59 protein-coding genes (2 of these 59 running past the window's edge) are annotated in these 54,643 nt (G+C 63.2%); 26 read left to right on the plus strand and 33 right to left on the minus strand.

Annotation, left to right across the window (positions count from 1 at the left end; translation table 11 throughout):
* The 7 genes from DZG07_RS03190 to DZG07_RS03215 all read left to right on the plus strand — a co-directional run.
* Positions 1-485: the 3' portion of a hypothetical protein gene (locus tag DZG07_RS03190; RefSeq protein WP_119814206.1), read on the plus strand. 343 nt of this gene lie to the left of the window's left edge; 485 of the gene's 828 nt are visible here — the last part of the coding sequence; its start codon lies beyond the left edge, outside the window; it ends in the stop codon at positions 483-485.
* Positions 486-512: 27 nt separating this feature from the next.
* A complete protein-coding gene (locus DZG07_RS03195) occupies positions 513-896 on the plus strand; it encodes a RidA family protein (RefSeq protein WP_119814208.1) in 384 nt (127 codons plus the stop codon).
* An 85-nt stretch (positions 897-981) separates the two neighbouring features.
* The gene (leuB, locus tag DZG07_RS03200) at positions 982-2,085 is read left to right on the plus strand and encodes a 3-isopropylmalate dehydrogenase (protein ID WP_091915870.1); all 1,104 of its coding nucleotides are present in this window, start codon (positions 982-984) and stop codon (positions 2,083-2,085) included.
* Between the two features lie 150 nt (positions 2,086-2,235).
* The gene (locus DZG07_RS24320) at positions 2,236-2,364 is read left to right on the plus strand and encodes a hypothetical protein (protein ID WP_281004516.1); all 129 of its coding nucleotides are present in this window, start codon (positions 2,236-2,238) and stop codon (positions 2,362-2,364) included.
* 104 nt (positions 2,365-2,468) lie between these two features.
* The gene (locus DZG07_RS03205; RefSeq protein ID WP_091915872.1) at positions 2,469-3,503 is read left to right on the plus strand and encodes an aspartate-semialdehyde dehydrogenase; all 1,035 of its coding nucleotides are present in this window, start codon (positions 2,469-2,471) and stop codon (positions 3,501-3,503) included.
* Positions 3,504-4,796: 1,293 nt separating this feature from the next.
* The gene (locus DZG07_RS03210; RefSeq protein ID WP_119814211.1) at positions 4,797-5,462 is read left to right on the plus strand and encodes a TetR/AcrR family transcriptional regulator; all 666 of its coding nucleotides are present in this window, start codon (positions 4,797-4,799) and stop codon (positions 5,460-5,462) included.
* 239 nt (positions 5,463-5,701) lie between these two features.
* Complete coding sequence (locus DZG07_RS03215; protein ID WP_119814214.1) at positions 5,702-5,941, plus strand: DUF680 domain-containing protein; 240 nt, start codon at positions 5,702-5,704, stop codon at positions 5,939-5,941.
* An 84-nt stretch (positions 5,942-6,025) separates the two neighbouring features.
* Here DZG07_RS03215 and DZG07_RS03220 read toward each other — a convergent pair whose 3' ends face one another.
* A complete protein-coding gene (locus tag DZG07_RS03220) occupies positions 6,026-8,545 on the minus strand; it encodes an EAL domain-containing protein (RefSeq protein WP_119814217.1) in 2,520 nt (839 codons plus the stop codon).
* Between the two features lie 316 nt (positions 8,546-8,861).
* Here DZG07_RS03220 and DZG07_RS03225 point away from each other — a divergent pair, with 316 nt between their 5' ends.
* The gene (locus DZG07_RS03225) at positions 8,862-9,770 is read left to right on the plus strand and encodes a bestrophin family ion channel (RefSeq protein ID WP_091915879.1); all 909 of its coding nucleotides are present in this window, start codon (positions 8,862-8,864) and stop codon (positions 9,768-9,770) included.
* Between the two features lie 52 nt (positions 9,771-9,822).
* Here the strand turns inward: DZG07_RS03225 and DZG07_RS03230 are convergent, their stop codons facing one another.
* The 7 genes from DZG07_RS03230 to DZG07_RS03260 form a co-directional block, all read right to left on the minus strand.
* Positions 9,823-11,445 carry an ABC-F family ATP-binding cassette domain-containing protein gene (locus tag DZG07_RS03230; RefSeq protein ID WP_091915881.1) on the minus strand — a complete coding sequence of 541 codons (1,623 nt, stop codon included), beginning with the start codon at positions 11,443-11,445 and terminating at the stop codon, positions 9,823-9,825.
* A 142-nt stretch (positions 11,446-11,587) separates the two neighbouring features.
* Positions 11,588-11,872: a hypothetical protein gene (locus tag DZG07_RS03235; protein ID WP_133304717.1), complete on the minus strand. Its 285-nt coding sequence runs from the start codon at positions 11,870-11,872 to the stop codon at positions 11,588-11,590.
* Between the two features lie 82 nt (positions 11,873-11,954).
* Positions 11,955-12,350 carry a 30S ribosomal protein S16 gene (rpsP, locus tag DZG07_RS03240; RefSeq protein ID WP_091915885.1) on the minus strand — a complete coding sequence of 132 codons (396 nt, stop codon included), beginning with the start codon at positions 12,348-12,350 and terminating at the stop codon, positions 11,955-11,957.
* A 27-nt stretch (positions 12,351-12,377) separates the two neighbouring features.
* Entirely contained in the window at positions 12,378-12,749 is a 372-nt protein-coding gene (locus DZG07_RS03245; RefSeq protein ID WP_091915973.1) for a chorismate mutase, read from the minus strand.
* Positions 12,750-12,757: 8 nt separating this feature from the next.
* Entirely contained in the window at positions 12,758-14,350 is a 1,593-nt protein-coding gene (ffh, locus tag DZG07_RS03250) for a signal recognition particle protein (protein WP_119814220.1), read from the minus strand.
* A gap of 266 nt (positions 14,351-14,616) precedes the next feature.
* Positions 14,617-15,075 carry a GNAT family N-acetyltransferase gene (locus DZG07_RS03255; protein ID WP_119814223.1) on the minus strand — a complete coding sequence of 153 codons (459 nt, stop codon included), beginning with the start codon at positions 15,073-15,075 and terminating at the stop codon, positions 14,617-14,619.
* Positions 15,072-16,037: a type II CAAX endopeptidase family protein gene (locus tag DZG07_RS03260; RefSeq protein ID WP_119814226.1), complete on the minus strand. Its 966-nt coding sequence runs from the start codon at positions 16,035-16,037 to the stop codon at positions 15,072-15,074. Before DZG07_RS03260 ends, DZG07_RS03255 begins: the two co-directional genes overlap by 4 nt.
* A gap of 148 nt (positions 16,038-16,185) precedes the next feature.
* On the opposite strand from DZG07_RS03260, the gene DZG07_RS03265 reads away from it, so the two are divergent.
* The gene (locus DZG07_RS03265) at positions 16,186-17,943 is read left to right on the plus strand and encodes an EAL domain-containing protein (protein WP_119814229.1); all 1,758 of its coding nucleotides are present in this window, start codon (positions 16,186-16,188) and stop codon (positions 17,941-17,943) included.
* A gap of 57 nt (positions 17,944-18,000) precedes the next feature.
* Here the strand turns inward: DZG07_RS03265 and DZG07_RS03270 are convergent, their stop codons facing one another.
* From DZG07_RS03270 to DZG07_RS03280, 3 genes are all read right to left on the minus strand, one after another.
* On the minus strand, positions 18,001-18,417 hold the full coding sequence (locus DZG07_RS03270) for a hypothetical protein (protein WP_119814233.1): 417 nt from the start codon (positions 18,415-18,417) through the stop codon (positions 18,001-18,003).
* Entirely contained in the window at positions 18,410-18,670 is a 261-nt protein-coding gene (locus DZG07_RS03275; protein ID WP_245429573.1) for a type II toxin-antitoxin system prevent-host-death family antitoxin, read from the minus strand. Before DZG07_RS03275 ends, DZG07_RS03270 begins: the two co-directional genes overlap by 8 nt.
* Positions 18,671-18,844: 174 nt before the next feature.
* Positions 18,845-19,516, minus strand: coding sequence for a DUF1236 domain-containing protein (locus DZG07_RS03280; protein ID WP_091915894.1), 672 nt, complete (start codon positions 19,514-19,516; stop codon positions 18,845-18,847).
* Between the two features lie 272 nt (positions 19,517-19,788).
* On the opposite strand from DZG07_RS03280, the gene DZG07_RS03285 reads away from it, so the two are divergent.
* Entirely contained in the window at positions 19,789-20,607 is an 819-nt protein-coding gene (locus DZG07_RS03285) for a lytic transglycosylase domain-containing protein (RefSeq protein WP_091915896.1), read from the plus strand.
* A 147-nt stretch (positions 20,608-20,754) separates the two neighbouring features.
* Here DZG07_RS03285 and DZG07_RS03290 read toward each other — a convergent pair whose 3' ends face one another.
* Positions 20,755-21,978, minus strand: coding sequence for an argininosuccinate synthase (locus DZG07_RS03290; protein WP_091915898.1), 1,224 nt, complete (start codon positions 21,976-21,978; stop codon positions 20,755-20,757).
* Positions 21,979-22,146: 168 nt separating this feature from the next.
* Here DZG07_RS03290 and DZG07_RS03295 point away from each other — a divergent pair, with 168 nt between their 5' ends.
* Positions 22,147-22,788, plus strand: coding sequence for a LysE family translocator (locus tag DZG07_RS03295; RefSeq protein ID WP_119814236.1), 642 nt, complete (start codon positions 22,147-22,149; stop codon positions 22,786-22,788).
* 3 nt (positions 22,789-22,791) lie between these two features.
* On the opposite strand, the gene DZG07_RS03300 is transcribed toward DZG07_RS03295, so the two are convergent.
* The 7 genes from DZG07_RS03300 to DZG07_RS03335 all read right to left on the minus strand — a co-directional run bounded on the left by DZG07_RS03300 (position 22,792) and on the right by DZG07_RS03335 (position 27,339).
* Positions 22,792-23,376: an acyltransferase gene (locus DZG07_RS03300; protein WP_119814239.1), complete on the minus strand. Its 585-nt coding sequence runs from the start codon at positions 23,374-23,376 to the stop codon at positions 22,792-22,794.
* 23 nt (positions 23,377-23,399) lie between these two features.
* Positions 23,400-23,897, minus strand: coding sequence for a hypothetical protein (locus tag DZG07_RS03305; protein ID WP_119814242.1), 498 nt, complete (start codon positions 23,895-23,897; stop codon positions 23,400-23,402).
* Complete coding sequence (locus tag DZG07_RS03310) at positions 23,894-24,355, minus strand: hypothetical protein (protein WP_133304718.1); 462 nt, start codon at positions 24,353-24,355, stop codon at positions 23,894-23,896. Before DZG07_RS03310 ends, DZG07_RS03305 begins: the two co-directional genes overlap by 4 nt.
* A complete protein-coding gene (rlmN, locus tag DZG07_RS03315) occupies positions 24,352-25,587 on the minus strand; it encodes a 23S rRNA (adenine(2503)-C(2))-methyltransferase RlmN (RefSeq protein WP_119821349.1) in 1,236 nt (411 codons plus the stop codon). Before rlmN ends, DZG07_RS03310 begins: the two co-directional genes overlap by 4 nt.
* A 248-nt stretch (positions 25,588-25,835) precedes the next feature.
* A complete protein-coding gene (locus DZG07_RS03320) occupies positions 25,836-26,339 on the minus strand; it encodes an invasion associated locus B family protein (protein WP_091915910.1) in 504 nt (167 codons plus the stop codon).
* A 289-nt stretch (positions 26,340-26,628) separates the two neighbouring features.
* Positions 26,629-26,982 carry a YkvA family protein gene (locus tag DZG07_RS03330; protein ID WP_119814250.1) on the minus strand — a complete coding sequence of 118 codons (354 nt, stop codon included), beginning with the start codon at positions 26,980-26,982 and terminating at the stop codon, positions 26,629-26,631.
* 60 nt (positions 26,983-27,042) lie between these two features.
* Positions 27,043-27,339 (minus strand): 4a-hydroxytetrahydrobiopterin dehydratase, encoded by a 297-nt coding sequence (locus DZG07_RS03335; RefSeq protein ID WP_091915916.1) that lies wholly within the window; start codon positions 27,337-27,339, stop codon positions 27,043-27,045.
* Between the two features lie 50 nt (positions 27,340-27,389).
* On the opposite strand from DZG07_RS03335, the gene DZG07_RS03340 reads away from it, so the two are divergent.
* Positions 27,390-27,905: a low molecular weight protein-tyrosine-phosphatase gene (locus tag DZG07_RS03340; RefSeq protein ID WP_091915918.1), complete on the plus strand. Its 516-nt coding sequence runs from the start codon at positions 27,390-27,392 to the stop codon at positions 27,903-27,905.
* Here the strand turns inward: DZG07_RS03340 and thpR are convergent.
* The gene (gene thpR, locus DZG07_RS03345; RefSeq protein ID WP_119814252.1) at positions 27,812-28,405 is read right to left on the minus strand and encodes an RNA 2',3'-cyclic phosphodiesterase; all 594 of its coding nucleotides are present in this window, start codon (positions 28,403-28,405) and stop codon (positions 27,812-27,814) included. The two genes, DZG07_RS03340 and thpR, sit on opposite strands and share 94 nt — an antisense overlap.
* A 111-nt stretch (positions 28,406-28,516) precedes the next feature.
* Entirely contained in the window at positions 28,517-29,161 is a 645-nt protein-coding gene (locus DZG07_RS03350) for an arylesterase (RefSeq protein WP_091915922.1), read from the minus strand.
* 64 nt (positions 29,162-29,225) lie between these two features.
* Between DZG07_RS03350 and DZG07_RS03355 the strand changes: the two genes are divergently transcribed.
* The 4 genes from DZG07_RS03355 to DZG07_RS03370 all read left to right on the plus strand — a co-directional run bounded on the left by DZG07_RS03355 (position 29,226) and on the right by DZG07_RS03370 (position 34,177).
* Entirely contained in the window at positions 29,226-29,924 is a 699-nt protein-coding gene (locus DZG07_RS03355; protein ID WP_091915926.1) for an ABC transporter ATP-binding protein, read from the plus strand.
* Between the two features lie 11 nt (positions 29,925-29,935).
* The gene (locus DZG07_RS03360) at positions 29,936-32,485 is read left to right on the plus strand and encodes an ABC transporter permease (protein WP_119814255.1); all 2,550 of its coding nucleotides are present in this window, start codon (positions 29,936-29,938) and stop codon (positions 32,483-32,485) included.
* A 231-nt stretch (positions 32,486-32,716) separates the two neighbouring features.
* A complete protein-coding gene (locus tag DZG07_RS03365) occupies positions 32,717-33,496 on the plus strand; it encodes a Bax inhibitor-1/YccA family protein (RefSeq protein ID WP_091915930.1) in 780 nt (259 codons plus the stop codon).
* Between the two features lie 111 nt (positions 33,497-33,607).
* Complete coding sequence (locus DZG07_RS03370) at positions 33,608-34,177, plus strand: GNAT family N-acetyltransferase (RefSeq protein ID WP_119814258.1); 570 nt, start codon at positions 33,608-33,610, stop codon at positions 34,175-34,177.
* Positions 34,178-34,182: 5 nt separating this feature from the next.
* Here DZG07_RS03370 and DZG07_RS03375 read toward each other — a convergent pair whose 3' ends face one another.
* Both DZG07_RS03375 and DZG07_RS03380 read right to left on the minus strand, forming a co-directional pair.
* The gene (locus DZG07_RS03375) at positions 34,183-34,569 is read right to left on the minus strand and encodes a DUF2794 domain-containing protein (protein WP_119814261.1); all 387 of its coding nucleotides are present in this window, start codon (positions 34,567-34,569) and stop codon (positions 34,183-34,185) included.
* A gap of 456 nt (positions 34,570-35,025) precedes the next feature.
* On the minus strand, positions 35,026-35,790 hold the full coding sequence (locus DZG07_RS03380) for a DUF1223 domain-containing protein (RefSeq protein ID WP_091915936.1): 765 nt from the start codon (positions 35,788-35,790) through the stop codon (positions 35,026-35,028).
* Positions 35,791-35,983: 193 nt separating this feature from the next.
* Here DZG07_RS03380 and DZG07_RS03385 point away from each other — a divergent pair, with 193 nt between their 5' ends.
* Complete coding sequence (locus tag DZG07_RS03385) at positions 35,984-36,661, plus strand: ceramidase domain-containing protein (RefSeq protein ID WP_119814264.1); 678 nt, start codon at positions 35,984-35,986, stop codon at positions 36,659-36,661.
* 29 nt (positions 36,662-36,690) lie between these two features.
* Positions 36,691-37,608, plus strand: a complete 918-nt coding sequence (locus DZG07_RS03390) for a biopolymer transporter Tol (protein ID WP_245429574.1) — start codon at positions 36,691-36,693, stop codon at positions 37,606-37,608.
* Between the two features lie 304 nt (positions 37,609-37,912).
* Here the strand turns inward: DZG07_RS03390 and acnA are convergent, their stop codons facing one another.
* Positions 37,913-40,603: an aconitate hydratase AcnA gene (gene acnA, locus DZG07_RS03395; protein WP_091908643.1), complete on the minus strand. Its 2,691-nt coding sequence runs from the start codon at positions 40,601-40,603 to the stop codon at positions 37,913-37,915.
* Between the two features lie 286 nt (positions 40,604-40,889).
* On the opposite strand from acnA, the gene ccmA reads away from it, so the two are divergent.
* The 6 genes from ccmA (at position 40,890) to DZG07_RS03425 (ending at position 45,273) form a co-directional block, all read left to right on the plus strand.
* A complete protein-coding gene (gene ccmA, locus DZG07_RS03400; RefSeq protein ID WP_119814270.1) occupies positions 40,890-41,498 on the plus strand; it encodes a heme ABC exporter ATP-binding protein CcmA in 609 nt (202 codons plus the stop codon).
* Positions 41,498-42,163 (plus strand): heme exporter protein CcmB, encoded by a 666-nt coding sequence (gene ccmB, locus DZG07_RS03405; protein WP_091908649.1) that lies wholly within the window; start codon positions 41,498-41,500, stop codon positions 42,161-42,163. Before ccmA ends, ccmB begins: the two co-directional genes overlap by 1 nt.
* A 156-nt stretch (positions 42,164-42,319) precedes the next feature.
* The gene (gene ccmD / locus DZG07_RS03410) at positions 42,320-42,490 is read left to right on the plus strand and encodes a heme exporter protein CcmD (RefSeq protein WP_091908652.1); all 171 of its coding nucleotides are present in this window, start codon (positions 42,320-42,322) and stop codon (positions 42,488-42,490) included.
* On the plus strand, positions 42,487-43,068 hold the full coding sequence (locus DZG07_RS03415; protein WP_197716834.1) for a DsbE family thiol:disulfide interchange protein: 582 nt from the start codon (positions 42,487-42,489) through the stop codon (positions 43,066-43,068). The genes ccmD and DZG07_RS03415 overlap by 4 nt, the downstream gene beginning before the upstream one ends.
* Positions 43,069-43,338: 270 nt before the next feature.
* A complete protein-coding gene (locus tag DZG07_RS03420) occupies positions 43,339-44,223 on the plus strand; it encodes a bile acid:sodium symporter family protein (RefSeq protein WP_119814274.1) in 885 nt (294 codons plus the stop codon).
* Positions 44,224-44,232: 9 nt separating this feature from the next.
* Complete coding sequence (locus DZG07_RS03425; protein ID WP_119814277.1) at positions 44,233-45,273, plus strand: DUF2332 family protein; 1,041 nt, start codon at positions 44,233-44,235, stop codon at positions 45,271-45,273.
* 67 nt (positions 45,274-45,340) lie between these two features.
* Here the strand turns inward: DZG07_RS03425 and DZG07_RS03430 are convergent, their stop codons facing one another.
* The 9 genes from DZG07_RS03430 to DZG07_RS03475 form a co-directional block, all read right to left on the minus strand.
* Positions 45,341-45,505: a DUF1127 domain-containing protein gene (locus DZG07_RS03430; RefSeq protein WP_091908661.1), complete on the minus strand. Its 165-nt coding sequence runs from the start codon at positions 45,503-45,505 to the stop codon at positions 45,341-45,343.
* A gap of 177 nt (positions 45,506-45,682) precedes the next feature.
* Positions 45,683-46,222 (minus strand): NADPH-dependent FMN reductase, encoded by a 540-nt coding sequence (locus DZG07_RS03435; protein WP_348626408.1) that lies wholly within the window; start codon positions 46,220-46,222, stop codon positions 45,683-45,685.
* Positions 46,223-46,238: 16 nt separating this feature from the next.
* Positions 46,239-46,853 (minus strand): pyridoxamine 5'-phosphate oxidase family protein, encoded by a 615-nt coding sequence (locus tag DZG07_RS03440; RefSeq protein WP_091908667.1) that lies wholly within the window; start codon positions 46,851-46,853, stop codon positions 46,239-46,241.
* Between the two features lie 26 nt (positions 46,854-46,879).
* Positions 46,880-47,527: a septation protein A gene (locus tag DZG07_RS03445; RefSeq protein WP_119821355.1), complete on the minus strand. Its 648-nt coding sequence runs from the start codon at positions 47,525-47,527 to the stop codon at positions 46,880-46,882.
* Positions 47,528-47,587: 60 nt separating this feature from the next.
* Positions 47,588-49,843, minus strand: a complete 2,256-nt coding sequence (gene ftsY / locus DZG07_RS24170) for a signal recognition particle-docking protein FtsY (protein WP_348626409.1) — start codon at positions 49,841-49,843, stop codon at positions 47,588-47,590.
* A gap of 10 nt (positions 49,844-49,853) precedes the next feature.
* Positions 49,854-51,137, minus strand: coding sequence for a tRNA (N(6)-L-threonylcarbamoyladenosine(37)-C(2))-methylthiotransferase MtaB (mtaB, locus tag DZG07_RS03455; protein WP_162931538.1), 1,284 nt, complete (start codon positions 51,135-51,137; stop codon positions 49,854-49,856).
* The gene (dapF, locus tag DZG07_RS03460; RefSeq protein WP_119814284.1) at positions 51,137-52,021 is read right to left on the minus strand and encodes a diaminopimelate epimerase; all 885 of its coding nucleotides are present in this window, start codon (positions 52,019-52,021) and stop codon (positions 51,137-51,139) included. Before dapF ends, mtaB begins: the two co-directional genes overlap by 1 nt.
* Positions 52,022-52,113: 92 nt before the next feature.
* Complete coding sequence (locus DZG07_RS03465; protein WP_091908676.1) at positions 52,114-52,632, minus strand: DNA starvation/stationary phase protection protein; 519 nt, start codon at positions 52,630-52,632, stop codon at positions 52,114-52,116.
* A gap of 213 nt (positions 52,633-52,845) precedes the next feature.
* Positions 52,846-53,877 carry an MBL fold metallo-hydrolase gene (locus DZG07_RS03475; protein WP_119814290.1) on the minus strand — a complete coding sequence of 344 codons (1,032 nt, stop codon included), beginning with the start codon at positions 53,875-53,877 and terminating at the stop codon, positions 52,846-52,848.
* 112 nt (positions 53,878-53,989) lie between these two features.
* Between DZG07_RS03475 and DZG07_RS03480 the strand changes: the two genes are divergently transcribed.
* Both DZG07_RS03480 and DZG07_RS03485 read left to right on the plus strand, forming a co-directional pair.
* Positions 53,990-54,430: a hypothetical protein gene (locus DZG07_RS03480; RefSeq protein ID WP_245429575.1), complete on the plus strand. Its 441-nt coding sequence runs from the start codon at positions 53,990-53,992 to the stop codon at positions 54,428-54,430.
* A 144-nt stretch (positions 54,431-54,574) separates the two neighbouring features.
* On the plus strand, positions 54,575-54,643 hold the start of the coding sequence (locus tag DZG07_RS03485; RefSeq protein ID WP_119814293.1) for a protease inhibitor Inh/omp19 family protein. It continues 477 nt past the right edge of the window; the window shows 69 of its 546 coding nt (coding positions 1-69); the start codon lies at positions 54,575-54,577; its stop codon lies off the right edge, out of view.

The following is a 54,643-nucleotide window of genomic DNA, read 5'->3' on the forward strand; positions in this document are numbered from 1 at the left end:
CTGCGGCTGCAACCGAAGACGGCCTCTATTTCGTGCCTTATCTGCGCCCGGGCTCCACTGCCGATGTGCAAAGCTGGTCGCCGGAAGAAGGCCTGCGCGTCGTCGGTGAAATGCGTTTCACGCCGCAGCCCGATACGAAATGGGCCGATATCGACCCGGCCAAGATCACCCACCCTTACGATCTCTTCGCCAATGGCGATTTTTATGATGCCGCCAAAAAAGTTCTCGGCGACAGTCTCGAAAATGTCGCCCTGGCGCTTTCGGTATCCGGCGGTCCCGAAAAAACGGCTTCCGGCATTCTCTATGGCAGCGGCTGCATTCCCCACGCCTGCGGCGGTGGCGACGGTTTCTTCGCTTTCGACCAGAAAACAAAGGCCGTGTATTTCGCGCAGCAGGGCGATGGCGCCGAGCCAGATGCATGGCCGGCACTCGATACCTGGCCTGCAGAAATTCGCGAAGCGATGAAGAAATCGATCGAGCAATAGCTGTTCTGAATTTTCCGGAGACCTTTTATGCGCAAACTGATTTCCACCGGCTCGCCTTTCGAAAAGACCGCCGGCTATTCGCGGGCGGTGGTGCAGGGCGACTGGTGTTTTGTCTCGGGCACGACCGGCTACGACTACGCCACCATGACCATGCCGGACAGCGTCGAGGACCAGACCCGCAATTGCCTGAAAACCATCGCCAAGGCGCTCGAAGACGGTGGCTTCTCGCTCGCTGATGTCGTGCGGGCGCATTACTACATCACCGATCCGGTTTTCGCCGACATCGTCTTTCCGATCCTTGGCGAAGCTTTCGGCGAGATCAGGCCGGCAGCGACAATGATTGCCTGCCAGCTGAACAAGCCGGAAATGAAGATCGAGATCGAAGTGACGGCGCTCAGGCGTTCTTCTTGATCTGCACCAAGCCTTTCGGTCTTGCGCGCCGGGCTTTCGGCGTTTAGCAAGACGCCGGTTCACGGCTTCCTTGAAAGGTTTTCCCATGGCATCGCGCAAGCTTCTCCTTCTCGCCGGCGACGGCATCGGTCCCGAGGCAATGGCCGAGGTTCGCAAGCTCATTGCGGCGATGAACGAGAAACTCGGCACCGGCTTCGAGACCGAAGAAGGCCTGGTCGGCGGCTGCGCCTATGATGCCCATGGTCAGGCGATTTCGGATGCCGACATGGCAAAGGCGATGGCGGCTGACGCGGTGCTGTTCGGCGCCGTCGGCGGGCCGAAGTGGGATGCCGTGCCTTACGAGGTTCGCCCCGAAGCCGGCCTGCTGCGCCTGCGCAAGGACATGGAGCTTTTCGCCAATCTGCGCCCGGCCATCTGCTATCCGGCACTTGCAGCATCGTCTTCGCTGAAGCCGGAAGTCGTCGAAGGCCTCGACATCCTCATCGTGCGCGAGCTGACCGGCGGCGTCTATTTCGGCGAGCCCAAGGAGATCATCGATCTCGGCAACGGCCAGAAGCGCGGCATCGACACGCAGGTCTACGACACATTCGAGATCGAGCGCATTTCGGGCGTCGCCTTCGAGCTGGCCCGCACCCGGCAGAACCGTGTCACCTCGATGGAAAAGCGCAACGTCATGAAGTCGGGCGTCTTGTGGAACGAGGTGGTGACCGCCACCCACAAGGCCAAATATTCCGACGTCAAGCTCGACCACATGCTGGCCGATGCCGGCGGCATGCAGCTGGTGCGCTGGCCCAAGCAGTTCGACGTCATCGTCACCGACAATCTGTTCGGCGACATGCTGTCTGACGTTGCCGCCATGCTCACCGGTTCGCTCGGCATGCTGCCTTCGGCCTCGCTCGGCGCACCCGATGCGCTCACCGGCAAGCGCAAGGCGCTCTACGAGCCGGTGCATGGCTCGGCCCCGGACATTGCCGGGCAGGGCATCGCCAACCCGATCGCCATGATCGCCTCGTTTGCCATGTGCCTGCGCTATTCCTTCAACATGGTGGCCGAGGCCGACCGTCTCGAAGCGGCGATCGCGGCGGTGCTGGACGAGGGCCTGCGCACCAAGGACATCATGTCCGAAGGCAAGACCGAAGTCGGCACCACGGCGATGGGCGATGCGATCGTGGCAAAGTTCTTCGCCTAGTCGTTGCGATCGGCAGGAGGCGGAACGCCGGCTTCTGCCAGATTGACTCTTTACGCAAACCGCGTAAAAGCCAGCACGAACTATCTTGGCACATGAGCCTTTTCCGCAAAGTCTGAAACTTTGCGGGGTCATGTGCGACCGGAGCCTTTCATGCGCGGCCTGCTTATGGCGCTTTTCGCAATCGACTTTCCCGGCCATGGGGCTTCCCAGGGCGGGCACGAGCGCGCGCAGCTTCGCACCACCAAAACCGCGGCCAAAACGACCACCAAAACGGTCTGATCTCCCTGGCCTGCTCGCCCCTCCCGGGTCCGGCCCGGGGGCGAAGCCCGCACCGGCCGGCGGGTTTTCTCCAAAACGAGCGGAGAGGGACAGGAGAACATAATATGGGTTTCAAGGTTGCGATCGTTGGTGCCACGGGCAATGTGGGCCGCGAAATGCTCAATATCCTCGAAGAACGCGGCTTTCCGGTCGACGAGGTCGTCGCACTCGCTTCGCGCCGTTCGCTCGGCACCGAAGTGTCGTTCGGCGACCGCACGCTGAAGGTCAAGGTGCTCGACACCTACGACTTTTCCGACACCGATCTCTGCATCATGTCGGCCGGCGGCAACGTCTCGAAGGAATGGTCGCCGAAGATCGGCAAGCAGGGCTGCGTCGTCATCGATAATTCCTCGGCCTTCCGCTACGATCAGGACGTGCCGCTGATCGTGCCGGAAGTGAATCCGGACGCAATTTCCGGCTTCACCAAGAAGAACATAATCGCCAACCCGAACTGCTCGACCGCCCAGCTCGTCGTGGCGCTGAAGCCGCTGCACGACAAGGCCCGGATCAAGCGCGTCGTGGTGGCGACCTATCAGTCGGTTTCCGGAGCCGGCAAGGAAGGCATGGACGAGCTGTTCACGCAGACGCGTGCGGTGTTCGTCGCCGACCCGGTCGAGGCCAAGAAGTTCACCAAGCGCATCGCCTTCAACGTCATTCCGCATATCGACGTTTTCCTGGATGACGGCTTCACCAAGGAAGAGTGGAAGATGGTCGCCGAGACCAAGAAGATGCTCGACCCCAAGATCAAGCTGACCGCAACCTGCGTGCGCGTGCCTGTCTTCATCGGCCATTCGGAAGCCGTCAACATCGAGTTCGAAGACCCGATCACCGCCGACGAAGCCCGCGAGATCCTGCGCGATGCACCGGGCTGTCTCGTCATCGACAAGCGCGAGGACGGCGGTTACGCCACGCCGATCGATTCGGCCGGCGAGGATGCCACCTACATCTCGCGCATCCGCGAGGATTCGACCGTCGACAACGGCCTTGCCATGTGGATCGTCTCCGACAACCTGCGCAAGGGCGCGGCGCTCAACGCCGTGCAGATCGCCGAGCTGCTGGTCGAGCGGGGCTTGATCACGCCGAAGAAGCAGGCGGCTTGATCTGTCCTCACGCTGTCGCCGCTTTGCGGCTCGCTCCGGACGGGGCGCGACGCGCGGTCGCGGACTAAAAAGCAGGCGGCATAGCGCGGGCGTTTCCCTCCCCCTCGAGGGGAGGGTGGCCCGTAGGGCCGGGTGGGGTCGTTGCGGCAGTGCTCCGACGTTCCTTTTCTGCGCCGAGCGCTGCCTTGACCGACCCCCTCTGGCGCTTCGCGCCATCTCCCCCTCAAGGGGGGAGAATACGCCGGCACACTTTATCATCGCCACGCCCGGTTTTCACCGTCTGGCCATTGTCAAAGATCGGGAAAGACGGGCGGCCGAAATCTCGCTCATCTTTTGTATTTTTCTGCGATCTTTCGACCGCCCGTCTCGGTGTCTGTCCCGAAGTCGGCCGGTCACAACGCCCGCTCCATGTACATTCCATGGACAAGACGCCGCGGGTTCTCCGCATGGTTTTGGGCAGTGGCATTTGCGCCGTGCTCGTTCCACGCCGACCTGTGTCGGGCCCTCGGGTCCCTGGCTACCACACCAGGGCGGGAGGTCACCGCCACTCCCCCTTGATCCCGGTTCCAGACCCGGTCCCGCAGGAGCGATGGAGGGATTATGGGGGTAGCGTTTGGGGTGGGGATAAATCGGGCGTGAAAAAATGTGTGGGGTGAGCGGAAACAATGGGTTGAGGGGAAATTGGGTGAAAATATTTCCCCCGCTGCGTGAGCTTCGGGTTCGGCAGTTCTGCACCGCTGCGGCCTTCATCGATGGTCCGGCATGGATCCGTCGCAAGAGCGACCCCAGCATGCGCTTCGCGCATGCTGCGCCCGGGATGACGAACGGCATGTTAGGTCTTCGCTAATCGTCAACGCTGGCGCGCGGCAGTTACGTCTCCGGCGCGGTAGCCGCGCCTGCTGTGCGGCAGTCAACAACGTTTGCGATTAGCGGCGACACCCCCTCTCTTCGTCATCCCGGGCGGAGCGAAGCGGAGACCCGGGATCCATGCCGGAACGGAGAAGAGCTTCGGCAGTGCTGAACGCGCGTCAATATCAGGACCGGGCCGTGCTTGACGACGATCAGGCCAATGGGTCCCGGATAACCTCAGCTTCGCTCCGGTTTCCGGGATGACGATTGGTTGTCGATGCCGATCGCCAAGGATGAACTGCATGTTCAGCCCCGCCAATCATCGGTTGGCAGTCGCAAATCCTGATCGCTTCCGCATGACGTACCCCACCAAACACCGGAACTTCCGCGCGCTTGATGGCTCATTGTACAGCGTATATGCTTTGCCATTGAAATGTGGACCAGATGACCGAACACACGCCGATCAATGCCCAGAGCCGGCGCGAGCGCCAGAAGGCGGAATTGCGCGCGGAGCTTCTGGCGGCCGCGCATGCGCTGGTGAAGGAGGAGGGCTATGATGGCCTGACCATTCGCAAGCTTGCCAAGCGGGTCGGCTACGCGACGATGTCGGTCTATTCCTATTTCGCCGACAAGCACGAAATCCTGCTGGCGCTTGCCGAAGATGCCTATAGGAACCTGGCCCAGCGCATGGAGCAGGACACGCCTGCCGATCCGATGGCTGCCCTCCACAAGATGATGAAGGAATACACGCTCTTCGCGCTCGACAATCCCAACGAGTACCGGACCGTGTTCATGACCGGCGACCACAACCATCCTCTCGGGGCGAGCGAGGAGGAGATCCGGCAGATCAAGGAGCAGAATCCCGCCATGCAGATCCTGCTCAAGCGGGTCCAGGCCTGCATCGACGCAGGCATCTTCAGGGGCGATGTGCATGCCATCTCCACCCTGCTGTGGAGCTACGGGCACGGTACCGTGTCGCTGCTCATCACCTTCCCGCACTATCCCTTCGGCGACCGGGAGGCTTTTCTGCGGACCTCCATGGATGTGGCGCTGGCCGGGCTGATGTCGCGTGAGATCGGCGCCCTGACGCTGCCGGAAGAGCGCTGCTAGTTTTCTCCCGCTTGAAGTGCATGTCGCTATCGCAAAACCGCTGACACTTTTGCGCGACATGCTCTAGGCGCCCGTCCCCCAATCGACATCGAAACCATTGGCATCGGATGCGATCAATCAAACGTGATCGCAGCGTTTTCGTACGTGTACGATTTTCTCTTGAAGATCGATGGCGGCGGGCGTACATGTTCATCGTAACGTACATGTACGAAAAGAAATAGCCTCTACGGAGAAAGACGATGAAGAAGACAGCTCTCGCTCTGGCCGCGGTTCTCGCCCTTTCGGGCAGCGCCTTCGCCACTGATTTCGCCGCTACCCTGCAATATCCGGTCGCTGCTCCGCGCCTCGACGCGGTTGCGAGCAAGCCTGCCAAGGCCCTCGATTATTCCTCGACGGGATCGATCAAGCAAAAGAACGTCAAGAGCTCGGCCCAGCCATCGGGTGCTGCGGCGGCACAGCCGAAGGCCAAGGCCAAGTAATTTTTATCCCCCCCGCAACCCTCCCCAAGGTTGCAGCACGAAAAGGGCGGCGGATTTTATCCGTCGCCCTTTTTGCGTCCGGTGTCAGGCGACGCGGCTCACGCTTTCATGGAAGGCGGCGATGATTTCGCCGACGCTCTCGCTCGCCACCGGCGGGCTGAACAGGAACCCCTGCAGCTCGCCGCATTGCTCGCTCTGGAGCGCTTCCAGCTGGGCCACCGTTTCCACGCCCTCCGCCGTCGTGTCGATGCCGAGGCTGGCGCCGAGCCCGATGATGGCGCGCACGATGGCCAGCGATTCCGGGCTGTCGCTGATCTCGCGGACGAAGGAACGGTCGATCTTGAGCCGGCTGAACGGGAACTGGCGCAGATAGCTCATGCTCGAATAGCCGGTGCCGAAATCGTCGAGCGCGATCCGGACGCCGAGGTCGCGGATGCGCCGCAGGATCGCCAGATTGGCCTCGCTGTCGGCCAGCAGGACCGATTCGGTGACCTCGATCTCCAGCCGGCCGGGCTTGAGCCGCGAGCGGGCGAGGGCGGCGCCGATCATCTCGACCAGATCGCCACGCCGAAACTGCACCGGTGAGACGTTGACGGCAACCACGAGCACATCGGGCCAGCCGGCGGCCTCGCGGCAGGCCGTCTCGGCGACCCAGCGCCCGAGCGCGTCGATCATGCCGGTTTCCTCGGCAAGCGGAATGAAGACGGCGGGCGAGACCATGCCGCGCTTGGGGTTGTGCCAGCGCAGCAGCGCCTCGAAGCCGCGCAGCTGTCCGGTCTTGACGGCGAAGATCGGCTGGTAGTGCAGCTCGAACTCGCTTTCGATATCGGCCCCGCGCAGTTCCATTTCGAGTTCGCGGCGCTCGCGCTGCTGCATGTCCATTTCGGGTTCGAAGAAACGGAACGAGCCCTTGCCTTCGTTCTTGGCGCGGTAGAGGGCGAGGTCAGCGCATTTCAGCAGGCTTTCGGTGTCGGCCGAATCGTCGGGCGCAAGTGCGGCGCCCACGCTTGCGGTGATCGATATCTCGTTGCCGTCGATGGTCTGCACCGAGGCGATCTCGCCAAGCAGCCGTGCGGCCAGCCCGTCGACCACGGCGCGCGAGGACGCGCCCGGCAGCAGGATGGCAAACTCGTCGCCGCCGAGACGGGCGACGATGTCGGATTTGCGCACCAGCCGCTGAAGCCGTGCCGTGACCTCGACCAGCAATGCGTCGCCGGCGGCGTGGCCCATCGTATCGTTGACGATCTTGAAATCGTCGAGGTCGATGAGGAGCACGGCAAAGGGGCTGCCGTGCTTTTGCGTGGCGGTGGCTGCGCGCTCGAGCTCGCGGGTGAAGACGGTGCGGTTGGCGACGCCGGTCAGCGGGTCGTGATGGGCGAGGAACGTAACGTGTTCCTCGGCGCGCTTGCGCTCGGTGACATCGACGATGGTCGACAGCGTCGCCGGCGCATTATCGACCACGATGCCGCGGGCATATTCGACGATCTCAAGCACGCGGCCGTCGGCGGTTACATGGCGGCAGGCCGCTTCGCCGGAGGTGTGGGGATGGGCCGCGCCGGTGCCGTCCGCGCAAAGGTCGGCAAAGCCCTGCTCGAAGAATTTCTCGCGCTCGTAGCCATAGAGGCGCAGGGCGGCATCGTTGACATTGAGGAAGTTCTTGCCGGCCTGGTCGCGCACATACATCGGCACCGGGTTCTCGTCGAAGAGCGAGCGGAACAGGGTTTCGCGCGCCTTCAATTCGCCGACATGGGTCAGCGTGACGGCGAGGATGTCCTCGGCAACGGCGACGCCGACCTGCAGCGATATGTGATCGCCGCCGAGTTCGTATTCCAGCTCGAAGGGCGCGGTGCGCGCCCGCGCCGCCTGCCGGAACCGTTCGAGCGCATGCGACAGGCCGGGGCCGGCAAGCGCTTCCGACAGCAGCGTGAACTGCAGCAGGTCGGCGCGCGAGCCGAGATAGCTTGCCGCGGCGTCGTTGATGCTGAGGATGTAGAAGTCGCGGATCTCGCCGTCGCGCTCGATGGCGTTGAGCGCCATGATGCCTTCGCGGGTGGCGTTGATGAGCAGGCGGGCAAGATTGAGCTGGCTATGGCGCGGGCGCAGGAAGACGAGAAAATAGTCGCCCGGCCAGCGACAGGAAAGCGGCAGCACCAGCGTTTCGACGGTCGAGACCATGCCGTCGACCAGCGCGCGGCACAGCACCATGCGCGGACTTGCTGCTTGATGGGCGGCATTCAGCGCCTCGACGATCGAGAAGGCGTAGGCGTGAAGGAGGCTTTGCGTCGACTTGCCGATGCAGGGCCCGCCGACGATTGCCTCGAAGCGCGCGCCGGCGCGCAGGATGACCGGGTCGCTTGCCTCCATGCGGCGGATCACCGCCATCTCGTCGGCGAAGCGGCCGATGGAGCCCAGCGCCAGCTCCTCATATTGCGGCAGCGTGCCGCGATCGGGCTGGGCAGCCTGCCAGCGCCGCAGGATGAGCTTTACGTCGTCGAATTCGGTGGTGATGTGATGCGGCAACCTGTCGATATCAATGCCGATGTCTTCCACTTTCTGCTCGTCGGCGAATATGGGCCGCGGGTTCATCGATGCACTCCAGGTCATTCACATGTCCGAAAGCACGCGGCTTCGGACGGGCCATCCGGGGATGGCCGGGCACGGTCGGATTTTCGGATTTGCATACCGGGCAGGCCGGTCCGGCAGCGTGGCGTCATGCCTCCGCGCCATCTTGCGCGGGCTACCGGGCGGGACACTAGAAAGCCGGCCTTACCATCCGCTTAAGCGCAGTGTCATGGTTTCGTCATATCGTGACGTTGAGAGCCTATCGGAGCACAGGATCGGTCGTATAGTTTGCGGTGCAGCAAGGCCCGCGCCAGCCCCGGAGGGGATAAGGCCATACTGACAGAAAGCGGAAGAAAAAATGATCGTCCGTCCCCGTCCCGGATTGCTGAAACTGTTCTTCGTCATGCGCGGATCGATCGTGCCGCGCATCGCGCCGCAGATCATCGGCTTCGGCATCTATGCAGCCCTTGTGGTGGCGGGCGTGAAGGCGTCGGGTATCTCCTTCGACGGCTACAACATCGCGCCCTTCGGCCTGCTTGGCGTGACGCTGTCGATCTATCTCGGCTTCCGCAACAATGCCGCCTACGACCGCTGGTGGGAGGCGCGCAAGCTGTGGGGGCAGCTCGTCTTCGACATCAGGAATTTTTCGCGCGCCGTCCTGGCGCTGGTACCGGGCGAGACGAAAGAAGCGCGGCCGATCCTCATGGAGGCACTGGCCTTCTGCCATCTCCTGCGCGGACAGTTGCGCAATGTCGATGCCAGCGGCGAGGCGCGCGGCTTCATCGGCGATGAACTGGACGGCGTGCTGGCGGCCAGCAACAAGCCCGACGAGATGGTGCGGCGCATGGGACGGCGGTTTGCCGCGCTGAAGGCGGAAGGCCGCATCGAGGCGATGGATTTCCGCATCCTCGACGAGCGGCTTTCGGGCATCGCCGCCTTGCAGGCCGGCTGCGAGCGTATCGCCGGCACGCCGCTGCCGTTTGCCTATACGCTGCTGCTGCAGCGCTCGGCCTATGTCTTCTGTCTCCTGCTGCCGTTCGGGCTGGCGTTCTCGGCCGGCTGGGGCACGCCGTTGTTTACAGCACTTATCGCCTATTCCTTCTTCGGGCTCGACGCGCTGTCGGAGGAGCTGGAAGACCCGTTCGGCACGCAGGCCAACGACCTCGCGCTCGACGCGCTCTGCCGTGTCTGCGAGATCTCGGTGTTCGAGGCGCTCGGCGAAACGCCCCCGGAAATGATCAAGCCGGAAAAATATTATTATTCGTGAGGCGTTGATACGCCAAAGCGGGGAAGGGCTCGGACGTACCGGGCCTGCCTGTTCAATGCCTCAGGCCGGGGGCTTCCTGGCCGGTGCGCTCGACATATTCGACATAGCCGCCGCCATAGGTGTGGATGCCCTCTGGCGTCAGCTCCAGCACGCGGTTGGACAGCGCCGCGAGGAAATGCCGGTCGTGCGAAACGAAAAGCATCGTGCCCTCATACTGCGCAAGGGCTGCGATCAGCATTTCCTTGGTGGCGATGTCGAGATGGTTGGTCGGCTCGTCCAGCACCAGCAGGTTCGGCGGATCGAACAGCATGATCGCCATGACCAGCCGCGCCTTCTCCCCGCCTGAAAGCACCCGGCACTTCTTCTCGATCTCGTCGCCCGAGAAGCCGAAGCAGCCGGCGAGCGCGCGCAGCGGTGCCTGACCCGCCTGCGGGAACGTATGTTCGAGTTGTTCGAAGACCGTCAGGTCGCCGTCGAGCAGGTCCATGGCATGCTGGGCGAAATAGCCCATCTTGACGCTCGGCCCACGCGCCACCGTGCCCTGGTCCGGCTCGGAAGCACCGGCGACGAGTTTGAGCAGCGTCGACTTGCCGGCGCCGTTGATGCCCATGATGCACCAGCGCTCGCGGCGGCGAACCTGAAAGTCGAGGCCGTCATAGATGACCTTGCTGCCGTAGCGCTTGTGCACGTTTTTGATCGTGACCACGTCTTCGCCCGAGCGCGGCGCCGGCTGGAATTCGAAGGCTACCGTCTGGCGGCGCTTGGGCGGCTCGACGCGATCGATCTTGTCCAGCTTCTTGACGCGGCTCTGTACCTGCGCGGCATGCGAGGCGCGCGCCTTGAAGCGCTCGATGAACTTGATCTCCTTGGCGAGCATGGCCTGCTGGCGTTCGAACTGCGCCTGCTGCTGCTTGTCGGCCAGCTGGCGCTGCTGCTCGTAGAACTCGTAGTCGCCGGAATAGGTGGTGAGCGAGCCGCTGTCGATCTCGATGATCTTGTTGACGATGCGGTTCATGAAGGCGCGGTCGTGCGAGGTCATCAACAGCGCCCCGTCATAGCCTTTCAGGAACGCTTCCAGCCAGATCAGGCTTTCAAGGTCGAGATGGTTCGACGGCTCGTCGAGCAGCATCACATCCGGGCGCATCAAGAGGATGCGGGCGAGCGCCACGCGCATCTTCCAGCCGCCCGAGAGCGCGCCGACGTCGCCGTCCATCATCTCCTGGCTGAAACCCAGCCCGTCCAGCACCTCGCGGGCGCGGCCGTCGAGCGAATAGCCGTCCAATTCCTCGTAGCGGGCCTGCACTTCGCCGTAGCGCTCGATGACGGCATCCATCTCGTCGGCGCGTTCGGGATCGACCATCGCCGCTTCAAGCGCGCGAAGCTCCGCCGCGATCTCGCTCACGGGTCCGGCGCCGTCCATGACCTCGGCCACGGCACTGCGGCCGGACATCTCGCCGACGTCCTGGTTGAAATAGCCGATGGTGATGCCGCGCTCTGTCGAAACCTGGCCTTCGTCGGGCAGTTCCTCGCCATAGATCATGCGGAAAAGGGTCGTCTTGCCCGCACCGTTGGGGCCAACCAGGCCGATCTTCTCCTGCTTCTGCAGGGTCGCGGAGGCCTCGATGAAAAGCAGCCGGTGGCTGTTTTGCTTGCTGACGTTTTCGATGCGGATCATTGGTTTCGATGCCTGGGAGGGGGTTGCGGTGGCCTTATGGCATGTACCGTTTCCGGCGGCGAGTGCTTGAGCCGGGGCAAAATCCCGCATGCCGCGACAAAAACGGTCTTGAAGAAGAAAACGGTGGGCTTTTGGCCGCCGTTCAGATGCGGTTGGCTGCGGCGCCCAGCACGCCCAAAAGCGTCACGACGGCCGCGATATAGTTCAGGCGGGATGCCGAGTAGGCAGCGACGGCGTCTTTTCCGCGCACCAATCTGACCGCGAAGAAGACGATCGTGTAGACACCGAAGAAGAAGACCAGAGGACCGAAGACAAGATTGCCTACGCTTTCGCCCCAGTTTCCATCGGACGCGGCGATGGCGGCCGACTTCAGGTTGAGCGCCACTGCGGCCACGAAGACAATCGTGAAGGATATCAGCTGGTGCACGTCGTCTGTCCTTTGAACCATGCCCTCAAAACAAAACGGCGGACCAAAGCCCGCCGTTTCGCAATAACAGACCGACCGTGGCTTAGGCCGCCGGGGCTTCTTCGGCCGGAGCAGCGGCTGCTGCGGCGAGGGCTGCAGCTGCGGTTTCCTGGGCCTTCTTGATGGCGTCGGCGCGTTCCTGCGCCTTCTTGCCCGGAAGTGCCTTGGTCGGGTTGTTGCGGACGTCGCGCTTGGTCAGGCCGGCGGCGTCGAGGAAGCGGGCAACGCGGTCGGTCGGCAGGGCGCCATGGCCGAGCCAATGCTTGATGCGGTCCTCTTCGAGCTTAACGCGCTCGCCTTCCTTGGGCAGCATCGGGTTCCATGCGCCGACCGTCTCGATGAAACGGCCATCGCGCGGCGAGCGCACGTCGGCGATGACGATGTGGTAGTAAGGGCGCTTCTTGGAGCCCGCACGGGCCAGACGAATCTTCAGTGACATGTTCTTCTCCTAGGGGGTTCGTTCAATTCAGGTAGTCTGTTGTCCGCCGCGTGATGCGGTCGAATTCTCGGTGCCATTGGAGGCGGCATTGTTGATCTCGCCGCTGCTCGAAGCGGCGATTGCCTCGTGATGGCGGATCACTTCGCGGATGATGAAGTTCAGGAACTTCTCCGCGAAATCGGGGTCGAGCTGGGCGTCGTCGGCAAGCCGGCGCAGCCGCTCTATCTGGGTCTGTTCGCGCGCCGGATCGGCCGGCGGCAGGCCATGCGTTGCCTTGAGAACGCCCACCGCCTTGGTGCAGCGGAAACGCTCGGCCAGCATGTGGATGAGGGCTGCGTCGATGTTGTCGATCGAGGCGCGGTATTCGGCAAGCATTGCCTTGGGGTTCACATCGTCCATCGCAACGCTCACTTCTTCTTGCCGAGGCCTGGCAGACCGCCGGGTCCGCCGAGGCCGGGTAGCTTCAGGCCGCCGGGAAGGCCGGGCAGACCGCCGCCGCCAAGACCGGGAAGGCCGCTAGGCAAGCCTTTGCCGAGGCCGGATGCCTGCGCCTGCTTCTGCAGGGCTTCAAGCTGCTTGGGGTCCATCTTGGAGAGGTCGGGCATGCCGCCCATGCCACCCATGCCGCCGGCAAGGCCGCCGAGGCCCATCTTCTGCGCCATGCCGCCTATGAGGCCGCGCATCAGGCCGCCGCCTTTGCCCTTGCCGCCCATGGCCTTCATCATGTCGGCCATGCCGCGATGCATCTTGAGCAACTTGTTGATTTCGGCGGCATCGGTGCCGGAACCGGCGGCGATGCGCTTCTTGCGCGAGTGCTTGAGCAGGTCGGGATTGGCGCGCTCGGCCTTGGTCATCGAGGAGATGATGGCGAGCTGGCGGCCGAACATCTTGTCATCGAGGCCTGCGGCGGCAATCTGGTCCTTCATCTTGCCCATGCCGGGCATCATGCCCATGATGCCGCCCATTCCGCCCATCTTCTGCATCTGGCCAAGCTGGCCGGCAAGATCGTTCAGGTCGAACTTGCCCGACTGCATCTTCTTGGCCATCGCCGCGGCCTGTTCCGCGTCGATGTTTTCAGCGGCTTTTTCGACGAGGCTGACGATGTCGCCCATGCCGAGGATGCGGTCGGCGATGCGCTTGGGATGGAACTCCTCCAGCGCATCCATCTTTTCGCCGACGCCAACCAGCTTGATCGGCTTGCCGGTGACGGCGCGCATGGAAAGGGCAGCGCCGCCGCGGCCGTCGCCGTCCATGCGGGTCAGCACGAGGCCGGTGATGCCGACGCGCTCGTCAAAGTTCTTGGCGAGGTTGACGGCGTCCTGACCGGTCAGCGAGTCGGCGACCAGCAGGATTTCGTGCGGCGAGGAGACGCGCTTGATGTCGGCCATCTCGGCCATCAGCGGCTCGTCGATATGGGTGCGGCCGGCGGTGTCGAGGATGACGACGTCATGGCCGCCGAGCTTGGCTGCCTGCACGGCGCGCTTGGCGATGTCGACCGGCGTCTGGCCGGCGACGATCGGCAGTGTCGCGACCTTCACCTGCTCGCCGATCTGGCGCAGCTGTTCCTGGGCGGCCGGGCGGCGCGTGTCGAGCGAGGCCATCAGGACCTTCTTGCCCTGGCGCTCGGTCAGCCGCTTGGCGATCTTGCCGGTGGTGGTGGTCTTGCCCGAGCCCTGCAGGCCGACCATCATGACGACGACCGGAGCCGGCGCGTTGAGGTCGATGGGCTCGCCCTCGGCGCCCAGCATCTCGACCAGCTCGTCATGGACGATCTTGACGACCATCTGGCCGGGCTTGATCGACTTCAGGACTTCGGCGCCGACAGCCTTCGTGCGCACCTTGTCGACGAAGGACCGCACGACCTCGAGCGCGACGTCGGCCTCGATCAGCGCGCGGCGAACCTCGCGCAGGGCGGCCGTGACATCGGCCTCCGACAGCGCGCCGCGGCCGGTAAGGCCGTTCAGGATCGAGCCAAGGCGTTCCTGTAGCGATTCAAACATCGTGTTTCCTTCTGTCTCTGGCACCCGGATGATGCCCGAGAGGTAGTGCTTTCGCGCCGAAGTTAAAACCCAAGCAAAGCCCAAAACCAAAAAGCACCCGGGGGCGCATCGCGCTGCCGGGTGTTGGCCTCCGGGATCGATTTATACCACTAGGGGTCCCGGTCGGCTGCTCGGAGTCTGTTACTCGTCGCGGAATTTCGGGGCTGTAGACAGGAAAACACGGCAGGAGTCAAGGGAATGGCGCGAAAACGGGGCTCCGATGGGGTTTACAGCGCCAGCTTCATGCCCTCATGGCTCGCCTTGAAGCCGAGGGACTCGTAAAAGGCAAGCGCCTCGGGCCGCGTCTTGTCGGTGGTGAGTTGGACGAGGCCGCAACCGCGTGAGCGGCATTGCCCGATCGCCCAGGCGAAAAAGGCCTTGCCGGCGCCGCGTCCCCGCAGCGATGCGGCGATGCGCACACTTTCGATCTGGCCGCGCCACATGCCCATGCGCGACAGGCCGGGAATGAAGGTGACCTGCAGGCAGCCAACGACGGTTCCGTCCCGTTCGGCGACGGCAAGAAGCTGGTTGGGATCGCGCGTGATCGCCTCGAAAGCTGCACCATAACGCTGGTCCAGCGGCAGAGAGGCATTTTCGCGCGTGCTGCCGAGGCTGTCGTCGGCCAAAAGGGCGACGATGGCGGCAAGGTCGGATTCAATGGCTGGACGGAACAGAAGATCGCTCATGGCTGCACGGGAGATGCCTCAGCCGTTTCGGGTACGGGCGAAAGCGGGGCGCTGTCGGCGGAGACCTTCAGGGGCGAGCGCGGATGCAGGAGCAGAAGGGTCGTCAGCAGGCTGGCGACAAGCCCGATCCCGGTAACGAGGACCATGTCGGCCGACGTCCAGCCATCCGCTTCGAACGGCTTGCCGTTGAAAAGGGCAAGCGAACTGAACGCGCTCTGATGGGAGACCAGCAGGAACGCCACCAGATTGTTGCCGAGATGCGCGCCCATCGCCGCGCCCAGATTGCCGGTCTTGTAGACGAGCAGTGTCAGCACGACGGTGAACAGGCCGATCGAGGCCAGCCCGGCGGCATTCACCATCATGCTGGTGCCGGGGCTCCAGTGCAGGGAAACGAATGCCAGCCCCGGCAGAAGCGCCCAGACCAGCGGGCTGCGAAAACGATGCGCCAGACCGCGCAGCAGATAGCCGCGGAACAGGATTTCCTCCGAAGAGGTCTGCAGGAAGATCAGAAGTCCCGCAGGGATCAGAAGCAGCAGCCAGGACGACAGATCGAGTGAACTGCGCGTCACGTCCGGCTGCAGTGCATACAAAAGCACTTCGGACAGAAGCGAGGTCGCCAGCACGGCCGCCAGCCCCTTCCAGAAGCCCGGCCACGATATCCTGCGGCTGTAGCCGAACAATGCGCCGAGCCGTTCCCGATGCAGCAGTCGGACCGCTATCCACACGCCAAGCCAGATGCCGGCGAAAGAGAGAAGCGAAGCCAGTATTCCCGGAAGCGTTGTCAGGAAGTCCGCATAGGGAAGGCCGGCTTGGGTGGAGAACCTTTCCGCGCCGATGATGACGCCGAAAGTCAGGCCGAACCAGCACGCCAGAATTATCAGGACGCCGAAGAACAGACGTAGCAGCGTCGCCTTGTTGGCGCTGCGCCTGTATTGCTCAAAAGCGGTCGGATCGAGTGTCATGCAAGCCCCCTTGCCCGAATATACCCAATCTCGGGACCGCGGAAACAGGTTGCGGCTGACAAAAAGGCATTTTCAACTTAGCTAATGTTAAGAAATTCCAGCTAAGGTACTATGGGGTGAGCATGCGGCTCCGTTTAGAGGGTCATCCATGAATGATGCATCCGACCCTTCTCATTCCGAGGGGGTTGACGACCATAGCTCCTACTCCGACGGCACCACCTCGGCTTTAGCCGGCTTTGCCGACACGACGGAACTTGCCCTGATGATGATCGATGCGCGCGGCATCATCACCTATGTCAACAAGGCAGGCCAGCGACTGCTCGGCTATGAACGCGACGAAATGGTCGGCTGCACGCTCGACCTGATCATCCCCGAACGGCTGCGCGGCGCGCACAGCGCCGGCGTGGCGCGCGTCGGCGGCGGCCAGCCGTCGAAGCTCAGCGGCAAGACAGTCGAGGTCGCGGCCTTGCGGCGCGACGGCACGGAATTCCCGATCGAGCTGTCGCTGTCGGTCTGGCAGGGACCGGACGGCGTGGTGATGGGCGGTATCATCCGCGACATATCCGAGCGCCGCCAGCGCGATACGCGGCTTCACCGGCTTGCCCATCACGATCCGCTGACCGGCCTTCCCAACCGCGCGCAGGTCAACGAGCGGCTCGGCGCCATTCTCGCGGCAGGCGGGCAGGCCGCCATACTCCTGTTCGATCTCGACGGCTTCAAGAAGGTCAATGACAATCTCGGCCATGCGACCGGCGACACGCTGTTGCAGGCGCTTGCGGTGCGGCTGCCGGCCGTGCTCGATGCCGACGCCATCCCGGCGAGAATTGGCGGTGACGAGTTCGCCGTCATTTTGCCCGATGTCGGCGATCCGATGAAGGCGTCGGCTGCCGCGCGGTCCATTCTCGATGCCTTCCGGCAGTCCTTCACCATTGGGGATCATGTCCTCAAGCTTGGCGCCTGTGTCGGCGTTGCCCTCGGACCTGCCCATGGCGCCGATCCGGAAGAGCTGATCGCGAGCGCCGATCTTGCCCTGTCCCACGCCAGGCGCGACGGCAGCCCGGGTTTCAGGCTTTATGAGCCGGCAATGCGCAGCGCCATCGCGGCACGGCGGCTGATGAAGGACGAACTGCTTCAAGCCGTCAGCGCCGGTGAACTGGTTCTGCACTACCAGCCGCAGATCGACCTCGAAAGCGGCGCGGTGTTCGGGGCCGAGGCGCTTCTGCGCTGGAACCACCCGACACGCGGCCTGCTTTTCCCGGCAACGTTCCTGTCGGTGCTCGAATCCCATTCGCTGGCCCTGCAGGTCGGCTGCTGGATCCTCGACGAAGCCTGCCGGCAGGCCGCCGAATGGCGCAGCACAGGCCTGCCGGAAATGCGGATCGCGGCAAACCTGTTTTCGGCGCAGGTAAATGCCGGAAACCTGGCGCAGGTGGTGACCGAGACGCTTGACCGTCACGGTCTGCCGCCGGAGGCGCTGGAAATCGAGGTGACGGAGACGGTCGTTCTCGAAAACGACGATCGCGTGCTCGCACCCTTCCGCGAACTCCGCGACCGTCAGGTTGGGGTGGCGTTCGACGATTTCGGCACCGGCCACGCCTCGCTGAGCACGCTCAAGCGTTTTCCGCTGACCACGCTGAAGATCGACCGCAGCTTCGTTCGCGACCTGCTTGTCGACCGTTCGGCGGGCGCAATCGTCCAGGCATTGCTGGGCATGGGGCGCAGCATGGGCCTTGATGTCATTGCCGAGGGCGTCGAAACCGAAGAACAGCAGGCCGTGCTGCTCGCCATGGGTTGCAGGATCGCCCAGGGATATCTCTATGCCAAGGCGCTGCCGGCCGAGGCGTTCACACGCCGGTTCGTCGAGACCAAAGGGAAGGCCAGGGGCAAGGCCGCCGGATCGCGCTGATTGCTGAACCAGGACAGCTGCTCTGCCATGCCCCCTTCAAGGTGTTGTGGCCTCCCCTCAATCGGTTCGGCTTATCCGCGCACTCGGCCGGGCAAGGAAGGGCTTGAACGCTGCCGCGACCTTGGCAAGGAATCCCTTGCTGAATGATCCCAATACTTCTGTATTCGGATCATAATAGAACGAGTGCTCGGCTATGTCGTGATTGAACTCGGAAACTGTAATCCACGCATCTTTCCAGTCGCGGATTCCGGCCCTGCGGCATTCGAGCTGCGGAATCTCCAACGCGGTCTGATCGGACCGGGGTGGGGTGCCGGAGATGGCCAGAAGGATCAGGTTTGTCTGATTGCCGCTGGGTATAGCAAGCACCATGCAGACCGGGCGAGACTTCCGCCCTTCGGTTTCGCCTTTGTCGCGTTGCCATGCCCAAAGATAGGGGAAGCGGATGATTGAACCATTGGCTGGAATGTCAGCCACCGGTTTGGCTTCCTTCCTCTATCAGCCGGTCCAGTTCAGGGCCGATCAACGCTGCCAGTTCTGGCGGTGCCTCATGCGGGCCGTAAACCTTACGCGGATCGAGCTGTAATTTCATGGCCTCGAAATCATCGTAGGTCATCAGGACATAGCGGGGTTTACGGTGCTGGGTGATGGTGACCGGCTGGCGATCTGCCGCCATGGTCACGGTCTTGATGTCACGCAACAGGTCTACTGTCGAAAATTTCCGCATCATGCAATTCCTTCGAATAATGCGGAATATACAAATTATTCGACTATTCGACAAGGAGCATTCGCAAGGACGTCAAAATCGAAGACGACTTCTGCGATGGAAAATACTCTGCATTCCAGTTGCGGGGCCGGACGGCGAGGGCCGTCCGGCGTTTTTCATCAGGTCATGCGGTCAGGATTATCGCACGACGTAGACGATCCGGCGCGTGCCCGGATCGACCAGGGCCGGCTGGCCGTTCACATAGACGTAGCGATAGTCGTAGTCGGGAATTTCCTGAAGCTCGACCGTGTCGGGCAGGCCGGCGCCGACGACGACTTCACCGTCGAGATAGACCGGGTCGACCTGGTGGCTGGTGACGTAGGTGCGCACTTCCGGCGGCGGTTCTGCCGCGGCACCTGCCGAGCCTCCGACCGCCACGCCGGCAACACCGCCGACTGCAGCGCCGATCGGCCCGCCGATGAGCGCGCCGCCGACAGCACCAGTGGCACCGCCGACCAAGGCGCCGGTTGCGCCGCCGTCACCCTTGGGCGCTTCGACGATGGTTACTTCGGAATTGGCAGGGCGCTCGCTGAGCACGACGGCCGAGCCGCCGAAATCGCCGGTCAGATAGTCGGCATAGACCCAGCCCTCGCCATCGGCGGTGACGACCGAGCACCATTTGCTGTTTTCGATGCAGCCATCGAGCGTGGTGGTTTCGTTTGCGCCGATGAAGCCGACGACAGGATATTGCGGGCCGGGGCCTGAACGGACATTCAGGTCCGTCACGGCGGTTACATCAGCGGCAAAAGCCGCTCCGGACATGGCAAGCAATGCAATTGCTGCCACTGAGCCAAGAATCTTCGATTTCATCATCTCTCTCCGTTTTTGACCCTTCAATGGAGGGATCAATCCCGGGAGGCTCCATGAGTTCCCGCTAAAATGAGGTCATTCGGTGACGATTTCGGGGCGGGTTGCAGACGGAGGCTGCCGAAACAGACGGTTCTACCTGACCAAACGGAAATTTCATCTTGTTCGCCAGTATTGCTTGCTTTGCTTGTAAACCTGATCTTAACGGTGACAAATCAAGCAATTGCTGGCAGATAGCGTTTCAGGGACGTGATTCAGGCAATCAGGAGAACAGCATGGCATTTTCTGCCAAGGGAAAGATTTTTGCCGCCGCCGCCTTCGCCCTGCTCGGTCTTGCGACCGGCAGCGCAAATGCGGCCCAATGCGGCAACACTGCCGCCGGTTTCGAGGCATGGAAGAAGCAGTTCAGCCAGGAAGCTGCGGCCAACGGCATCAGCAGCCGTGCGCTGAGCGCGCTGGCAGGCACCAAATATGCCACCAAGACCATTTCCGCCGACCGCAACCAGCACAGCTTCAAGCTGTCGCTGAGCCAGTTCATGGCCAAGCGCGGCGGCAAGACCATCGCCTCGCGCGGCAAGGCCATGAAGGCGCAGAATGCGGCGCTGTTCGATCGCATCGAGCAGCGCTACGGCGTGCCCGCCGGCCCGCTGATCGCGATCTGGGGCATGGAAACGGGGTTTGGCAGCTTCACCGGCAACCAGAACACGCTGTCGGCTGTCGCGACGCTCGCCTATGACTGCCGTCGCACCGAATATTTCACCGACCAGCTCTATGCAGCGCTGAAGCTTGTGCAGAACGGCACGCTGACGGCCGCGACCACGGGTGCGGCGCATGGCGAGATCGGCCAGACGCAGTTCCTGCCGGTCAACGTGCTGAAATACGGCGTCGACGGCGACGGCAACGGCCGCATCGACCTCAAGGGCAAGGCCGACGCTCTGGCCTCGACCGCCAACTTCCTGCGTGGCCATGGCTGGTCGCGCGGCGGCGGCTATCAGCCGGGACAGGCCAATTTCGGCGCCATCCAGGGCTGGAATGCAGCCAGCGTCTACCAGCAGGCCATCGCCATCATCGGCGCGGAAATCGACGGGCAGTAAGCGCTCTTTTTCCTTCTCCCCGTTCACGGGGAGAAGGTGGCCCGAAGGGCCGGATGAGGGGCAGCACCAAAGCTGGCAAGGTTAGCTCTGCCCCTCATCTGCCTGCCGGCATCTTCTCCCCGTATAGTGACGGGGAGAAGAAAGATTTCACCCCCGCTGATCCCTTGCTGCCAGCGTGCGCAGGCGCAGGGCGTTGAGCTTGATGAAGCCGGCGGCGTCCTTCTGGTCGTAGGCGCCCTGGTCGTCCTCGAAGGTGACCAGCTTGTCGGAATAGAGCGATTTCGGGCTCTCGCGGCCGGTGACCATGACGTTGCCCTTGTAGAGCTTCAGCGTCACTTCGCCTTCCACGTTCTTCTGGCTGAGATCGATTGCCGCCTGCAGCATCTCGCGTTCGGGCGAGAACCAGAAGCCGTAATAGATCAGCTCGGCATAGCGCGGCATCAGATCGTCCTTGAGGTGCGCCGCACCTCGGTCGAGCGTGATCGATTCGATGGCGCGGTGCGCGGCAAGCAGGATCGTGCCGCCCGGGGTCTCATAGACGCCGCGGCTCTTCATGCCGACATAACGGTTTTCGACCAGATCGAGACGGCCGATGCCGTTGTCGCGGCCATAGTCGTTGAGCTTGGCCAGCAGGGTTGCCGGCGACAGGCGCTCGCCATTGATCGAAACCGCGTCGCCCTTCTCGAAGCCGACCTTGATGACCGTCGCCTTGTCGGGTGCCGCTTCTGGCGAGATGGTGCGCATATGGACATATTCGGGCGCTTCGACGGCCGGGTCTTCCAGCACCTTGCCCTCGGAAGACGAGTGCAGCAGGTTGGCGTCGACGGAGAAGGGGGCCTCGCCCTTCTTGTCCTTGGCGACCGGGATCTGGTGCTGTTCGGCGAAGTCGAGCAGGTCGGTGCGGCTCTTGAACGACCAGTCGCGCCACGGTGCGATGATCTTGATGTCGGGGTTCAGCGCATAGGCCGACAGCTCGAAGCGGACCTGGTCGTTGCCCTTGCCGGTGGCGCCGTGGGCGATGGCGTCGGCACCGGTCTTGCGGGCAATGTCGACGAGGTGCTTGGAGATCAGCGGGCGGGCAATCGAGGTGCCGAGCAGGTAGACGCCTTCATAGACGGCATTGGCGCGGAACATCGGGAAGACGAAATCGCGCACGAATTCCTCGCGCACGTCCTCGATGAAGATTTCCTTGATGCCCATCATCTCGGCCTTCTTGCGGGCCGGCTCGAGTTCTTCGCCCTGGCCGAGATCGGCGGTGAAGGTGACCACCTCAGCGCCCAGTTCGGTCTGCAGCCATTTCAGGATGATGGAGGTGTCGAGGCCGCCGGAATAGGCGAGCACGACCTTTTTCACGTCTTTCCACTTCGACATTTTACGATCCGGTCCTTCCAGTCGCGGAAAGGCCACGGCGGCACTCCGCTTTCGGCGGGCACTATTAGCAGGAAAGGCAAAGCGGGCAAGCTTTGCGGGGCGTGAATCACGCTGGCGCGGCAATCTGGTTTCGGCTAGCTTGCGCCGTTCTCAGCCGGGCCCGAAAAAATGTCGTTCATTCCCGATACCGCCATCATCATCCAGTTCGCCATCGCCACCTTCATCATCGCGATCACGCCCGGTCCCGACATGACGCTGTTCGTCGGGCGCGCGCTTTCGGAGGGACGGGCTGCCGGCTTTGCCTGCATGTTCGGGGCGATGAGCGGCATCATCATCCATACGGCGCTGGTGGCGCTGGGCTTGTCGGCGCTGATCGTGGCTTCGCCGCAGGCGTTCCTGGCGCTGAAGATCGGCGGGGCCGGCTATCTGGTGTGGCTTGCCTATCAGGCGATAAGGCACGGCTCGGCGTTTTCGCCCGACATGACCAAGCGCGCGCCGCGCTCGCTGTTCCAGAACTGGGCGACCGGGCTTGGCATCAATCTGCTCAACCCGAAGATCATCCTGTTCTTCATGACCTTCCTGCCGCAGTTCGTTTCCGCGCATGATCCGCATGCGCCGGGAAAGCTGTTCTTCCTCGGCGTTCTGTTCATCCCGCTGTCGCTGCCGCTGACTGTGCCGATGGTGATCGCCGCCGACAAGTTTGCCGGGTTGTTGAAGAAGAACCCGACGGTGACGCGCATCGTCGACTATCTGTTTGCCGGCGTGTTTTCGGCCTTTGCGCTGAAGATCCTTACGGCGCAGGCGAAGTAACGCTCAGCGTTCCTTGATGCGCCGGGCAGGCACGCCGGCGTAGACGCCGAATGGCTTGGTCGATCTGGCGACCACCGCGCCGGCAGCGATGACGCAGCCCTTTGCGATGTGGACGCCGTCGAGCACGGTCGCATGGGCGCCGATCCAGACGTCGTCCTCTATCACCACGCCCTTGCGGCTGAGCCCCTGCGTGTGGATCGGCGCATCGCGATCCCTGAAGACGTGATTGAAGGAAACGATGGCGCAGTGGGAGGCGATCCTCACATGGTTGCCGATGGTAAGCGTGCCCTGTCCGTGAAGTATGGTGAATGGGTTGATCGAGACATGGTCACCCAGCGTGATGCGGCCGCCGCCGCCGGTGCGGAACAGGACATGCTCCTCGATGAGGCAATGGTCGCCGATAACCACGGAACCGCCTTGGCCCACCTCGATACTGGCGCTGCTCTTCACGCGCGTGCCCACGCCGATCGCGTAGTTGTTGCGCCAGGCCCGGTAGGTGTTGCTCAGATCCTTGAAACGCGAACTTATTTTCTTGCGAAGCGTCAACGATGACTTCCTGATGATGATGATGACGATCAAAACCCCCATCAGGGCGTTTCAATGGCCGGAAGTCATCGTTGCTTGTTGAAATCGTTTTTCCAGCTTCCGGCTGAGTTGCCGGCGACCAGCCAGTAGGCGATGCCGCCGATAAGCCCGGTGCCGATGAGCAGCATGGCCATGCGCGGGTCGTCGGTGAAGCGGGTATCCGGGGTGAAGCCGCCTTCGGCGTCTCCGATCCTGAGGGTGGCAAGGTGGCGCAGGAAGCCCATGACGACCAGCGAAACCACGCCGCCGCCCAGCGCATGGGTCAGCCAGTCGCGCTTGCCGAGCAGTTCTGTGAAGACGATGACGATCATCGCCGGGACGAAGGCGTAATAGGCGGTGATCAGCGCGACGAAGGGAATGCCGGCGGCAAATGATGCCGTGACCGCCCATGGCGGCGCATCAGTGAAGAAGCCGGCCGCGCCGAGCATCATGACGTTGAAGAAGGCAGCTGCTGCAAAGGCGGCGACGACATAGCCGATGAGGATGACGAACAGCCGGCCGAGGATGAGGAGGATGTTGGTCATGGCTCGACCTTTACCGCAGGCAGGCCGGCCTTGCGGCCCGCGACCACCCAATAAGCTGCCCCACCGCCTAGACCGGCGAGCAGCAGGATCGGCGGCATCAGCGGCTCAAGGCCTTCGCTGCCGGAGCCGAGGTAATGCGCCAGCACGTAGGCGCAGGCGGCGGCGAAGCCGATCAGGAGACCGGCTGCCGCATAATAGTGCCATCGGCGCCAGCCATAGAACTCGCTGACAAGGGCGCTGGCCAGTCCGGGCAGGAAGGCATAGCGCGCAATCATGAGGGCCAGGAACGGGATCGCGGCCAGCCGGTTTTCGCGGGCAATGTCAGGAACGTCCTGAGCGGCTGCCAGGAGATTGGTCTGCTGGAGGCCCTGAACGATCCCGGCGGCCACCAGGCAGGCTGCAAGAAAACCGAACCAGACGGCGAAGAAGCGCCGAACCATGGCAAGCGGTCGGCTCACGCCTCGCCGTGCCCCGCGATCATCATGGCTTCAAGCGCAAGGCGCTCGGTCTTCTTCATGCGCTCGGATTCGGACTTCAGCTGGCCGCAGGCCGCAAGAATGTCGCGGCCGCGCGGAGTGCGGATCGGCGAGGCATAGCCGGCATTGTTGATGTAGTCGGCGAACTTCTCGATCGTCTCCCAGTCCGAGCACTGGTAGTTGGTGCCGGGCCATGGGTTGAACGGGATCAGGTTGATCTTGGCCGGAACGCCCTTCAGCAGCTTGATCAGCGCCTTGGCGTCTTCGATGGAATCGTTGACGTCCTTCAGCATCACATATTCGAAGGTGATGCGGCGCGCATTGGACAGGCCGGGATAGGCGCGGCAGGCGGCGATCAGTTCCTTCAGCGGATACTTCTTGTTGATCGGCACCAGCATGTCGCGCAGATCGTCATTGGTGGCGTGCAGCGAGATCGCCAGCATGACGCCGATCTCCTCGCCGGTGCGGAAGATTTCGGGCACGACGCCGGAGGTCGACAGCGTGATGCGGCGCTTGGACAGCGACAGCCCGTCGCCGTCGGAGGCGATCAGCAGGGCCTTCTTGACCTCTTCGAAATTGTAGAGCGGCTCGCCCATGCCCATCATGACGATGTTGGAGATTTTTCGCCCTTCCGCCGGCACGATGGCACCGTCCGGCGTGTCGCGGTCGGGGAAGTCGCCGAGCCGGTCGCGCGCCGACATCAGCTGCGTCAGGATTTCCTCCGCCGTCAGGTTGCGCACCAGCTTCTGCGTGCCGGTGTGGCAGAAGGAGCAGGTCAGCGTGCAGCCAACCTGCGAAGAGATGCACAGCGTGCCGCGCCCTTCTTCGGGGATGTAGACGGTCTCGATCTCGACCGGACGGCCGGCGCCGCGCGGCGGGAATCGAAAGAGCCATTTGCGCGTGCCGTCTGAGGAAATCTGTTCTTCGACGATTTCCGGCCGAGCGATGGTGAAATGCTGCTCGAGGACCCCGCGCAGATCCTTGGAGATGTTGAACATATGGGCGAAGTCGGAGACGCCGCGCACATAGAGCCAGTGCCAGAGTTGCTGGCTGCGCATTTTTGCCTGCCGCTCTGGCACGATGCCGGCGGCAATCAGCGCCTCGGCCATCTCGGCGCGCGTCAGCCCGACCAGCGAAGCCTTGGCGGGGGTGGCAGCGCGGGCGCGCAATGCGTCGCGGGTTGTGTCTGCGGTGAGATCGAACGAAAGAGCCATGATACCGGTAATCGGGGTTGATGCGGTCGCGACGAGGCGATCCTTTGCGCCGCACATATCACGAGATCGCGGCGGCGTCACGGCCCCGCAGATGGGGAGGCTAAGCGGCGTTTCCAAGACACATGGCCAGGGAGAGCATCAAATAAGCCTGCCTGATCGACGATACCGGCCAGCAGGGGCGGGACTTCAAAAAGAAAAGGCCGGGCGTTTCGGCCCGGCCAGTTGGAAGTGCTGAAAAGATAGAGCGCTTACTTGCAGGTGGCGATCGAGGAGAGTGCCGCCGAAATGCCCTTGAGCGAGAAGACGTAGCTGGTCGGATTGCCACGGCCGGATTTGGCGGCGATCTTCATGTCGGCGCCGCCCTTCATGGCGGCAATCAGCAGCGGCTCCTCGGCGGCGTTTTCCACCCAGGCCGATTTTCCGCGCGTGAACATGGAGAAGGATTTGTCGCCGACCGTGACGGTGACCTTGGAATTGGCCTGGAAATCGTAAGAGGCGATGAATTGCGGCTCATAGGAGATCGACTGGCCGGGGCGCTGGCTGACGAAGAAGAAGATGTCGCCATGGTCGAGCGTTGCCGGCTGCTTGTCGGTCGGCACGGTCAGCACGTAGCAGACCTTGCCGTTGTTGGCCTGGTAGCTGTAGGTGCCCCAGGCATTGTGCTGGCCGATCTTGGTTGCCGACTGGGCAAAGGACGGCGCCGCGCCCGCGACCAGGATGAGGCTCGATAAAAGGACAGTCAGTCGGCGCATTGTTTTTGGTTTCCCTGTATTTCGCATTGTGGTGCGCAAGCAGGCCGGTCCGCCCTGCCCGTTTGGGTTCATTTTGATTTAATCTGGGTTACCAAAGGGTGAATGTTCCCTGAAAAAAGGATCATTGCCACCAAAGGTATAACCGCCTCGCGCATGCAAGCCTCGCCGTCGAGACCTGCAAGCACCGTCCCTTGGTTGTGGTTGAAGACCACGAAAACGGCAAGAATTTGACTTTTCTTTTCAGGCTGCAATCTGGATGTCAACGCCGCTGCCCGCAACGTCGGGCCGGTCAGTCCAGTTCTTCAAGGGCTTCCTTGGCGGCAAGGCGATGCGCCGGGGTGATGTGCGCACGCACGGCGGCAATCGCAGCCGACAGAACCGCGATATCGTCGGTGAAGCCGAGGCCGAAGATGATGTCGGGAATGGCGTCGGTCGGCAGCACGAAATAGGCGAGAGCGCCGAGCAATATGCCCTTGGCGCGCAGCGGCGTCTTGCTGTCGAGCGCGCAGTAATAGGCAGCTATCACGTCCTCCATGAAGGGGACATGACGCGCCGCGCGCTTGGCGGTGTGCCAGAATTTGTCGCGGACGCGCTTCTCATCGCCGCGCAAACCGTTGGTGTCGAAATTTCCCGCCTTGGCCATTCCGTTACTCCTGTCGCCCGGAATGTGGGAAAGCGTGAAGGGCTGCGCAAGAGATAGGGGTCAAAAACCGGCAAAACCGTCCATCTTGCCGGCCAGCTCGAAGTCGAGGCGGCTGAGGCCGTCGGCATCATGCGTGGTCAGCGTCACGTCGACGGTCTTGTAGACATTCGACCATTCGGGGTGATGGTCCATGGTCTCGGCGGCAAGGGCTGCGCGGGTCATGAAGGCGAAGGCTTCGCTGAAATCGGCGAAGACGAATTTTTTGGAGATCGCGGCACCCTCGCGGTCCAGGCTCCAGCCTTTCACCCCGGCCAAAGCCTTGTCCACCGCATCCCTGTCAAGTTTCTGTCTGGCCATTTCGCGCTTCCGTGCTATCGCTTGTCGGTTCTTATCATAGTGTCGGCACGATGATCGCAAAGTCCCAGACGTCCATTCTTTTCGTATGCCTCGGCAATATCTGCCGTTCGCCGCTGGCCGAGGGCGTGTTTCGCGCGGTGATTTCCGAGCGCGGCGTGGCTGATGACTTCCTGCTCGACTCTGCCGGCACCGGCGGCTGGCACCAGGGTTCGGCGCCCGATCCGCGTTCGGTGGCGATCGCAGCCGACCACGGCCTCGACATTTCGACGCAGAAGGCGCGCAAGGTCGTGTCGGCCGATTTCCAGCGCTTCGACCTGATCCTGGGAATGGATCGTTCCAATGTCGATGATCTCAGGCGGGCCGCACCGCCGGAGGCGCGGGACAGGGTCCATCTGTTCCTCGACTTTGCCGATGGCAAGGGGAAGGACGTGCCCGACCCGTATTACGGTGGTGCAGACGGCTTCGCCGATGTCTACCGCATGATCCGCAATGCTTCGGAATCGCTGGCCGACAGGCTGGAGCGCGAATCGCCACCCGTGAGCGGCCAGGCCTCCTCGACGATATAGGGTCCGCCGCCGACCGAATCGCGCGACGACATCAACACGAAGCGCCCGACCTTGAAGGGTACGGTGGAGAAGTTGCCGCGCGCCGAAAGATATTGCGCGACATCCAGCGGGCTGGAATTGCGCAGCCGCGCCAGCGTGACATGGGGCGAGAATTTGCGTGGGTCGGCCGGTATCCCGAGGCGCTGGCAGATGCGCTCGATCTCGGCCTGAAGCGCGTAAAGGTCGGGCGAGGTTTGCACGCCGGCCCAGACCGCATGCGGCTTTTTCGAGCCGAAGGCGCCGACGCCGGAAAGCTTCATCTGGAAGGACGGTCGTCGGACCCGGTCAAGGGCATTGGCGATCTCGTCGGCGACGTGGCCTTCGATGTCGCCGAAGAAGCGCAAAGTGAGGTGATAGTTTTCGACGTCGATCCAGCGGGCTCCCGGCAGACCTCCACGCAGCAGTGAAAGTGAAAGCGCTGCGTCACGCGGGATTTCGAGGGCGGTGAAAAGTCTTGGCATCGCTGCCTCCCCGAATCGAACTCTTGATGTCTAGCGAATCACCGATCCGCAATGTGAGCAAGCTGTTTGTTTGTCATGTCGGTGCGATGACATCGTCATCAACATGGTTGATCAGGATTTGTTCGCATTGGCCGAAATCGTCTTCTCGACCACCGGCAGCATGCGTTCGACCATGCGGTCTACACCGGTGGCGTTGGGGTGCATGCCGTCTTCCAGCAGTGCGGTCTTGTCGGCGGCGACGCCGTCGAGGAAGAACGGATAGAGCGTGGCGCCGTATTTTTCGGCGAGTTTCGGATAGATCGTGCCGAACTGCTCGCCATAAGAGTGGCCGAGATTGGGCGCTGCGACCATGCCGGCCAGCAGCACCGGGATGTTGCGCTCCTTGAGCCGGGCCAACATCTTGTCGAGGTTCTGTTCGACGATCTCAGGGTCGATGCCGCGCAGCATGTCGTTGGCGCCAAGCTCCAGTATGACAAGCTCCGTGCCGTCGGGGATGGACCAGTCGAGGCGCGACAGGCCGCCGCTGGTGGTGTCGCCGGAGACGCCGGCATTGGTGATCACGACATCGTGACCATTGTTGCGTAGCGCCTTTTCAAGCTTTTCGGGAAAGCTCTCGCCGGGGTTGAGGCCATAACCGGCCATGAGACTGTCGCCGAAGCCGACTATCTTGAACGGTTCGGCCCAAACCGGGGTGTTTGCCGTGAAAAAGGCAAGAGATGCGGCAAAGAGTGCGAAAATCAGATGTTTCAATGCCATGTGTCAAAGCCCATATGACGAATAAATTCCTGCCGCTTTCATTTCCATATAGGACAGATTTGCCGTGACAGAAGCCGTCATCGACCTGAAGGATGTTTCGCTGACACTGGGCACGGGGGCGTCGTCCGTCCATGTGCTGAAAGGCGTGAGCCTGACGGTGACCGCCGGCGAGGCGACCGGCATCGTCGGCCCGTCGGGTTCCGGCAAGTCGACGCTGCTGATGGTTCTGGCCGGGCTGGAAGGGGTCGATTCGGGAACGGTACGAATTGCCGGCGAGCTTCTGAACGGCAAGAGCGAGGACCAGATCGCGGCGTTTCGCGGCCGCAATGTCGGTATCGTCTTCCAGTCCTTCCACCTCATTCCCAACATGACGGCGCTGGAAAATGTCGCCGTGCCGTTGGAGCTGGCGGGAAAGCGCGATGCCTTCGCCATTGCCGAGCGCGAGCTGGCGTCTGTCGGCCTGGCCGACCGGGTGACGCATTATCCGGGCGAGCTTTCGGGCGGCGAGCAGCAGCGCGTTGCGATCGCCCGGGCGCTGGCGCCGGAGCCGCGCATTCTCATCGCCGACGAGCCGACCGGCAACCTCGACCAGGCGACGGGCCGGCAGATCGCCGATCTTCTCTTCGCCAAGGCCAAGGAACGCGCCATGACGCTGGTTCTGGTCACGCATGATCCTTCGCTTGCCGCGCGCTGCACGCGGCAGGTGGCGATGCGCTCCGGCCGGATCGAAGCCGAGCCGCCGCTTGCCGTCGTTTCGGCTTGAGGCGGCTGCGGATGCCGTTTTCGCAAACCCTCAAACTCGCTGTCCGTTTCTCGCTGCGCGAAATGCGCGGCGGGTTTTCCGGCTTTCTGATCTTCCTCACCTGCATCGCGCTCGGGGTGGCGGCTATCGGCGGCGTCAATTCGGTGGCGCGGTCGATCACGGCGGGCGTGGCCAATGAGGGGCAGTCGCTGCTTGGCGGCGACCTGCGCTTCCAGCTTAACCAGCGCGAGGCGACTGCCGACGAAAGCGCCTTCCTGAAGGGATTGGGCACGCTGTCGGAAAGCGCGAACATGCGCTCTATGGCGCGGCTGGAGGATGGTTCCGACCAGTCGCTGGCCGAGGTGAAGGCCGTCGATGGCGTCTACCCGCTGTTCGGGGCGCTGGTGACGGAGCCGGCACTGTCGCGCGATGCGATGTTCGGCGAAAGGGACGGCGTGTTCGGCGCTGCGGCTTCCGATCTTTTGTTCGAACGGCTCGGCATAAAGCTGGGCAGCCGGATAAAGCTCGGCTCTGCCACCTTCGAACTGCGCGCCAAGATCACCACGGAGCCGGACGCGGTTTCGGAAGGCTTCGGCTTTGCGCCGCGCCTGATGGTGTCGCTGGACGGCCTGCGCGCCTCCGGCCTCGTCCAGCCCGGCAGCCTGGTCGAATATGCCTATAAGGTGCGGCTGGCAGACGGCAGCAGCGAGGCGGCGGTGACTTCCGTTCGCGATGAAGCGACCGAAAAGTTTCCGCAGGCAGGCTGGAGCGTGCGCACCCGCACCAATGCGGCACCCGCACTTTCCTCCAACATCGAGCGTTTCTCGCAGTTCCTGACGCTGGTCGGGCTCACCGCGCTGGTCGTCGGCGGGGTGGGCGTCGCCAACGCGGTGCGCGCCTATCTCGATGGCAAGCGCGGGGTTATCGCCACCTTCAAGAGCCTCGGCGCCTCGGGCGGCTTCGTCTTCACCGTCTATCTCGTGCAGATCCTGATCATCGCCGGCATCGGCATCGTCATCGGGCTGGTCGTCGGCGCACTGATGCCGTTTGCGGCGAGTGCTGCCCTTTCCACCGTCATACCGGTGCCCGCGGAAGGCGGCATCTATCCCGGCGCGCTGGCGATGGCAGCACTCTTCGGCCTGCTGGTGACACTGGCCTTTGCGCTGTTGCCGCTCGGCCGGGCGCGCGACGTGCCGGCGACCGCGCTGTTTCGCGAGATGGGCTTTGGCGGCGGTGGCTTGCCGCGCCGGGTCTATGTCGTCGGCGCGCTCGGCATCGCAGCCCTTCTGGCGCTGCTCGCCATCTGGTTTTCGGGCGACCGGCGCATTGCCGCGATTTTCGTCGGCGCGACGATCTTTGCCTTCATCGTGCTGCGCAGCGTCGGTGTCGGCGTTCAGTGGCTGGCGCGAAAAAGCCCGCGCCTGCGCTCGACAGCACTCAGGCTTGCCGTCGGCAACATCCATCGTCCCGGCGCGCTGACGCCGTCGGTGGTGCTGTCGCTGGGGCTCGGTTTGACGCTGCTGGTGACGCTGGCGCTGATCGATGGCAATCTGCGCCAGCAGATCGCCGGCAGCCTGCCGAAACAGGCGCCGAACTTCTTCTTCGTCGATATCCAGAGCACGGATGTCGATGCCTTCTCGGCGCTGGTCGAGAAAGAAGCGCCGGACGGCAAGTTGGTGCGCGTGCCGATGCTGCGCGGCCGCGTCATGGCGCTGAACGGCGTCGACGTGCAGAAGCTGACGGTGCCGCCGGCCGGCGCCTGGGTGCTGCGCGGCGACCGCGGCCTGACCTATGCCAAGAACCAGCCTGAAAACTCGACGCTGAGCGCCGGCACGTGGTGGCCGGAGGATTATTCGGGCGAGCCGCTGGTGTCATTCGCGGCGGAAGAAGCCGGCGAGCTCGGCCTGAAGCTCGGCGACACCGTGACGGTCAATGTGCTTGGCCGCAACGTGACGGCAAAGATCGCCAATTTCCGCGAAGTGCAGTGGGAATCGATGGGCATCAATTTCGTCATGGTGTTTTCGCCCAACACTTTTGCCGGTGCGCCGCACTCATGGCTGGCGACACTTCTGACGCCGAAGGCCGACAGCGCCGAGGAGACGCGGCTGCTCAACGCGGTCACCCGCGCCTTTCCGGCCGTGACCACGGTGCGCGTCAAGGACGCGCTGGAGGTGGTCAACCGCATCGTCGGCCAGCTCGGCACGGCGATCCGCGCGGCGGCAAGTGTGGCGTTGATCGCGTCGGTGCTGGTGCTGGCCGGCGCGCTCGCCGCCGGCAACCGGGCGCGGGTCCATGATGCGGTGGTGCTGAAGACGCTGGGCGCGACGCGGCGGACGCTGATTGCCGCCTTCTCGCTCGAATACATGCTGATCGGCCTGGCGACGGCGGTGTTCGCGCTCGCTGCCGGCGGCGTCGCGGCGTGGTTTGTTGTCGCACGAATCATGACGCTGCCTTCGCGTTTTCTACCCGAGGTGGCGGTGGCAACGATCCTGATCGCGCTCGCCGTCACGGTAGGCATCGGCCTGATCGGCACATGGAGAGTGTTGGGACACAAGGCGGCGCCGGTGCTGCGGAATCTGTAGCGGGTCGCCCTGTCAATCGATCGAACGAGCTAGGCGCGGCTAGTCCTGATGGCAAAAAAAGGGTATTTTTTGGCCATTTCCTGCAATCACGCGGCATTGCGGGGTGTAACGGGTCTTGTTCTCGTCAAAAAGAATCATCATATTTGCCGCAGGCATGCTGGAGTCCCGCCAGCGGCGCCTGGGTTCATTTGAACCTGACACCCGACGGGGCAGAAGCAATAGAGGAAATCAATGGCTGACCTTCGCAACTATCAGACGCATGTCGCAAACGCGGGTACCCGCGCCGACAGCGTCATCGACGAGGGCCTGCGCGCCTACATGCTCAAGGTTTACAACCTTATGGCGCTTGGGCTCGCAATCACCGGTGTGGCCGCTCTCGCCACCATGATGATGGCGACCACCAACGATCCGGCGACCGCCGTCGCCACACTTGCCAACGGCAAGATGCTGACCAACCTCGGTGTGGCCCTTTATGGTTCACCGCTGAAGTGGGTCGTCATGCTCGCTCCGCTCGGCATGGTGTTCTTCCTGAGCGCCCGTATCCAGTCGATGAGTGTTTCCGGCGCGCAGACTGCGTTCTGGGTCTTCGCCGCCCTCATGGGCCTGTCGCTGTCGTCGATCTTCCTGGTCTTCACGGCGCAGAGCATCACGCAGACCTTCTTCGTGACCGCCGCCGCCTTCGGTGCGCTGTCGCTGTTCGGCTACACCACCAAGCGTGACCTGACCGGTATGGGCACCTTCCTGGTGATGGGCGTGTTCGGCCTGATCATCGCCATGGTCGTCAACATCTTCCTGGGCTCGCCGGCCCTGCAGTTCGCCATTTCGGCTATCGGCGTGCTGATATTCTCCGGCCTCACCGCCTACGACACGCAGAAGATCAAGGAAATGTATTTCGAGGGTGACGACGTGCTCGTTGCCGGCCGCAAGGCCATCATGGGCGCGCTGACGCTCTATCTCGACTTCATCAACCTGTTCACCTTCCTGCTGCAGTTCCTCGGCAACCGCGAGTAATCGCGACCGCTGCTGGACCAGCAACAAGACGAGGGCGGCCCAAAAGGCCGCCCTTTTCTTTTATGGAACACTCTGCTCAAATTCGGGCACGTCAATTAGAGTGCATAAATTATGAGCAGCATCAATATCAGGCCGGCAGAGGCTTCGGACCTCGATTCGATTACGGAGATCTACGCGGACGCGGTCGATCATGGCACGGCGAGCTACGAACTGGAGCCGCCATCACGGGTAGAAATGGGCGAGCGATTCGCCAGCTTGCGGGCAGAGGGGTACCCCTATGTCGTCGCCGAAGAGGGTGGCCGAATCATCGGCTATGCCTATGCCGGAGCCTTCCGCGCCCGTCCGGCCTACCGCTTCATCGTCGAGAATTCCATCTATGTCGCGCCGCAAGCCAAGGGCAAGGGCGTCGGCCGGGCGCTGCTTGAACGGCTGATCGCTGAAGCGACCGCGCTAGGCTTCCGGCAGATGATCGCGGTGATCGGCGACGGCTCACCGCAGAGCCCGTCGGTCAGGCTGCATGAGAAGCTGGGCTTCATCCATTCAGGCAAGCTGGAAGGGTCGGGCTACAAGCATGGCCGCTGGCTCGACACGGTGTTCATGCAGTTTCCGATGAATGGCGGTGCCGAGCTGCAACCCGATCCGGACTCGCTGCCGGAGCGGAAGTTCCGCGGAAAAGTATAGCGAAATCAGGCTTCTACGAGTTTCAGCGTCTTGTCGAAGACGCCGAGCACGCGGGCGAGCTCATGCCCGCGCTTGAGGATCAGGCCGCCGGCTGCGACGACGCTGAAGGCACCCTGCTTGCGGGCGAGCTTGGGGTTCTTGACGATCTGGAACAGCGGCGTCTCGCTGGCGCGCCGGAATACGGAGAACACGGCGCGGTCTGGAAGGCGGTCTATGGCATAGTCGCGCCATTCGTTTGCGGCGACCATCCGGCCATAAAGACGAAGAATCTGCTCGAGCTCACGCCTCTCGAAGGAAACCGGTAGCTCCTGCCGCTCGCGCCTGGCCTCGTGAAGGGGAATCAATATTGCTGATTCCTGCCCATCCTCCGCTCCACCTCCGCGATCGGTCATGCAGCTTAACCTTCCGTGACAGTTTGGCGACAAGAGAGTCGCGCTTTCGCCCGTGAAAAGCAAGCCCCGCCGCTCGAATACGCCCTAGGGTAGAATCAAGCCGGGTTCCTGTAACAAATCCGTACACTCTGTTTTTATAGGTGATACGCTGCCACAATTCTGACACCTTTTGCACAAGCTGCCGCCTCAATGTCAGTCGACTTTGCGGGTGTTGCCTGAGACGGTTCGGTCCGGCACCGGCCTGTAAACCCCAAGCCCCCCGCCCACGGGTCAGAGTCGGATCGAACCAACCTCAGCTTCCTCAAGGAGGCTGAGTGCGACGATCCCAAATAAATTGGAACCGGTGTCAGCTCAGTTTGGCCCCGGTTTTTTGTTGGCCGAATGCCGGCGGCCGCCGCATTCGGCTTGCAAAGAAGTATCGCGCAGGCTGCTTCAGATGGCGCCCGGCACGGCTAGTCAGATGCGGTTGCCGTCCGGCTTGCGGTAGATGGCGGCGCCCAGGACGGGGCCGGGCATGCCATCCTTGCCGACTGCCTGGAGCAGCACGGCGAAGCCGCCCTTGGTGGCGATCTTGGTTGCCGGCAGTTCATACCGTGCGGCCTTGCCGTGCCACATTCCGGCGCTCTGGATATCGGACACCGCGTTGACATATGTGACTGTGCGGCCCTTGTTTTCGCCCCGGGGCACGGCAATTGCCTGAGGCGCATCGAAATAGACCAGAACGACATGGGCCTTGGCAGAGCTCTGGTTCGCCGCCGATCCCGTTTCGATGACCAGGCTTTCGCCGGTAAGCTTGACGCTCACGTCGACGCTGAGGCCTTGCTCGGCTTTGTTCAGCTCGTCGAACGCATCCAGTATGTCGTCGCGCTTGGCGCCGTTGACGTGGATGCGGCCGTTGATCACTGCCTGGGGGGTGTAGACGGAGCGCGTCCCGAAGGAGCGCATATAGGCGTATTGGCGGTCTGTGCTGTCGGGGCTGCTGAGGGTGTCGCGCCAGCCGAGATAATCCCAATAGTCGACATGATAGGCGAGCGCCACGTAGTCACCGCCGGTAGCGAATTTTTCGAACAAAGCGTCGGCCGGGGGGCAGGAACTGCAGCCCTGGCTGGTGAACAGCTCGATCACGCCGGCAGGCCGCGTGCCGTCGGCTGCCGCCGCCGCCGTAAGGGCCGGCATCGCCAGCGCTACCACCGCCAGCCGAGAGAAAAAACGCAATTCCATGGTCGTTCCACAATCCCCACCGGCCTTTGGCCGAGTTTTTCATTGCCGAAACAATAGGCAGTGCGGCAATCAACGGGAAGTCACGTTGCGGTGACATAGTGACCTGGACGTGCCTTATAGTGTTGTAACGAGTGGTAAAGGTGCCAAGGCTAACGTTAGGGATATTGAAGCGCCAGCCAAAGAACTTTCGAGAATGCCCAACACCCTTTTCGATCATGTTGATCTCTACTGCGAAAGATTGGGCCCGGAACTCTGGGCGGAGCCGGCCAACGCCCTGACAAATCTGGCCTTTGTTCTCGCAGGCCTGTGGGGCGTGCGGGAAGTGCGCAGGCGCGGCACCGGCACGTTCGCCGAAGTGCTGGCGTGGTGGGCGGTGGCAATCGGCATCGGCTCGGCCCTTTTTCATACCTTCGCCAACAAGCTGACGATCTGGGCCGACGTGCTGCCGATTGCCGGCTTCACCCTTGCCTACACGCTCTTGAACCTGCGCCGCTTCCTCGGCTTCGGCTGGCCGAAGGCGATCGCGATCTTCGTGGGCTTCTATGCGGTGGTCGGATTTCTCACCTTCATGGTGCCCGACTGGCTGCGGCTGGCCTCGAACGGCTCGACGGGCTATCTGCCGCCGTTCCTGGCCCTGATCTTCTTCGGCATTCTGGTGACGGCGCATGGCAACCGCGCCGGCTGGTACAATCTGGCGGCTGCGGCGATCTTCGTCGCCTCGGTCACGTTCCGCGCCATCGATCCGGTGGTGTGCGATGCGTTTCCGCTGGGCACCCACTTCCTGTGGCACATTCTGAACGGGCTGATGCTGGGCGTGCTGTTGATGGCCGTCGCAAAGTATGGTGGTTTGCGCCGGACATCGCCACAATAGCTCCATCTTGCCGATCAGGAATTTCAGCGATGACAGCATCAGGCACAAGCATGCGCCCCGACGCGCGGGCGCGACGGCTCAAGGCCGGCCATTTCAGCGAGCTGGTGGTGATCGACCGCGACGGCGGGCAGCCTCGCGTCGTCTACGACAGCGGTGAACTGATCGAGGCGCCGAACTGGACGCCGGACGGCAAATGGCTGGTCTACAATGCCGACGGGCGCCTGTTCCGCATCTCGCTCGACGGCAGCGACGGGCCGCACCGCATCAACAGCGCGCCGGTCGAAAACCTCAACAACGATCACGTGATCGCGCCCGACGGGCAGAGCATCTTCGTCACGGCTTATGACGGCCATCTCTACGTCCTGCCGTTTGCGGGCGGCGTGCCGACAAGGGTCTCCCAGGAGACGGAGCGTGGCCTGCGCCACTATCTGCATGGCATCTCGCCCGATGGCGCGACGCTCGCCTATGTCGGCATGTACCGCACGCCCGAGGGCGTGGCGACGACCTGGATCTGCACGATGGCGGCTGCGGGCGGCGGCGATGTCTTTCTCACCGACGGGGCCTGTCCGGTGGATGGGCCGGAATTTTCGGCGGACGGGAAATGGATCTATTTCAACTCGGAGGCGGCAGCGGAGAGGCCCGGCCACGCGCAGATCTTCCGTATGCGCCATGATGGCAGCGCGCTGGAGCAGCTGACGCATGATGCGCGGGTGAACTGGTTTCCGCATCCATCGCCGGATGGCTCGCTGGTGGCCTATCTGAGCTATCCGGAAGGCACGACGGGACACCCCGCCGACCGCGCCGTGATCCTGCGCATGATGGACCCGGAGGGGAACAACGGCCGCGACCTCGATGCCTTCGATGGCGGGCAGGGAACGATCAACGTCAATTCCTGGTCGCCCGATTCGCGCTGCCTCGCTTATGTGCGGTATCCGAGGTACGGCTGAAGCGTTTCATATCTTGGCGGAAACAGCCCGGCGCAGACTCTCCCCTACCGCATATGGAATTCGACCCCCACTCCGTCTCGGCTTCGCCGAGCCACCTCTCCCCCGATCGACGGGGGAGAGGAAACGCCGTCGGCAATGCTCTCCCCTTTTGAGGGGGAGAGGTGGCGCGCGTAGCGCGACGGAGTGGGGGTCTGCTGCACCAAATGCGAGTGCCCTGCTCACAACAGGCACCGCGACCCATGAAAAAAGGCCCGCGACGTGATCGCGGGCCTTCTTCATTTCGATGGTTGCGTCGAGCCTGCCGTCAGGCAGCCAGATCGCGCAGGACGTATTGCAGGATGCCGCCGTTCTTGAAGTAATCAAGCTCGTCCAGCGTATCGATGCGGCAGAGGATCGGCACGTTCTTGACCGTTCCGTCGCCGTAAGTGACCTTGGCGATCATCTTCTGGCGCGGCTTGATGTCTTCAAGACCATCGATGGTCACCGTTTCGTCGCCCTTGAGGCCGAGCGAGGCCCATGAGGTGCCTTCCTCGAAGACGAAGGGGATGACGCCCATGCCGACCAGGTTCGAGCGGTGGATGCGCTCGAAGGACTGGGCGATCACAGCGCGAACGCCGAGCAGGTTGGTGCCCTTGGCTGCCCAGTCGCGCGAGGAGCCGTTGCCGTATTCGATGCCGGCGAAGATCACCAGCGGCACACCTTCCTGACGGTATTCCATCGCCGCGTCGTAGATCGGCAGCTCTTCCTTGGACGGGTAGTGGATGGTGTAGCCGCCTTCGCGTCCGTTTTCGCCGAGCATGTGGTTGCGGATGCGGATGTTGGCGAAGGTGCCGCGCATCATCACCTCATGGTTGCCGCGGCGCGTGCCGTACTGGTTGAAGTCGGCAACGCCGACGCCATGGTCGGTGAGGTACTTGCCGGCGGGCGAGGCCGCCTTGATCGAACCGGCCGGCGAGATGTGGTCGGTGGTGATCTTGTCGCCGAACAGGCCGAGCACGCGGGCGCCCTCGATCTTGCCGATGGCTTTCGGGCGAGCACCCATGCCGACGAAGTAAGGCGGGTTCTGCACATAGGTCGAGCCGTCATCCCAGGTGTAGGTCTGGCCGCTCGGTGCCTGCACCTTCTGCCAGTTCTCGTCGCCCTTGAAGACGTCGGCATATTTGCGGGCGAACAGCTCGCGGGTGACGTTCTTCTCGATGAACTCCTGGATCTCGGCCGAGCTCGGCCAGATATCCCTGAGGAACACCGGGTTGCCGTCGCGGTCCTCGCCGATCGGCTCGGTGGTGAGGTCCTTGGTGACGGTGCCGGCCAGCGCATGGGCAACGACCAGCGGCGGCGAGGCGAGGTAGTTCGCCTGCACGTCCGGCGAGACACGGCCTTCGAAGTTGCGGTTGCCGGACAGAACGGCAGCGCCGATCAGGCCCTTGTCGTTGATGGTCTTGGAGATCGGCGCCGGCAGCGGGCCGGAATTGCCGATGCAGGTGGTGCAGCCGAAGCCGACAAGGTTGAAGCCGATCTGGTCGAGTTCCTTCTGCAGGCCCGACTTTTCGAGATATTCGGCAACCACCTGCGAACCGGGGGCGAGTGAGGTCTTGACCCACGGCTTCTGCTTGAGACCGAGGCGGTTGGCGTTGCGGGCCAGAAGGCCGGCGCCGATCAGCACGCTCGGGTTGGAGGTGTTTGTGCAGGACGTGATCGCCGCGATGACGACATCGCCATGGCCGAGATCATAGTCGGTGCCTTCGACGGCGTAGCGCTTGTTCTGGTCGACGGTCTTCTTGTACTCGGTCTCCAGCGACTTGGCGAAGCCGGCGGCGATGCCTTCGAGCGGGATGCGGCCTTCGGGACGCTTCGGGCCGGCCATGGACGGGACGACCTCGCCGAGGTCGAGCTCGAGCAGGTCGGTGAAGACCGGATCGGCCGAGCCGTTGTCGCGCCACATGCCCTGCGCCTTGGAATATTCCTCGACCAGCGCGATACGGTTTTCGGTGCGACCGGACGTGTTGAGGTAGCGGATCGTCTCGGCGTCGACCGGGAAGAAGCCGCAGGTCGCGCCATATTCCGGCGCCATGTTGCCGATGGTGGCGCGGTCGGCCAGCGTCATGTTGGACAGGCCGGGGCCGAAGAACTCGACGAACTTGCCCACCACGCCCTTCTTGCGCAGCATCTGGGTGACGGTGAGCACGAGGTCGGTGGCGGTGACGCCTTCCTTGAGCTTGCCGGTGAGGCGGAAGCCGATGACTTCCGGCAGGAGCATGGAAACCGGCTGGCCGAGCATGGCAGCCTCGGCCTCGATGCCGCCGACGCCCCAGCCGAGAACGCCGAGGCCGTTGATCATCGTCGTGTGCGAATCAGTGCCGACGCAGGTGTCGGGATAGGCGGTCGTTTCGCCGTCCTCGGCGTTGGTCCAGACGACCTGGCCGAGATATTCGAGATTGACCTGATGGCAGATGCCGGTGCCGGGCGGAACGACGCGGAAGTTGCGGAACGCCTGCTGGCCCCACTTCAGGAACTTGTAGCGCTCCTGGTTGCGCTCATATTCGAGCTCGACATTGCGGGCGAAGGCGAGCGGGGTGCCGAATTCGTCGACGATGACGGAGTGGTCGATGACCAGATCGACCGGAACCAGCGGATTGATCTTCTGCGGGTCGCCGCCGAGATTGGCCATGGCATCGCGCATCGCTGCGAGGTCGACGACGGCGGGAACGCCGGTGAAATCCTGCATCAGCACGCGGGCCGGGCGGTAGGCGATCTCGACGCCGGCGGTGCCCTTGTCGACCAGCCAGCCGGCGACGGCCTGGATCGATTCCTTGGTGACGGAGCGGCCGTCCTCATTGCGCAGCAGGTTTTCCAGCAGCACTTTCATCGAATAGGGCAGCTGGGAAATGCCGGTCAGGCCGTTCTTCTCGGCCTCGGGCAGGCTGTAATATACATATTCGGCACCGCCTGCGGTCAGGGTGCGGCGGCAATTGAAACTGTCTAGTGATTTGGACACGTGCGATCCATCCTTGTCTGTTCAGCCTGAAAGGGAACGGACTCCGATGGGCATGCAATCACGCGCAAAGGTGCGGGTACGGCCATTTCCGCTGTCCGGTCCCAAGCAACCCGAGCCGTTCAAGGCGGCGCGTGCGCTGGTTCGGCGCAAATTCATTTTACCGCACCGACCGCTGGTGTGGTTGGGTGGCATATAGAGAATTTTCTGGAATAGTTCTAGACCGGTTTTGGGCAAATTTGCTGCGACGCACATTGGCCGCTAGGAATATTCCGACGACGGGGGAGCAATGCGGCTGATTGCCGAAAATCTGAGCGGGCAACGCGGCGGCGAAACCGTCTTTTCGGGCGTGGCTTTTGCGCTCAGCGAGGGCGAAGGCCTGGTCGTGACCGGTCCGAACGGCGCCGGCAAGTCGACGCTGCTGCGCGTTGTCGCAGGCCTGTTGCCAATTGCGGAAGGCGCGGTCCGGCTCGACGGTGGCGGCGAGGTATTCCCGTCGGTCGGCTCGGCCTGCCATTATCTCGGCCATGAGAATGCGATGAAGACGGCGCTGACGGTGACGGAAAATCTGGTCTTCTGGCAGGATTTTTTCGGGCGGGCGCATCTGTCGCCTATGGAAGCGCTCGAGATGGTGGGGTTGGAAACCATCGGCCACCTGCCCTTCGGCTATCTGTCGACCGGCCAGCGCCGGCGTGTGGCGATCGCCAAGCTGCTGGTCAGCCACCGCCCGGTCTGGCTGCTGGATGAGCCGACGGCGGGGCTGGACAAGGCCTCGGAAGTGCAGTTTTCGGAATTGATGAGAGTTCATCTGGAAGACGGCGGGGTGATCGTGGCCGCGACTCACCTGCCGCTCGGGCTTGAGGGGGTGCAGGCGTTGAGGATGGGGGACGCCACCTGATGCTGGCCCTCTACCTCCGCGATGTCAGGCTGGGCGTCCGCGCCGGCGGCGGGGCGCTGACGGGGGTGCTGTTCTTTCTGGCCGTCATCGCGACGATCCCCTTCGGCGTCGGGCCGGATCTTAATTTGCTGGCCCGCATCGGCCCGGCGATCCTGTGGATCGGGGCGCTGCTGGCCTCGCTGCTCGGTCTCGACCGGCTGTTCCAGGCCGACCGCGAGGATGGTTCGCTCGATCTGCTGATTCTTGCCAACGACCGGCACCTGCTGGCCTTCACCGTCTTCGTCAAATGCCTGGCGCACTGGACAGCGAGCGTGCTGCCGCTGGTGATCGCCGCCCCGCTGCTCGGCCTGTTTATGAACATGGAGCCGCTTGGCATAGGCGCGGCTGCCCTGACGCTGCTCGTCGGAACGCCGGCCATCACCTTCATTGGTGCTGCGGGTGCCGCCGTTGCCGTGGCGCTGCCGCGCGGCGGGCTGCTTGTTTCGGTGCTGGTGCTGCCGCTGGTCATTCCCGTGCTGATCTTCGGCGTTTCGGCGAGCTACGGCGCGGTCGCCGAGCCGGACCCGTTTCTGCCGCCGTTCCTCATCCTCTGCGCGCTGACGCTGTTTCTGGCCGTCATCGGCCCGGTCGCGGCGGCGCTGGCGCTGCGCTGGGGTGCTGATTGAACGCCATCACGATCCGGTCATCGCGCATTCGTCGCACTTTAGGTCGATTGCGGCAGAGCGGCAGCGCGGCTATGTAACGGCGATGAGCCAGCAGCGCCCATATGTTTTCGCGATATTGCCCGTGTGCCCGGCTGCCCTCCGGCATCGGAGGCGGTCATGAGTGTGCATGACATGTATGTTTCGGCGGCCTATGGCATTTCCGCGCTGGTGATTGCCGGGCTCGTGTTCTGGATCATTGCCGACCAGCGCGCGCGTCAGCGCGAGATGGCCGAGCTCGAGGCGAGCGGCGCCAGGCGGCGCTCCGACCGCGCTGGTAAAGCGAAATGACGCTGCAAGCCGAACCGCAAAAGCCGCGCCGCAAGCTGCTGGCGCTTCTGCCGCTGGTGATTTTCCTGCTGCTTGCCGGCATCTTCCTCATGCAGCTTCTGTCGGGGCGCGACGTTGCGGTGGTGCCTTCGGCCCTGATCGGCGAGACGGCGCCCGAAACGAAACTGCCCCCGCTGGAAGGCGTTTCGCTGCCGGGTCTCGAATCGAGCGCGTTTGCCGGCAAGGTCACGCTGGTGAATGTCTTTGCCTCCTGGTGCGCGCCGTGCCGTGAGGAGCATCCGGTGCTGATGGCGCTGTCGCAGGACAAGCGCTTTTCGATCGCCGGGCTGAACTACAAGGATAAATCGGAGAACGCCCGGCGCTTTCTCGGCGATCTCGGCAATCCCTACAGCGCCATCGGCACCGATGACGCCGGCCGCACGGCTATCGACTGGGGTGTCTATGGCGTTCCCGAAACCTTCGTCATCGGCAAGGACGGCAAGATCGCCTTCAAACATACCGGTCCGATCACGGTGCAGTCGGCGCAGACGGTGTTGTTGCCGGAAATCGAGAAGGCGCTGGCAGCGCCGGCGCGGTAGGTTTCCCCTCTCCGTCACGCTTCGCGTGCCACCTCTCCCCGCAAGCGGGCGAGGAACCCAAGTCCTGAAACGGCGCGGCCTCGCAGAATCGAGGTTCCTCGCCCCATGTAATGGGGAGAGGTGGCACGCGAAGCCGAGACGGAGAGGGGTCTTGGCGAGGGTGAAGTTGACGAACTCACCACAACCATAGCGTTTGACATAAGCCATTGATGTCTTAACCTCCCTCGCAACAGGGCCGGCCAACGGCTCGCAACAAGGGGGGAGTCAAAAATGCAGGACAGTTCCGCGCTCGCAATCTTTCTGCCGCTGGCGCTTGGCGTCATCATGCTTGGCCTTGGGCTGTCGCTGACGGTCGCCGATTTCCGCAATGTTCTGAAGCATCCCAAGGCGGTGCTGGTGGCGCTGCTGTGCCAGATCGTGATCCTGCCGATTGCCTGTCTCGGCCTGATCTATGCGTTCGGCCTGTCGCCGGCGCTGGCCGTCGGCATGATGCTCTTGGCGGCAAGCCCGGGCGGCACTTCGGCCAATCTCTACAGCCATCTGGCCGGCGGCGACGTTGCGCTCAACATCACGCTGACGGCGATCAATTCAGCGCTGGCGCTGTTCACCCTGCCGCTCATCGTCAATTTTTCGCTGATCCAGTTTTTTGGCGAGGGCAAGGTCATTCCGCTGCAATTCTCGAAGGTCATGCAGGTGTTCGTCATCGTGCTCGGGCCGGTGCTGATCGGCATGTGGCTGCGCCGCAGATTTCCGGACCTTGCCGCCCGGCTGGAGAAGCCGGTGAAAATCCTGTCGGCGGTGTTCCTGTTCGCGGTCGTTCTGGTCGCGCTTATCCAGGAATGGGACACGCTGGTGACCTGGGCGCCGGTGGTCGGGCTGGCGACGCTCGCCTTCAACCTGATCAGCCTCGCCGTCGGCTATTTCGGGCCGCGCCTGGCGGGCATCGACAGGCGTCAGGCAACCGCGATCGGCATGGAGATCGGCATTCACAACGGCACGCTGGCGATTGCCATCGCGCTTAGTCCAGTGCTGCTCAACAATGCGACCATGGCCATTCCGGCCGCCATCTACGGCTTGATCGCCTTCATAACCGCTGCCATCTTCGGTGCCTGGCTGAAGCGCAAGCATGCAGTGCCGGTGACGACCGCCGGCTGAAAGGCGGACATGAAGGAAGCGGCGATCCGGGAGCATTTCGTCCACCAGGCCGCCGCCTGCGATGCGCTCGGCTCGCCCTTCACGGCAAGGCTCTGCCGCGCGCTGGCGGCGAGCCTCGATCGCGGCACCAAGACCGGCGCGCGCGTGCTCGACTGGCCCGGCCATACGCGAGAAGACGCGCTGGCGTTGCGGCTATGCGGCGGGCTGCATGCGCTGGTGCTGTCGGGGGCGGATGGCCGGCTCGCTGCAATCTATCCGCCCAACGATGTCGACGAGGCGGCAATTGCGGCTGCGCTGCCGGAAGCGATTTTTCGCAATGACGACCGGCTGCTGGCAGCACTGGCAAGTGCACCGCAGACCAATGAGATCGCGCGCTCCGGCCTGCTTTTGCCGGGGTTCCTGACGATCGCAAGCGAAACCGGCCTGCCGCTGGCGCTCCATGAGATCGGGTCTAGTGCTGCGCTCAATCTCCTGTTCGACCGGTTCCACTATCGCTATGGCGATGTCGAGTGGGGCGATCCAGCCTCGCCGGTGCGGCTCGCGCCGGACATGCGCGGAAAGCCGGTGCCGCTTGATGGGGCGCTGAAGGTCGTGTCGCGCAATGGCAGCGACATCGCGCCCGTCGATATCGGCATCGATGCCGACCGGCTGCGCCTGCGCTCCTATATCTGGGCCGACCAGACGGCACGGCTGGAGCGGATCGACGCGGCGATTTCGGTTGCCGGAACAACGCCGTTTTCGCTGGAAAAGGCCGATGCGGCCGATTTCGTGAAAGCCAGACTGGCAGCAAGGCGGTCGGAAGAAACCTTCGTGCTGTTTCACTCGATCATGTGGCAATACATGCCCGATGCGACGAAGGCGGCGATCGTCGCGGAGCTTGCCGCAGCGGGCAACGCCGCCACACCTCATGCACCAATCGCGTGGCTGCGCATGGAGCCTGTGAGTACGGCCGACAAATATGCGACGCTGAGCCTGACGTTATGGCCGGGCGGCGAGACGAGGCATCTTGCGCACTGCGATTATCATGGCCGCTGGATCGCGTGGAACTGAAAAACCCCGCCGGCCATATGGCGCAACGGGGTTTTTCAGGTTGCCTTGACGGTCGGCGTGAGACGGTTCAGCCGTAGACTTCCTGATAGGCGTGATGAAGCATTTCGCTGCGGTTGGCGCTGATGTCGGCGAGGTCGCGCGGCGTCAGGCTCTGGATTTCGGCGACGAGGCTGTTGTAGCGGCGGCGCTTGGCGATTCTGGACTTCGCATTATTGATGAATGAGGTGATCATGGAGTGGTCCCCTTTCGGACTGCCGCGTTCAGCGGCGTTAGGTTGTTCCTCCCTGATGGACTATAGATTGGCACGAATATGTTGCATTGCAACATTCAGTGTTGCATCGCACCAATGCAATGGTTGCATGCCTGGTTAACAGGTGCTTGCCGGTTGAAAGCCTTGCGAGCGCAGATTTTACTTTTCACCGTTGCGGCGAATGAAAGCCTGGAATTCTGCGAGGGTGGTGCGCATTGTAGCGCGCGTTTCCGGCCGCTGCAGCATGGCGTCGAACTCTTCCGGCTTCCTGCCGAGCAGGGCGACTTCCAGCTCGGCGCCGTCGAACAGATCGAAGGACATGGTCTTCATGATTTCGCGCAAAGCCGCCCGCGCAAACAGCGAGCGCGGCGAGGCGTGGGCGAGCATGGCCGGCTTGCCGACAGCGGCCTCGCCGGAAACCAGCCAGTCGAGCGCGTTCTTCAGGCCGCCGGGAACGCCATGGGCATATTCCGGGCAGGCAACGATGATGCCGTCGGCGCCGGCGACCGCCTCGATCAGGCGCCTTGCCTCGGGCGGCGTGCTGTCGCCTTCCTCGTCCGGGTTGAAGATCGGCAGTGCGCCGATGCCGTCATAAATCGATAGAAGGCATTCCGGCGGTGCGTTGTCGCGCAGGGCCAGCAGCAGCGCGCTGTTGCCGGAGCCGGCGCGCAGGCTGCCGGAGATGCCGAGAATGTGCATCAGGCCGGCCGACCGCTCACCACATCGACTTCTTATAGCTCTCGTCGAGCCACTTGTCGGTGGCATCGGCGCTGTCGGCGAGCGCAAGCTGGTCGCGCAGGATCTGGCCGAGCGTCGGCAGGGTGGCGCGGTCGTGCCAGCTTTCGGGCTTCCACAGTTCGGAGCGCATGAAGGCCTTGGCGCAGTGCATGTAGACCGCCTTGATCGAGACGACCATGACGCTGATCGGCGGCCTGCCATCGACGGCCAGCCGCTCGCGCAGCGTGTTGTCGGCGGTGATCCTGGCCGTGCCATTGATGCGCAGCGTCTCGTTCATGTTGGGAATGAGAAACAGCAGGCCGACGGCGGGATTGCGGACGACATTTTCCAGCGTGTCGAGCCGGTTGTTGCCGGGGCGGTCGGGGATGGCGATGGTGGTGTCGTCGAGGATTTCGACGAAGCCGGGCTTGTCGCCCTTCGGCGTCACATCGGCATTGCCCTCGCCGTCAGACGAGCCGATCAGCACGAAGGGGCTCTTGCCGAGAAAACCCTTGGAATGGCCGTCGAGCGCGCGCAATTCCTTGCGCACCGCGCCGTCGCCGGGCGCCTTGTAGAGTTTTCTCAAATCCTCGCTGGTTTCGATGAACTCCATGACGCCCTTGCCCCCTTTGAAAAGATCTATTTCCTGATTCGTTCGTCCAGCGAATGGCGCATGATCAGCGGCATTTGGCTGAAAGTGAAGATAAGCGTGATCGGCATGATGCCCCAGACCTTGAAGGCGACCCATGTGTCAGTGGAGAAATTCCGCCAGACCACCTCGTTGACCACGGCCAGGAACAGGAAGAACAGGCCCCAGCGCAAGGTCAGCTTCCGCCAGCCCTCGGCGTCGAGCCTGAAGGCCGAATCGAAGACGTAGCCCAGCAGCGATTTGCCGAAGAAAAGCCCGCCCAGAAGCGTCACGCCGAACAGCGTGTTGATGATGGTCGGCTTCATCTTGATGAAGATGTCGTCCTGGAGCCAGAGCGTCAGCCCGCCGAAGATGAAAACGACGACGCCCGACACCAGCGGCATGATCGGCAATGTGCGCATCAGCAGCCATGAGGCGATCAGCGCGATCGCCGTGGCGATCATGAACAGGCCGGTTGCGACAAAAATCGGCCCGCCGAAATCGCCCAGCACCGGAAACCTTTCGACCAGCCACTCGCCGCGCGCATTGGCGAAGAAGAAGACCATCAGCGGCCCAAGCTCCAGCGCCAGCTTGAGCAGCGGGTTGACTTCTTTTTTCCGGGGGTCGGCGGGGTCGCGTTCGAAGACAGGTTCGTTCATGGGTTCTTTCTTACGCATGATCTTGTCCAAAAAGTCTGCAACTTTTTGGGATCGTGCTTCCTACGCTACTCCAGCGATCGCCTTGGCGAAATCGCTTGCGGAAAATGGTTCGAGGTCGTCGACCTGTTCGCCGACGCCGATGAAATAGACCGGCAGCTTGTGCTTGGCTGCGATCGCGACAAGGATGCCGCCGCGCGCCGTGCCGTCCAGCTTGGTCATCACCAACCCGTTGACGCCGGCGACGTTGCGGAAGATCTCGACCTGGTTGAGGGCGTTCTGGCCGGTGGTGGCATCGACCGTCTGCAGCACCGTGTGCGGCGCTTCCGGGTCGTGCTTGTTGAGCACGCGGACGATCTTTTCCAGTTCCGCCATCAGCTCGGCCTTGTTCTGCAGGCGCCCGGCGGTGTCGATGATCAGCACGTCGGAGCCCGCCTCCTTCGCCTTCACGAAGGCGTCAAAGGCAAGGCCGGCAGCGTCGGCGCCAAGCTTCGAGGCGACGACCGGCGAATTGGTGCGTTCGCCCCAGATCTTCAGCTGCTCGATCGCCGCGGCACGGAAGGTGTCGCCGGCAGCCAGCATTACCGACAGGCCGCCGTCGGTCAGTTTTGCCGCGAGCTTGCCGATGGTGGTTGTCTTGCCGGTGCCATTGACGCCGACCACCAGAATGACGTGCGGCTTGTGCGACAGGTCGAGTTCCAGCGGCATCGCCACTGGCTTCAGCACCTTTTCAACCTCGATGGCCATGATGGCGCGGACTTCGGCGTCGGAGACATCCTTGCCGTAGCGGGTGGAAGCCAGCGCATCGGTAACGCGCAGCGCCGTTTCCATGCCGAGATCGGCGCGGATCAGCACGTCCTCCAGTTCCTCCAGCGTTTCCTCGTCCAGCTTGCGCTTGGTGAAGACGCCGGCGATGCTGCCGGAAAGCTCCTTCGACGAGCGCGACAGGCCCTGCCGCAGACGCTGGAACCATGACAGCCTCGGCTCAGGTACAGCTGGTGCGACCGGCTCGGCCTTCTGCTCGACCTTCTTGGTGACGGTGACCTTGCCGGGAGCGGGCGGTGGAGGTGGCGTCGGAAGAGGCGCCGGCTCGGGCGCGATCTCGTCGCGCAGAGGGTCGGTCTCGATCGGCTCCAGCTGACGCAGCGGCGTAAGGATTTCGGTTGCGGGTGCTGCGAGTTCTTCCTCATTGAGGGGAGGGAGCGCGACCTCCTCTCCCCCCTTGAGGGGGAGATGGTCCGAAGGACCAGAGGGGGTCGGTTCGACTGGGCTCGGCGATTCGGAAACAACCGGTGTTTTCGTTTCTAACCCGACAGACTCTTCCGTCGCGTCGGACGATCGAACGACCCCACCCCAATCGGCTTCGCCGATCGACCCTCCCCTCAAGGGGGAGGGGGACGTCGGCGCGGTTTCGACCGACGCAGGAATCTCTATGGGCGCAGGCGCGGGAACCGGCTCTGCCGGCTGCGGCGGCACTTCCTGCGGGGCAGGTTGTGGCTCGGGCGTTGGTTCTGCCGGGGGCGTTGGAACTTCGACCGGAGCCGGAGCAGGCTCGTCCGGCTGTGCGGGAACTTCTTCCGGAACGGCTGGCTGCTGTTCAGGCGCCGGTTCGGCGGGAATCTCGACGGGTTGCGGCTCCGGCTCTACGGGAGCCGGTTCCGGCTCGGCAGGTGTTGGAGCCGGGGCTGGTTCTTCGGGGGCCGGAACGGCGGGTTCAGGCTCTACCGGAACTGGGGCGGGCGCTGGCTCCTCGGGTGCGGGTTCAGGCTCTTCAGGCGCGACCTCCTCTCCCCCCTTGAGGGGGAGATGGTCCGAAGGACCAGAGGGGGTCGGTTCGACCGGGTGCGGCAGTTCGGAAACGACCGGTGTTTCCGATTTGGGTTCGTTGAAAGTTTCCGCAGCGTCCGACGATCGAACGACCCCACCCCAATCGGCTTCGCCGATCGACTCGCCGGGGCGAGCCACGGGTCTCGCCCGCCCTTCGGGCCCCCTCAAGGGGGAGGGGGGCGCCGGCGTTTCATCGGCTTCCTCTCGCCGTAGGAAATCGGGAAGCGCCGGACGCTCGGGGAGGGTTTCTTCGGCGATAGGTGTTTCCGGCGCGGAGGCCGAAATTTCTTCAACAGGCGCGGGTGGGGCTTCGGCCTCAAGCGCTACAGATGCCGCTTCGGTCGGTTCGGAAGGTGCCGCCTCGGCTGGCGATACGGGAACTTCCGCCTCAGGCGCGGGAAGCGCTGCCTGCTCTTCTACAGGCTCGGGCTTGGCCTCTTCGGCCTGCTTGCGGCCAAAGGAGAAGACTTTCTTGATGAAGTCGAATGCCATGCTTTGCTTCTCAGGCCGCGCGGCGGGCGGCGGCAGCGGCGGTCAGCCGTGCGCCGTCATGGCCGGTGATGGTGGCGGCAAGGATTTCGCCGGGCTGGCCGCCGTCGATCGCCGCCAGCGTGAAACCTTCGGTGCGGCCGATCCCGTTGCGCTCGACGAGGAGCGACTGGTTCGTGCCGACGAGCTTGTCCAGATGCCGCCTATATGCAGCCTCGCCGGCGGCGCGCAGGCGCGCGGCGCGCTCCTTGATGGCGCGGCCCGAAACCTGCGGCATGCGTGCGGCGGGCGTGCCTTCGCGCGGCGAATAGGGGAAGACGTGGAGATGGGTCAGGCCGCATTCCTCGACGATCTTTTCCGAATTCGCGAACATGTCTTCCGTCTCGGTCGGGAAGCCGGCGATGATGTCGGCGCCGAAGACGATGTCGGGGCGAAGTGCGCGTACATCGGCGCAGAAGCGGATCGAATCGTCGCGCAGATGGCGGCGCTTCATGCGCTTCAGGATCATGTCGTCGCCCGATTGCAGCGACAGGTGCAGATGCGGCATCAGCCGCTTTTCGGTGGCGATGGCGTCGAGAAGGTCATCGTCGGCCTCGATGGAATCGATGGATGAAAGCCGCAGCCGCTGCACGTCGGGAACCTGCGTAAGGATCGTCTTGACGAGCTTGCCGAGTTTTGGCGTGCCCGGCAGGTCGGCGCCGAAACTGGTCATGTCGACGCCGGTCAGCACGATCTCGGCATAACCGTTGCCGGTCAGGCGCTTGATCTGCTCGACCACCGCGCCCATCGGCACGGAGCGGGAATTGCCGCGGCCATAGGGGATGATGCAGAAGGTGCAGCGATGGTCGCAGCCATTCTGCACCTGCACGAAAGCGCGCGCCCGGCCCTCGATGGCATCGACCATGTGGGATGCCGTCTCGCGCACGCTCATGATGTCGTTGACGCGGGCCTTTTCGGTGTCGTTGACGCCGAAGTCGGGCAGCGCGCGGTAATTATGGCGTTGAAGCTTTTCCTCGTTGCCGAGCACGAGATCGACCTCGCCCATGGCAGTGAAGGCGGCAGGATCGGTCTGGGCGGCGCAGCCGGTGACGATGATGCGGGCGTCGGGATTTTCGCGCCGTGCCTTGCGGATCGACTGCTTGGCCTGGCGCACGGCCTCGGCGGTGACGGCGCAGGTGTTGAAGATGACAGCGCCGTTCTTGAGTTCACCAAGCCCGGCGGCCTCGGCCTCGCGGCGCATCACCTCGGATTCATAGGTGTTCAGCCGGCAGCCGAATGTGACGACATCGACCGCCATCAGGCCGCGCCCTCGATTTCGCGCTGCCATGCGCCGGTGGCGGGATTGAAGTTGCCGGAAAATTCCCACTCCGCCGGGCCGGTCATGACGACATGATCGTCGGCGCGCCATTCGACCGTCAGGTGCCCACCGCTCGGCACGGTGACCTCGACCTTGCGGCAGGTGCGGTTGGTGCGGGCGGCGCAAACGACTGCCGCGCAGGTGGCCGAGCCGCAGGCCAGCGTCAGGCCGGCGCCGCGCTCCCAGGTGCGCAGGTTCAGCGTTTCGCGCGAGGTGACCTGCGCGATGGAGATGTTGGCGCGCTCGGGGAAGATCGGATGGTTTTCCAGCAGCGGGCCGAAACGGTCGAGCTCATAGGACCAGACATCCTCGTCGACCCAGAAGATCGCATGCGGATTGCCCATCGAGGCGACCGACGGCGAATGCAGCACCGGCGCGTCGATCGGGCCGATCTGCAGTTCGATCATGCGGGTGTCGCGGAATTCCTCGGCCAGCGGGATATCCTGCCAGCCGAAGCGGGGAATGCCCATGTCGACCGAGATCAGGCCGTCGGCATGTTCCTCGGCGTTGAGAATGCCGGCGATGGTCTCGAAGGTGAAGACCTTCTGCCCGGTTTCGGCGGCAAGCGCCTGGACGACGCAGCGCATGCCGTTGCCGCAGGCCTGCGCCATGGTGCCGTCGGAATTGATGATCTCGATATAGTTGATCGTGCCCGGCGTGCGCGGATCATAGATGGCCATGATCTGGTCGAACTTGGTCGCCGGGTCGGCGTTCAGCGCAATGGCCGCAGCAGGCGTAATGCGGTCGGCACGGCTCCGCATGTCGGCAACGATGATCTCGTTGCCGAGCCCGTTCATCTTGGCGAAAGGCGCGGTCATGCTCATTTCGGCCTATATGGCGGAAACGACGGCGAATTACCAGTGGAGAAGGGCGTGCCGCGATGGCAACGCCCTCGTGGTGATCGGCCTGGCCGATGCTAGCTGTTGCGGGTCATCTCGAACAGGAACCAGACGCGGCGCTCGGCTTCGTCGATGAAGTTTTCGAGCAGGCTGGCTGTGGCGACGTCGTTTTCCTCGTCGCAGACGTCATGGGTGCTGCGCATGGAGGCGATCAGCGCCTCGTTGTCCTGGCGCAGTTCGGCCAGCATGTCCTCGGGCGTCACGAAGTCGGCATCGTTGTCGGGAATGCGCTGGAGGCGGGCGATATGGCCGATCGAGCGCAGCGTGGTGCCGCCGAGCTTGCGGGCGCGTTCGGCGATCACGTCGGTCATGGCGAAAATCTGGTCGCCGTGCTCGTCCAGCAGCAGATGGTAGTCACGGAAATGCGGGCCACTCATATGCCAGTGGAAGTTCTTGGTCTTCAGGTAAATTGCGAAAACGTCGGCCAGAAGGGCATTCAGCGCCCCGGTGATGTCGCGTCGCGCATTGTCGCCGAGGCCGGTTGGCGTGGTGAGCGGGGCCTTGCGGTTCTTCTTGGCCTTGTCCGTATCCGGCATGATTAAGCTCCTGTGAGATTGTGCGTGCCTTGCAGAAATGCTGGCCATTGAACTCTGTTCCTGGCCATATCGAAACTCATACCATAACAGCCTGCAAAGGTCGTTCTGGCTATCTCACGCAAATGCCTGCGCCAGTTCCACATCGAACCGGCTTGCGAGACGTCCTGGAGCACGTCGATCAGCCCTGTCAGTTCGCTTGCTGTCATGCAGGACCTAGGCTCCGATATCGGCTTTCACAAATACGGGCGGCACATCCCAGACTTCGCCGGCGAGCATGGCGCGGAATTTCTCGCGGGCAATGCCGTGGGTCTCCAACGCTTCATGCAGCTTGGCGCGGGGTTCGTCGATCGGTTCGTTGGTGAGCTGGAAGGTGCCCCAGTGACAGCCGGCGGCGAAGGCGGCATTGGCAAGCAGCATGCCGCGCACGGCTTCGTCCGGGTTCTGGTGCTGCGGTTTCATGAACCAGCGCGGCTCATAGGCGCCGATCGGCAATATGGCGAAGCGGAAGCCGCCATGTTTTTCGGCAATCAGGCGGTAGTTTTTGCCGTCGTGAAAGCCGGTGTCGCCGGCGAAGTAGATCTTTCCAGCCGGCGTGCCGATGACGAAGCCGGCCCACAGCGCCATGCGGCGGTCCTTGGCGCCGCGCGCCGACCAGTGATGGGCCGGCTCGATGTGGATGGAAATGCCTTCGAATTCGAAAATGTCGCCCCAGTCGCCGGTGACGACGCGCATTTCGGGCGCCCCGGCGCGGATGATGATGTCGTTGCCGAGCGGGGTGATGACCAGCGGGTCGTGGGCTGCCTGCAGAAGCTTCAGCGTCGCAACGTCGAGATGGTCGTAGTGATTGTGGCTGACAAGAACTACGTGGATCGGCGGCAGGTCTTCGAAGGTGATGCCGGGCGGGTTCACGCGCTTGGGGCCGGCGAAGGTGAATGGCGACACGCGATCGGACCAGACAGGGTCTGTCAGTATGTTGAGCCCGGCGACCTGGATGAGCAGCGAGGCGTGGCCGACCATGGTGACGCGCAGGTCGTCGCCGGCAATCTTTCGCGCCGGTTTTGCCTGGGCGAAGGGCGTCGGCCATGAGGCAGGCCATTTGGACCGGCCGCCGCCGAGCTGCCATTTCAGCAGCGCCGAAAAGCTGCCGGGTGGGGTGCCGTCAGGATTGAAGAAAATGCGGCCGTCGAAATGATCGCTTTCGGGGCCTTGGTAATATGGATTCGGTGTTTTCGGTTTCCTGGCCATCTGATGCTCAAGATAAAGGTGCAGGGGGCTGGTGCAAGCATTTGATGGCTGCAAGATCAAGCAGAGGCATCCCGGTCTGCTAATATAGAACCGGCAACTGAGGGAGAGTGCCGTGAAGAAGCGAACCAAGCAGCCCTGGATGGCGGCGGGCGACTTCGGCCGCTCGCTGCCGCGCGGCATCGGCGTCAATCTTCTCGTCCGAGAGATTGCGCCGATGGAGGATTTCTGCCGGGACGTGCTCGGTGCGCAGATCATCTATGCCGACGAGGATTTCGCCGCGGTCCAGCTTCTCGGCTCGGTGTTCATGCTGCATGCCGACCATTCCTATCTCGACAATCCGATGACCGGTGTCATTGCGGGTGTGGAAACACGTGGCGCGGGACTGGAGATCAGGCTCTACGGCGCCGACCCCGATCGCATCGAGGTCATGGCACGCAAGCACGGTCACATCGTACTGGCCGGTTCGGTTGACAAGCCGCATGGCATTCGCGAATGCCATATCGTCGGGCCGGACGGCTATGTCTTCGTGCCGAGCCTGGCCATCGCTGGTTGATCCGGAATCTGCGATATTTTTGCAACATGGTGCGCCGCAAACCGTATTTTAACCATATGCGGTTGAAATCTGCCCATTATCGCCCTGTTTGTAGGGATGGTGAATTTTAGCGGGTGGCGGACCCGGGCTCCGACGGAGGTTTAGATGATTTTTTCGAGAACGGGCCTGTTGGCCGTATCGCTTCTGGCGCTGGCGGCAAGCGGGTGCCAGAGC

This window comes from Mesorhizobium sp. DCY119 (genome assembly GCF_003590645.1).
Taxonomy (GTDB): Bacteria; Pseudomonadota; Alphaproteobacteria; order Rhizobiales; family Rhizobiaceae; genus Mesorhizobium_M.

Bases quoted from the DNA above. Each gene is read 5' to 3' on its own strand.
- thpR (WP_119814252.1), bottom strand. From the start codon at position 28,405: ATGCCAAGACTTTTCACCGCCCTCGAAATCCCGCGTGACGCAGCGCTT.
- DZG07_RS03475 (WP_119814290.1), bottom strand. From the start codon at position 53,877: ATGGCCAGGAAACCGAAAACACCGAATCCATATTACCAAGGCCCCGAA.
- DZG07_RS03290 (WP_091915898.1), bottom strand. From the start codon at position 21,978: ATGTCGAAGTGGAAAGACGTGAAAAAGGTCGTGCTCGCCTATTCCGGC.
- DZG07_RS03330 (WP_119814250.1), bottom strand. From the start codon at position 26,982: ATGGCCAAGGCGGGAAATTTCGACACCAACGGTTTGCGCGGCGATGAG.
- DZG07_RS03380 (WP_091915936.1), bottom strand. From the start codon at position 35,790: ATGGAATTGCGTTTTTTCTCTCGGCTGGCGGTGGTAGCGCTGGCGATG.
- rpsP (WP_091915885.1), bottom strand. From the start codon at position 12,350: ATGTCACTGAAGATTCGTCTGGCCCGTGCGGGCTCCAAGAAGCGCCCT.
- DZG07_RS03245 (WP_091915973.1), bottom strand. From the start codon at position 12,749: ATGGACGATGTGAACCCCAAGGCAATGCTTGCCGAATACCGCGCCTCG.
- DZG07_RS03465 (WP_091908676.1), bottom strand. From the start codon at position 52,632: ATGCCGGATACGGACAAGGCCAAGAAGAACCGCAAGGCCCCGCTCACC.
- rlmN (WP_119821349.1), bottom strand. From the start codon at position 25,587: ATGGCTCTTTCGTTCGATCTCACCGCAGACACAACCCGCGACGCATTG.
- DZG07_RS03415 (WP_197716834.1), top strand. From the start codon at position 42,487: ATGACGCTGCAAGCCGAACCGCAAAAGCCGCGCCGCAAGCTGCTGGCG.
- DZG07_RS03265 (WP_119814229.1), top strand. From the start codon at position 16,186: ATGAATGATGCATCCGACCCTTCTCATTCCGAGGGGGTTGACGACCAT.
- DZG07_RS03300 (WP_119814239.1), bottom strand. From the start codon at position 23,376: ATGGGGGTTTTGATCGTCATCATCATCATCAGGAAGTCATCGTTGACG.
- DZG07_RS03435 (WP_348626408.1), bottom strand. From the start codon at position 46,222: ATGCACATTCTCGGCATCTCCGGCAGCCTGCGCGCCGGCTCCGGCAAC.
- DZG07_RS03275 (WP_245429573.1), bottom strand. From the start codon at position 18,670: ATGATGCGGAAATTTTCGACAGTAGACCTGTTGCGTGACATCAAGACC.
- DZG07_RS03195 (WP_119814208.1), top strand. From the start codon at position 513: ATGCGCAAACTGATTTCCACCGGCTCGCCTTTCGAAAAGACCGCCGGC.
- DZG07_RS03215 (WP_119814214.1), top strand. From the start codon at position 5,702: ATGAAGAAGACAGCTCTCGCTCTGGCCGCGGTTCTCGCCCTTTCGGGC.
- DZG07_RS03385 (WP_119814264.1), top strand. From the start codon at position 35,984: ATGCCCAACACCCTTTTCGATCATGTTGATCTCTACTGCGAAAGATTG.
- DZG07_RS03205 (WP_091915872.1), top strand. From the start codon at position 2,469: ATGGGTTTCAAGGTTGCGATCGTTGGTGCCACGGGCAATGTGGGCCGC.
- dapF (WP_119814284.1), bottom strand. From the start codon at position 52,021: ATGAGCATGACCGCGCCTTTCGCCAAGATGAACGGGCTCGGCAACGAG.
- DZG07_RS03420 (WP_119814274.1), top strand. From the start codon at position 43,339: ATGCAGGACAGTTCCGCGCTCGCAATCTTTCTGCCGCTGGCGCTTGGC.
- DZG07_RS03440 (WP_091908667.1), bottom strand. From the start codon at position 46,853: ATGGAGTTCATCGAAACCAGCGAGGATTTGAGAAAACTCTACAAGGCG.
- DZG07_RS03295 (WP_119814236.1), top strand. From the start codon at position 22,147: ATGTCGTTCATTCCCGATACCGCCATCATCATCCAGTTCGCCATCGCC.
- DZG07_RS03285 (WP_091915896.1), top strand. From the start codon at position 19,789: ATGGCATTTTCTGCCAAGGGAAAGATTTTTGCCGCCGCCGCCTTCGCC.
- ccmA (WP_119814270.1), top strand. From the start codon at position 40,890: ATGCGGCTGATTGCCGAAAATCTGAGCGGGCAACGCGGCGGCGAAACC.
- DZG07_RS03280 (WP_091915894.1), bottom strand. From the start codon at position 19,516: ATGAAATCGAAGATTCTTGGCTCAGTGGCAGCAATTGCATTGCTTGCC.
- DZG07_RS03305 (WP_119814242.1), bottom strand. From the start codon at position 23,897: ATGACCAACATCCTCCTCATCCTCGGCCGGCTGTTCGTCATCCTCATC.
- DZG07_RS03340 (WP_091915918.1), top strand. From the start codon at position 27,390: ATGATCGCAAAGTCCCAGACGTCCATTCTTTTCGTATGCCTCGGCAAT.
- ccmB (WP_091908649.1), top strand. From the start codon at position 41,498: ATGCTGGCCCTCTACCTCCGCGATGTCAGGCTGGGCGTCCGCGCCGGC.
- DZG07_RS03370 (WP_119814258.1), top strand. From the start codon at position 33,608: ATGAGCAGCATCAATATCAGGCCGGCAGAGGCTTCGGACCTCGATTCG.
- ffh (WP_119814220.1), bottom strand. From the start codon at position 14,350: ATGTTTGAATCGCTACAGGAACGCCTTGGCTCGATCCTGAACGGCCTT.
- DZG07_RS03445 (WP_119821355.1), bottom strand. From the start codon at position 47,527: ATGAACGAACCTGTCTTCGAACGCGACCCCGCCGACCCCCGGAAAAAA.
- ftsY (WP_348626409.1), bottom strand. From the start codon at position 49,843: ATGGCATTCGACTTCATCAAGAAAGTCTTCTCCTTTGGCCGCAAGCAG.
- DZG07_RS03225 (WP_091915879.1), top strand. From the start codon at position 8,862: ATGATCGTCCGTCCCCGTCCCGGATTGCTGAAACTGTTCTTCGTCATG.
- leuB (WP_091915870.1), top strand. From the start codon at position 982: ATGGCATCGCGCAAGCTTCTCCTTCTCGCCGGCGACGGCATCGGTCCC.
- DZG07_RS03210 (WP_119814211.1), top strand. From the start codon at position 4,797: ATGACCGAACACACGCCGATCAATGCCCAGAGCCGGCGCGAGCGCCAG.
- DZG07_RS03320 (WP_091915910.1), bottom strand. From the start codon at position 26,339: ATGCGCCGACTGACTGTCCTTTTATCGAGCCTCATCCTGGTCGCGGGC.
- ccmD (WP_091908652.1), top strand. From the start codon at position 42,320: ATGAGTGTGCATGACATGTATGTTTCGGCGGCCTATGGCATTTCCGCG.
- DZG07_RS03260 (WP_119814226.1), bottom strand. From the start codon at position 16,037: ATGACACTCGATCCGACCGCTTTTGAGCAATACAGGCGCAGCGCCAAC.
- DZG07_RS03390 (WP_245429574.1), top strand. From the start codon at position 36,691: ATGACAGCATCAGGCACAAGCATGCGCCCCGACGCGCGGGCGCGACGG.
- DZG07_RS03430 (WP_091908661.1), bottom strand. From the start codon at position 45,505: ATGATCACCTCATTCATCAATAATGCGAAGTCCAGAATCGCCAAGCGC.
- DZG07_RS03255 (WP_119814223.1), bottom strand. From the start codon at position 15,075: ATGAGCGATCTTCTGTTCCGTCCAGCCATTGAATCCGACCTTGCCGCC.
- DZG07_RS03350 (WP_091915922.1), bottom strand. From the start codon at position 29,161: ATGGCATTGAAACATCTGATTTTCGCACTCTTTGCCGCATCTCTTGCC.
- DZG07_RS03230 (WP_091915881.1), bottom strand. From the start codon at position 11,445: ATGATCCGCATCGAAAACGTCAGCAAGCAAAACAGCCACCGGCTGCTT.
- DZG07_RS03425 (WP_119814277.1), top strand. From the start codon at position 44,233: ATGAAGGAAGCGGCGATCCGGGAGCATTTCGTCCACCAGGCCGCCGCC.
- DZG07_RS24320 (WP_281004516.1), top strand. From the start codon at position 2,236: ATGCGCGGCCTGCTTATGGCGCTTTTCGCAATCGACTTTCCCGGCCAT.
- DZG07_RS03220 (WP_119814217.1), bottom strand. From the start codon at position 8,545: ATGACCTGGAGTGCATCGATGAACCCGCGGCCCATATTCGCCGACGAG.
- DZG07_RS03365 (WP_091915930.1), top strand. From the start codon at position 32,717: ATGGCTGACCTTCGCAACTATCAGACGCATGTCGCAAACGCGGGTACC.
- DZG07_RS03335 (WP_091915916.1), bottom strand. From the start codon at position 27,339: ATGGCCAGACAGAAACTTGACAGGGATGCGGTGGACAAGGCTTTGGCC.
- DZG07_RS03360 (WP_119814255.1), top strand. From the start codon at position 29,936: ATGCCGTTTTCGCAAACCCTCAAACTCGCTGTCCGTTTCTCGCTGCGC.
- mtaB (WP_162931538.1), bottom strand. From the start codon at position 51,137: ATGGCGGTCGATGTCGTCACATTCGGCTGCCGGCTGAACACCTATGAA.
- DZG07_RS03375 (WP_119814261.1), bottom strand. From the start codon at position 34,569: ATGACCGATCGCGGAGGTGGAGCGGAGGATGGGCAGGAATCAGCAATA.